Origin of the sequence: Nostoc sp. DedQUE04 (assembly GCF_034530995.1) — a bacterium.
In the GTDB taxonomy this organism is placed as follows: Bacteria; Cyanobacteriota; Cyanobacteriia; order Cyanobacteriales; family Nostocaceae; genus Nostoc.
The window spans coordinates 1-57671 of record NZ_JAVRCA010000044.1 but is presented as its reverse complement, the minus strand read 5'-3'; the positions used below and the strand labels follow the sequence as shown (position 1 = coordinate 57671).

The window sequence follows — 57671 nt, the reverse complement described above, 5'->3', positions numbered from 1 at the left end:
ATTTTCTAGTAGTACTTCTACTTGCTCGCCTGTTTTCAAATCTTTGAGCGATGACTTTTGTGCTGCTGCTTCTTCAGAACCAATAATTACGCAAAATTGAATTCCTTGCTTCTCTGCTAATTGAAATTGTTTACCCAAGGGACGCTTATCAAAGTTAGTTATCGCATTAATTCCCGCCTGACGCAGACGTTGAGAAACTTTTAAATAAGTAGGCATTAAATCTTCCTGCATATTCACTACCATCACTTGGGCTGGTGTAGCAGCTAAGGTATTTAGAATACCAGCTTTTAACAAACGACTAATTAAGCGAGTTAAGCCGATAGAAATACCGACACCAGGCATTTTTTCGCCCAAGAAGACGCCGACTAATTCTTCATATCTACCGCCAGAACAAATACTACCTAAAGCTTCATGTCCTAATAGAGTTGTTTCGTAAACTGTGCCAGTATAGTAATCAAGACCACGGGCAATGGATAAATCAATACAGAAACGATTTTCGGCAACTCCGAGATTACGCACTCCAGTAATTACCGTTTCTAATTCGCTAACTCCTAAACTCAATTGCTCGGTTTCTGGCAGATTTTGGGCAAGGTACTTGAGCTTATCTAAGACTTCATCAACGGAACCGTCTATTTTGATAAATTCAATGATTTTTTGCGCCTGCTCTACTGAAATTCCTTCTTTCTCTAAATCTTGTTTGACTTTACTTTCACCAATTTTTTCTAGAGTGTCAACAATACCAATACAAGATTTTATCTGATTTTCGGCAATACCCAATGATTTAAAGAAACCAGTCAGAACTTTTCGGTTGTTGATGCGAATCAGAAAATCACCAATATTAATTGCTTCAAATATCTCAGTGATAATTGCAGGCATCTGAGCATCATAGAGCAAGCTGAGTTCGCGACGCGCAACTACATCAATATCGCACTGGCGGAACTGACGAAAACGCCCATCTTTTGCCCGTTCTCCCCGAAAAACTACATCGGTTTGATAACGAGCAAAGGGAAAGGTTAATTCATTCAGATGACGGGCAATATACGCTGCTAAAGGAACTGTTTGATCGAACTTTAAAGCTCTGGCTTCCGAACCAGTTTCACCCGATTTATCTCTCTCGGCTTGTCGATTTGGTGGCAATATGGGATTGATTCCATAAATGATATTATCGCCTTGATTACCTTTAGCTTGTAGCACTTCTAAACGTTCTACAGCAGGTGTTTCGATGGGCGTAAATCCATAGCTTTCAAAAACTCTACGGATGATATCTAACAAATATAATTCTAAACGTTTTTCGCTAGGAAGAAATTCTGGAAACCCGCTAGGGGTAGAAAAGTTTATTTTGTCACCTTTGGCCATGCGTATACCTTACTAAGTTGAGATTTGAGATGAGAGTTATATCATGTCTACTTGATTACTGAAACCCCTGACAGATTTTACTCCTATGTCTATTTTATTCGTTCTTCTTGCACCAATGTACGTTGATAGAGTTGATCGTTCTTAAACCAATGCCAGGTACGGAAACGATAGTTATTGCAAGGACTGAGGTAAATCACCTCATACAAGTAAGCACTCGGAGCCTTCTTAAAAGTAAATCGGAACATAATAGTTGCATCGTCTACTTCCCAAGCATTACCCTTAAGGCGTTCAGTGTCAAACCATACTTTTTTATCTCGATATAAACCAGGAAAATGATGTTCTTCTTGTTTGCCATTAGGCCATTTATAGCGATTTATTTGGTAGTATGAATAAGGAGGGTTTTCAATAAATTTGCAGCTTAAATGAGAAGTATATTTATCTAAAATTTTTCCTTCTGTATCAACTAGTGTATAAGAACCAGACCACTCTCCTTCTTGACGGGCCATTAGGGGCATTTCTATTTTCATGATAGACATGTTAAACTCCTATTTCTATAAGCTTTATTAGAGACTATTATTTTTCTTGTTATGAATTATCTATTATCCCTTCAGTATTCTTGATTATTAAACCACCAGGGGTCACTCATTGAGTTAGTATTTAATCAAAATAGCTTTTTTTGGCATGAACCGTTTCAGCCCGCTGCACCCATACGTGACTGTCTCAAACCGGAGAATTTGAAAGCGTTTTTGTCTGCCTCATGCATGATGGCTGTGAGTCCAGCATCGTTGATACTAATAGCACCTGCATCTATCTGGTAGGCAACTTCTAAGGCTTCTGTTTCTGAGGCAAATACAGCAGCACTTAATCAGTGCGGGCACGATTGTTATTATCAGGACTAATATTCCTTCTCGAATAAGTGAGCTACAACTTAATTATGTTCGCATATTATGAGTAGAGAGTGGGGAAGGTTATCAAAGACAGCTTTATTAATCATCGCTGGCGTAAATTCTTTAGATAAACTGGCAAAACCAATACTACACGCTGCCATGACATCGCTGTGGCCGCCAAAAATTGAGAGAGTTTGCGTGGCTAGCGATCGCCTTACGATCTATCCAGTTGAGCAAATTCATATCTAGCAACCTTTTTGGCCTTTCTTATCCGTCGAACCCACACAAATTAATGCCGAAATCCTGACTGAAAATTCTGCAATGCAAAATTCTGTTTTTCTTCCAAGCGATGCCTGCGGCGGGCTACGCCTACGCGTTTGTCGTCGGCTTCTAATGTTCCGGTTAAACGGCTGCAAGTAACCTCTGTATCCACACAAATATCTTTCGCCAGTCCCGTCGCCTGCGATCGCTAGTTGACGGTTTTATTGTCCACGCCCTGGCTTGCAATCTGCAAAACCCAACGCCTCTGTGTCGAGAAAACTTGCGATCGCCATCTCAATAACTGCTTCGATTGGATATTCAATTTCAGTAGCACGAGCAATTAGAGCGGCGCGAATTCTTTCAGGTAAGCATCCTAAAATAACTTCGGCATCATTGGGGGAAAGTTGCTCTTGGAGTTTTGCTTGCATCGCTTTACTACCCTTCGGTTGGAATTTGGACGTTGTAAGGAGGTTCGGTGGCTCTTAAAATAATGGCTTCTAGCTCCAATAGTAACGTAGGGTTTTCCCAATATGAAATCAATTGCACTGCGATTCGCACATCTTCATCGTTATACTTATCGAGCCACGCCCACAAAAAAGCTTTATGTCCACCACTGAAACGCCCCCGCAAGCTCTTGGTTTTACCGATGTATAGCAATCCCTCAGTCCTGTGCCTGATTGCATAGATGCCAGGACGAGCCGGAATGGTCGCAAAATCACGGCTCAAGGGTTGGCATTGCTCAAAGGGAATAAAGGCGATCGCATCCAGAATTTTCCGAGCTTGAGCTTGAAGTTCAGAATCATTTGTTGGCATGAAAACAAGAGGGGTGATTGCACAGAAATCATACTCTCACGAATTCAGTCATTTTCAAGCCCTTCCCAAAGTTGAGCCACCGGGATAGTGTGCCCAGTCATGGCTTCGTGCCAAGCTTGCCGGAAATTTGCTAAGACTTCTGCTTGAGATTGATCTTCCAGAACTTCCTCTTCTGGAATTAGAATAATAACTTCTACACGACTGTTTTTATCTGTTATGAGAGGATGATCTAAAGTTAGTTGTCCTTGCTCATTAATCGTTGCCATGACTTTAAGTGCTTTCATTGCTACCCAAGATGTTAAGTGGTAGTGGTTAGGTTAATGTCCAAGGCTTCAAGTTGCTGATTTATCCAAGCCGTTGCTGTTGCTTCATCAGTTTCGATCGCCTCTAGTAAAATAGATATTTTGAACAAGATGCGAATGCAATGCCAACTCTTGGAAACGCTTTGCGTAGCTTGCTTCTTTAAAAAAGTACGGCGGCAAGCTACGCCATTGGTTACGGTAATCAGTTGCATAGTGACGATCGCATTGGTCACTCTGCATTTTCAAACCACCAAGGGTCATTAGTAGCATTAGTTTTAATCAAAATAGCTTTTTTTCGCATAAATCGTTTCATCGCTGCTGCACCTATGCGTGACTGTCCCAAACCGGAGAATTTGAAGGCGTTTTTCTCTCCCTCATGCATGATGGCGGTGAGTCCCGCATCGTTGATACTAATAGCACCTGCATCTATTTGGTAAGCAACTTCTAAAGCTTCTGTTTCTGAGGCAAATACAGCAGCACTTAATCCATAGATTGAGTCATTGGCTAAAGAGACTGCTTCATCTACTACAGAAAAAGGCATGACTGGCATAACCGGGCCAAAAGTCTCTTCGGTCATGACTTTCATGGAATGATTAACTTGGGTAAGCACTGTTGGACGACACCACCAACCCCCACCTAAATCCTCGATGACACCACCGCAGTGAATTACTGCTCCTTTTTCCACTGCATCTAGAAGATGATCGCTAATGATGGCTGCTTGTCTTTCAGCAATAATCGGGCCGATTTCTCCACTTTCGACTGTGGGATAGGCTAGCTTAAGGCGATGTGCTTTGGCTACTAGTTGATGGTAAAACTTTTCAAATATCGAGTCTGCAACGTAAATTCGCTCAATTGAGAGGCATGACTGCCCGGTGTTGACAACGGAACTCCACAAGATTGCTGAGGTTGCTAATTCTAAGTTGGCTGATTCTAAAACGATCGCTGGATCTTTTCCTCCTAATTCCAAAAAAGCTGGAATAAACTGTTTTGCAGCTGCTTGTGCAACTTTTCTCCCTGTGGCTACACTGCCTGTAAAACATACCAAATCTACATTTTCAATTAAAAGAGATCCGGTTGCACCTGCTCCTTCGACAAAAGTTAATACCTCGTGCAGTTTGGGAACAGTGTTGAGTGCTGTAATTAGTGGTGCTACAAAGCGGGGAGTGATTTCACTGGGTTTAACAATGACAGCACAACCTGCCAACAACGCCGGAATGGTATCAATAGTAGACAGTGACAGGGGAAAATTCCACGGGCTAATTACCCCAACTAAGGGATAAGGAACAGATGTTTGTTGCAAGGCAATAAAGGGAATGGCTGTATTTTTTGCCGATTCTTGCAGCAATTCCGGTGCTAACCGACACCAGCGATCGATGCTGGAGAGGAAGGAGTCTATTTCTAATACCGAGGCTGACAATCTTCCTGTATCATTTACCAAAGCTTCCGTGAGGCGATCGCGTCCAGATATTATCGCATCCTTCCACTGCTGTAAAGCTTCAATTCTCCCCTCTAAGCCCAATTTCTGCCAGCGAACTTGTGCCCGGCGCGTCCGCTTACATTGCTGTACCACCAGCCTTGGAGGCGGCGGGATAATTACGTAATCAAATTTGCCAGTTCGGGGATTGCGGACTTCTATTGGTTTTGTCATTTGTCATTTGTCATTTGTTATTACTTCCTAATCCCCAATTTCCATTCCCAAATTCAAATCATCCCCAAGTTGGTGAAGCACTCAATGGTGGTTTGCTGTGTTTGCAGGAAGTGTTTGCGGTCTACTTCTCTTCCAGCATAGTATTAGCAGGGTAAAAGTGTGATTGGCGATCGCTTGTTTGGTTAATTGCATAACAAGTAACTTGCGATGCTAAAGCGCAGTACGATTCTAAATTAGTGGACATGGAAAATTGAGAGCCATAACAAATGACCAATGACCAATGACCAATGACAAATTTAGAGAATCCGATCGCCACCCCAGAGCGATCGCACAAGTCTATCTGTCAATTCCGAGCCAAACATCTGTGCGGCAAATTTATTACCTGGATCGCGTTCAGCACTGATACGGCGGAGCGCTAAATCACGAGCAGCTAAAGCTTCTCGTGCATCTTCTGGCATAGGTTCCGCTGCATCTACCCAAGTTAACCAGCGATCGAGTGTTTCGCGTGCAAGTGTGCGAGTGAGTTCCAGGGTTTCAAAAGAAGGTGCGCCTGTGTAACACAAGCTAACAGGCGATTGAAATAGACGAATATAAGTACTTTTGCTGGTAAATACCTTGAGCCGTGAATCTGATTGTAACTTTAAGAATGTTTGATTAACTGGCTCATAGTAGCGATCGAGATATGCCAAATCGGTTAAAAGCTCAGTTCGGGCAATGTAATCTATATAAAAGAAAATATTTCCATCTGGAAGTGTGCCAAACTCAAAGGCCAAATGAGGAACCTGAATGTGGGACTTCAACCAAGTAGTGAGACGCATAGTCCCAAAGTTTGATTTTTCCGCGTTTCCCAACCACGAATGCACTAGCCAGTCAATTTCTTCTCCAGAAAAAGCAGTCAGCGAACCTTTCATGTTGCCATCAAGACTGCTATATTGCTGTAAATTTTCTACAGAAGCGTCTGGATGTAACTGAAAACGAGCCTCTAATTTTTGGCGGAGTTCCTTTGTAATCTCCCACAACTGCTCAAATACAGCTTTATTATCTAAATCAGTTGGTTGCTGAGTCATGGTTTGAGTTTGCAGTTTTTTTATAAACTTCATATTTAGTTTGACACTTTCCGGTATCTAATTCGTTAGCGATCGGGACTTACGCACAAGTCACGGAAGATCAAACCACAGAGAACGCAGATAACACAGAGGAATAAGAGTTAGAGAGCTTCAATTATTACTAATAGAAAATCCTCGACGCGTAGGTTTAATATTAGCTAACTCCACCTGAAAGCTTACTTTGTCCTTCATTTCCCCGCTTCTTGCTTCCAAAGTCCACTTACCAGGACGTAAATTCCAAAATAAAGAATTAGCTGAGTTTGTATCTAACTTTTCGCCATTTAACCACCACTCGACTGGTGCAGATTTATTTCCCGCTAGCTTGAATTCGAGTTTTTGCTTCGTTTCTTCACCAGGATAAACTAAAAATAAATCGCCATGATGCGGAGATAAAATTCTTAAATTGGTAGAAGTAAAATTTGACTGCTGTTGTTTTGCCAACCATTCATTATATTCTGGTGGCAAATTGAATTGATTGTCACGTTCGTAATTACTTTTATCTTCAGGATAGAAATATTCCTGCACCACTGAGGTACAATCTGGGGTGGGTCGTAATCCAGAAATTGCACAAACAGGTAATTGCACTAAACCTTTTGGAGATGGAAAAGCTGCTGGTTCTTGATATTCGTGCAGATGTAACATAATTCGATTCCATAAGGGTGCTGCGCCCGTCACACCTGAAACCTGTCGCATCGGTTCGCCAGTGAAATTGCCTACCCAAGTAGCGACAGTGTAATCTGTAGTGAAGCCAACTGTCCAAGTATCACGAAAATTGGAAGAAGTCCCAGTTTTAACAGCAACAGGAAAGGGTAAATTTAACACTGAGTCTACACCAAATGCTGTTGCACGAGCATAACTGTCACTGAGTATGTTAGTGATTAATTGCCAGATTGTGTGATTAAGGAGTAGGGAGTTTGTAGAGACGCGATTCATCGCGTCTGTAGGGATTGGGGAATTGGAAAATGTGCTTACTAAAGGAATTGCCTCTCCTTGTCGTGCTATGGTCAGATAAGCACGGGCTAATTCCCAGAGACTGACTTCGCCACTACCTAGAGTCAAACCTAAACCATAATGTTCTGGAGTTTGATTGAGGTGTTCAAATCCCAGTTGATGCAGTCGTTCTAAAAAAGTTTCCACACCGACTTTTTCTAACACCTTTATTGCAGGTACATTTAAAGAATTTGCTAAAGCGATTCGTACCCGCACAGGGCCAAGAAATCTTTCGGTGTAATCTGTGGGGCTGTAAAGTTTCGCGCCGGGAATTGCATAATGGGCAGGTACATCCGCCAAAATGCTGTTTGGGCGAATTAAACCTTTTTCTAAAGCTAATTCATAAACAAAAGGCTTGAGGGTAGAACCTGGTTGACGTAGTGCTTGCACTCCATCATTGCGTCCCAATTTGGCTTCATTAAAGTAATCAGGTGAACCGACATAAGCCAAAACTTCACCAGTGTGGTTATCAATCACCAACGCAGCTGCATCATGGACATTGTTAGCGGCTAAAGAAGAAATTACCTGCTGTACCTGTGCTTCCACAAACTGCTGCAAAGGGCGATTGATAGTCGTGCGGATGGGAGAATGATCCCCCCAACCCCCCTTCAAAAGGAGGGCTTGATTCCCACCTTTGTAAGGGGGGCTAGGGGGGATCTGATTGGCTAACCAAAATAAAAAGTGTGGTGCGGCGATAATTCCCCCTTGGCGAGACTGAAACACAACCTTTTCGGTGTGTGTTCGGGTTGCGATCGCACCACTAATATACTTTTCCTGTACCATCCGATTAAGGACGTATTTTTGTCGCTGCTTCAGCCGTTCCCAATGCTCGTAAGGATTAAAGTATGTGGGATTATTGGGAATAGCAGCCAACAAACTAGCTTGAGCAAGATTCAATTCACTAGCTGGAATGGAAAAATAAGTCTGTGCGGCGGCTTCCACACCATATATATTCCCGCCCATTGGTAGCCGATTGATATATGCAGCCAGAATTTCATCTTTGTTCATTCCTGCTGCTAACCGCCAAGCTAGCCAAATTTCACTCAGTTTACCAGAGAAGCTGCGGGGCACTGGATCTAACATCCGCGCTAACTGCATGGTAATTGTAGAAGCGCCAGAAACAATTCTTTTGGCGTGCATGGCTTCTTTGCTGGCGCGGATAACAGCTTTCATATCCAACGCCCCATGATGGTAAAAGCTGGCATCTTCGGCGGCTAAAATCGCATGGATAAACTGGGGCGAAACCTGATTTAGTGGTACTACTGATGTATGCTCTTGGTCGCGGGTGAGCAATGTTCCTAATGGTAAACCATTGCGATCGCTAAATTGCATTGCCAACTGATTTTGGGCAATATCTGCGGCCCGAATCGGCGCAAAATAAGGAAGTAAGCGTACCACCAGACAGATTAGCAGCACAGCCAGGATAACTTTACTACTGTGCTTGAGTTTGAGTAGCGATCGTAAAATTAGTTTCATCAGGGAATCCCCTGTCCAAGAAAACCTACCTTAATTTTGACGCAGCGATTACATCTATATCAGTCAATATGTCAAATCCTTAATAATTTATTTGAAATCACTTAGCAGATGTAAATTAATATTTGCAGAAGTTAAATACTTATTAATTAGTTAAGAATTGTAGTGATTTTTTGGAACAATTACACTAGATTGGTTATCTATGTAAATAAACATAGTTAAATCCAAAGTCTGAGTAAAAAATAGTCGTCTGCATCCCTTATTAATCTTGCCATTACCAAGTAAATCAGGTAATGCAAGCTTTTGCCTGCTATAATTTGTGAATTTTTTATTTTGAATTACTAAAAAATATGATTATCAAATTTTTACTCAGTTCTTATCGTAAAATTCTCTATCTCTTTCTTAACGTCTTTAGCGGTTTGTTAAAAAAAATTAGTCATTTTTCACGCCAGAAGAGAAAAATACAATTTATTCTTCTCTTCACATTCATGCTAGTGATGACAGGATGTAATTTCTTTAGTATCAATTCAAGTAAAGAACAACTTCCAGCAGTATCCTCACTCACACCACCAAAATTACCAGACTGGATTGAACAAATAAGTCCCATTGGAGATGCAAAACCCCTCAACCAAATCCGCATCCGTTTTCAAGAAGCTTTAATCCCAGTTGAAAGTCTTGATAGTCCAGAACAGCAAAAAATATTACAAAAATTTGCCCTTTGGCCGCCTTTACCCGGTCAATTTCGCTTTTTAACACCACGCATGGTGGGATTCCAAGCTGAAAAAGCATTACCAATAGCGACAAGATTTCAAGTTACTCTTAAAGCAGGTTTAGCCGATTTAAAAAATCATCGCCTAGACAAAGATTTACCTTGGACTTTCAACACTGAATCCATAAAATTAACTAATTTACCCGGTGTCAATCCCATAGAGAAAGCTGATATCGAACCAATTGATTTACAACAGAAGTTACAGTTTACTTCCAATGTAGAATTGGATTTAGCTTCTGTACAAGAACATTTACAGCTAATTCCCGAAGGTAAAAGTAAAGGTACAGGTTTTAAAGTTGAATTAAACAAAGAAGAAAAACCATTAAAAAATGAAGAAGATCCTTTAGAAAAATTTGACCCTTCAGCACGCAATTGGATTTATAATCTGATCCCACAGCAAAATCTAGAAAAAGCAACTAGTTATCGCCTGGTCTTTTCCCCCGGAATACGTCCTGCTTATGGCAATCTAGCGACAGAGAAAGAATTTGCTAGTAAATTAGCAACTTATTCGCCTTTAGCATTTCAGAAAATTAACTATTACGGACAGCCGGATTCAGGCGGAACATTTGGACGATTTGTTAAAGGCAGCCCGCAGCTAGAATTTAATAACATTTTATTAGCAGATTCAGCTAAAGAAAACATTACTATTAATCCAGCACCAAAAGAAATTTCGAGAATTTTGGAAGTTAATGATGAAGATAAAATTGTCGGCATTAATCCTTATGCGCTAGAACCTGCCAAGACTTATACAATTACTATCGGCGAAAACCTCAAGGATAAGTTTGGGCAAACTTTGGGTAAACCTGTCACCCTTAAATATGATACTGGAGATTTAGCTGGGGATATTTGGGTACCATCAGATTTGAATATTTTCCCTACAAGTAAAGATTTACAGCTAAATATTAGTACGGGAAATTTGCCAGAATCTAAATATAAAGCCGCTTATCGAGTAGTTAAACCGACAGATTTAGTTTATTTTAATAATAGTAGTGATTTATTACCACAACCTGCTGAATGGCAAAGCTTTAAGGTATCGGGTAAGAAAAATCAATCAGTTGATATTGCTGTTCCTCTGCGGGAAAAAATAAATTCTACTACCGGCATGTTAGCTTATGGAGTCCAAGCCCGCACGAATAAATATCAGGAGAATGGCAAGGAACTGTGGCGCGAACCTACGACTTATGGCATGGTTGAATTGACAAATTTGGGCGTATTTACTCAGTGGTTTCCTGAGTCAGGGTTAATTCGTGTCAATCATCTTACAGATGGTTCGCCAGTTCAAGCGGCTGCTGTTGAAATTTATCAATCAAAATTACAAGCAAAATCTCGTCCAGAACCAGTACCTTGTGCAACAGGTAAAACTGATAACAATGGAATTTTTAGAATTATTCGTGAAGGATTACAGAAATGTTATTCTGGTAATGAAAGCTCTAGTAAATCACCACAGTTATTAGTAATTGCCCGCGAAAATCAAGATTGGGCATTTGCTAGAACTGAAGAATATAGCGGTGTTTATGGCTACGGCATTGATGCAGGTTGGCAAGATAAGAAGCCAGAATCACGCGGGATAATTTTCTCGGATAGACAGTTATATCAACCAGGTGAAAAAGCTTGGTTGACTGGTTTTGCAGACTATTTACAAAATGGTGCGATTCAGCAAGATAAAAATGCTGCTTACCAATTAACTTTGGTAAATCCCGATGGTCAAAAAACCAGCTTAGGTACGCAAACCACAAATGAATTTGGCAGTTTTTCTCTGGAACTGCCAATCAAAACTACTCAGCGCTTAGGCTACTATACAATCCAGGCGAAAGGTAAAAATGGACAAGAAATTTCTGGAGAATTTCGGGTAGCTGAGTTTAAACCACCCAACTTTAAAGTCGAACTCAACTTAGATAAAGAATTTGCTCTCATTGACGAGAAAGTTAATATTAATGCTACAAGCAATTATTTGTTTGGTGCGCCTGTAGAAGGTGGAGAAGCAAAATATTTTATTACTCGCCAGCAGGCTGATTTTGTTCCTAAAGGTTGGGAAGAATTTACTTTTGGTAGGCAATGGTTATGGCCGGAGGAAACCCCTACTATATCTACTGATGTATTGCAAACTAATGCCCAACTAGATGCTAATGGTAAAGGTAGTCAAATTGTAAATGTGGCTAATGATTTACCATATCCGATGACTTACCAAGTAGATGTGCAAGTTGCAGATGTTTCTAATCTGTCAGTAGCGAATTCCAAAACATTTACAGCTTTACCGAGTAATCGCCTTATTGGATTAAAAAGTAATTTCATCGCTGATGCTGGTAAGGCTTTCCCTATTGAAGTGATTGTTACTGACCCTACAGGAAAACCAATCGCAGGTCAACGAGTGCACCTGGAATTACAACAGATTAAATACAGCAGCGTTACGCAGTTGGTGGAAGGTAGTCAAACTCCAAAAAATCAAGTTGAATATAAAACGGTAGGACAAGATGAAATTACATCTGCTAGCAATCCGCAATCGGTAAGTTTAACAGCACCGGAATCTGGTTCATACAGGATTAGAGTTAATTTTAGTGATGCAAAAGGTGAATTAAGTGCCACAGATTTACAAATTTGGGCAACTGGAGAAAATCCAGTATTTTGGGGTTCTAAAGAAAAAGATGTCTTAGAAATTAAATTAGATAAAAAAGAGTTTAAACCTGGTGAAACTGCTACTGCAATAATTCAATCTCCTTATCCAGACGCAGAATTGTACTTTGCTGTAATTAAAGATAAACCTCTTTATCAGCAGATTACCAAAGTTCAGGGAGGCACACCAAAAGTCCAGTTTCAAGTTACACCAGAAATGCTGCCAAATGCAGCCATTGAAGCTGTATTAGTTAGACAAGGTAAACCCATAAACCAAGTGGAAGCGGGAAGTTTAGATAACTTGGTGAAGATTGGTTTCACACCTTTTAAAGTCAATTTAGAAGATAAGTATTTAAAACTGCAAGTTAAGCCAGTGCAAGCATCATTAGAACCTGGTGCAGAAGAAACGGTACAGCTAGAACTGAAGGACAATCAAGGCAATCCCGCCAAAGGACAGTTTACAGTCATGGTGGTAAATGAAGCGGTGTTACAACTTTCTGGTTATCGTCCGCCAGATTTGGTAGATACAGTTTATGCAGAACAGGTAATACCTACCCGCTTTAACGATAATCGCGCGGATGTTATATTACAAGCACAAGATGTAACTAAACCGAAAGGTTGGGGTTATGGCGGTGGTTTCTCAACTGGTGCAGCCAATACTCGCACTCGCACCGATTTTCAAGCCTTAGCTTACTACAACGGTTCTGTGCTTACCGATGCAAATGGGAATGCACAGATAACCTTTAAACTCCCGGATGACTTAACTACATGGCGAGTGATGGCTGTGGCCACTGATGGAAATCTGCGTTTCGGGAATGGGGAGGCGACGTTTATCAGCACCAAACCACTGCTAACTAATGCCATCTTGCCACAGTTTGCCCGTCCAGGCGATCGCATTCTCGCTGGCTTATCTGTAACTAACAACACTGGGAATACAGGAAATCTCTCAATTAATGGCGAACTTAGCGGTAATGTGAAGTTTGCTGAGAAAAACCCCACAGCGACTACTTTGCAAACCAAAGCTGAATCCGCAACTCACGCTTATCGCTTCCCCATGCTGGCAGATAGTGTGGGAACTGGTAAAGTTCGCTTTACGACTCAGTTAAATGGTACAGCCGCAGATGCTTTTGAAGTACCCTTGGAAATTAAGCCAATTGAAATTACAGAACAAGTGGTTGAATCTGGCGTCACTGAAAAACAGGTGAAGATTCCCTTAAATGTTGATAAAAATACCTTTCCTGATGCAGGAGGTTTAGATATTCAGTTGGCGAGTACTTTGATTCCAGAAATTAAAGCACCAGCAAAACAGGCTGTAGAAGATGATGATTTACCATTTACAGAACCGGCGGCGAGTCAATTAATAATTGCTGCTAATTTGCAAATTATTGCACAGAAATATGGTCAGACATTTACAGAATTTAATCCTAGCCAACAAGCGAATCAAGCAATTGAAAAATTACAAAAACTCCAAATAGCTGATGGTGGTTTTGCTGCTTTCCCCGGACAAGAAAAATCTGACCCTTGGGTTTCTTCCTATACGGGTGAATCTTTGGCTAAAACAAGTCAGGTGTTCCCTAATTTAGTTGATTCTGCAATGGTGTCTCGCCTGAAAGCCTATTTACAAAAAGTTCTAGCAAACCCCGGAGAATACGACTTTTGCAAACAACTACTCTGTAAAAGGCAACTGCAACTTAATGCTTTAATCTCATTAGCAGAATTAGGAGATAAACGCAACACTTTCCTCGCAGATATTTATGAACAGCGCAATAATTTTGATGTAGCAACTCAAATTAAACTAGCGCGATACTCATCTCAATTCCCAGAATGGCAAGATGAATCTCAACAATTAGCGAACAAACTGCAACAGAATGTCTATGAAACTGGCCGCACAGCAGTTGTGAGTTTACCAACTAGTTGGGGATGGATGAGTTCATCTACTACGACGCAAGCACAAGCTTTACGCTTATTTATTGCCAAACAGAGTAAACCCGAAGTTATAGATAAATTATTTCAAAGTCTTCTGGCATTACGACGCGATGGTACATGGCAAACCAACTATAATAATGCCCAAGCTTTAACAGCTTTGGTAGAATATAGCCAACTGCAACCCACACCACCTAATTTTGTTGCCACAGTGGAATTAGCTGGTAATAAGTTAGGAGAAAATCAGTTTAATGGCTATCAAAATCCCAGCTTACAGCTAAATGTGCCGATGAATAAATTACCTCGTGGGCGTAATGATTTAACCCTGCAAAAATCAGGTAATGGCACTTTACACTATCTGGTTGCTTATAATTATCGCTTGCAAGGTAATCAACCAGGCAGGTTTAACGGACTACGCATAACACGAGAAATTAGTCAAGTAAATAAAGAGAAAGTTTTGCAAAAAACAGGTCTTTATGCTTTCGATAAACCCTTGACTTTAGCCTCTGGACAGGTGTTTGATATTGGTTTAGAAATTATTGCCGATCGTTCTGTGGATCATCTGGTGATAAAAGATCCCCTACCATCAGGTTTTGAGGCGGTGGATGCGAGTTTTCAAACTGCTACAGCTGCATTACAAGCAAAAGCCGATAGCTGGGAACTTGGTTTTAAGAATGTGTACCGCGATCGCATTATCGCCTACGCCGACCACCTGGAACCAGGAGTTTATAGTCTGCATTACTTAGTCCGTTCTGTGACACCTGGGACATTTTCTTGGCCTGGTGCAGAAGTTCACCTGCAATATGCGCCAGAAGAATTTGGGCGTACTGCTGAGTCTACATTAATATTGGAGGATGGGAAGTAATAATTGTACTTAATTACATTTCTGCAACTGCAATTAAAGTACAATAAAACAAATCACAATAAGATTCAGTCTGTTTAGCTTGGATAAACCCCAAGAGTTAGTATTAACTAAATTAGGAGAAGGACTACCCGCTATAACTCCATCTTTTGGAGCAGCTTTAGCAGAAGCTTGTGCGGTGTGTTTGGAGGATCGAGGTCATTTACAGGGTGTAGAACTTACAGTTAATGGAGACTTTACTACCACCTTCAGACTATATTGGCAAACCGTTACACAGCAAATGCTCCGCTGCTGGAATGATGAAGAGTTCACCACAGAACAAGCAGCCTATGGTATTGCCTTTATGCTCATCAGACAATTGACTCAGTTTACAGTGATTGAGCGATCGCGCAAAGGCACTGGATTTGATTATTGGTTAGGTAGCGAAGATGAAGCAGGTGAACTTCCATCAATTGACTCAGTTTACAGTGATTGAGCGATCGCGCAAAGGCACTGGATTTGATTATTGGTTAGGTAGCGAAGATGAAGCAGGTGAACTTCCATTTCAAAATCAAGTAAGACTGGAAGTTTCAGGTATACGTAAAGCAGATGATAACAGAATTAGAGCTAGAGTCAAACAAAAAATCGAGCAAACTAATCCTTCCGATGGCGAATTTCCTGCCTACGTTATTATTGTTGAATTTAGCAGACCCCTATCTTTTATTGTGGAAAAATGAGTCAGATTCAGGAGTTGCATAAACAAGCGATGGATTTAGCCGAAGCAGCTTTTACTGCTAAACTCAGAGGAGACTTAAAGCAAGCTAGTCAAGTTTCTCGACAAGCTTTTGAAAAAGAATCTCAAGCTGCTGCACTGATTGCCAATCAACTTGATGCCGAACCGACTCGTTCAGTATTGCATCGTAGTGCTGCAACTCTTGCAATAGACTGTGGTGAATTTCAAGCAGCAGAACATTTAATTGCGATCGCATTATCAGGAAATCCACCCCAAGAAATTGCCCAAGAACTAAAAGATTTATTCATTCAAATAAATTTGCGCCCATATTTAGAACGTCATGGGCTTACTTTTGATGAAGAAAAGTTGAGGAATCTGACGGTAGATCAATAGTCAAACTTAGCCAAAGAATTATTGCGTAGTATTTATGAAGATGGTACTGAATACTTTACTATCAAAACTATATAAGCTTTTGTAAAAAGAGCGATCGCACTACCACTACTGAGACAAGAGTAGGCGATCGCTTTTTTCTTGTGCATTTTTGCAAGATATCGCATTATCGCCTACGCTGACCACTTCAAACCTGGAGTTTATAGCTTGCATTACTTAGTTTGTTCTGTGACACCTGGGACATTTTCTTGGCCTGGTGCAGAAGTTCACCTGCAATATGCGCCAGAAGAATTTGGTCGTACTGCTGAGTCTACATTAATACTTGAGAATGTAAAGTAATTATTTATACTACTTTTAGCTACAACAAGTCTAAAAATATTTCCAAGTATATACTCAAATTTTAGCTAAGGTAGAAGGTCTAACCAGCCGATTTGGTTTTTATGAGCGCAGGAAACGCTCATATAAGACCCTTTCTTAACAAGCGTACTTAAGTAAAGGCTACGTTTATTACATAGATATGTTGAAGTTAAAGTAAAAACAATAACAGTAAATTACCTGGTTACAATTTAGCGTTAGCCTCAATACGATATAACACAATACACCTAAAACCCTGATGTAGAGGTGAGATTTATCGCGTGTGTAAAAGGCCAATTATCTACACACTCTTAACTAAACCTGCAATATCCAAATTAGACATTATTTGCTATTCAAATAGTGGGTTTTGAGCTAATGATTATCAAAAAAGTTTTGAGAATTTAACAATCAAACTTTGAGCAGATTACCCTTCCCACAACAAAGTCGGAAAGTTACTTCTGCTTGAATATTAAACATTGAAAATCAGCACAATTAAAAATGCAACAAGTACTAGCATTGATTGAACAAAAAAAACAAGAATTTGCTCAAGTGCCCTTGTTTAATTTTATGCAAGATAAAAGTATAAATCCCAGACAAAGGTTAGCTTGGGCACCATGTGCTGCTCATTTTATTATGAATTTTGGAGAACTGAATAAGTATTTTTTGCGAGTAGAACCAACAAACGATCCAATTCAGACATTAATTAACAAACATACTTATGAAGATGACCATCATTGGCTGTGGTTTCTGGAAGATTTGAAGAATCTAGAATTTGACAAAACCTTGCAATTTAGTGATGCATTGAAATTTCTTTGGAGTGAAGAAACTCAGAATGCTCGCTGGTTGAGCTATCAACTCTATCGATATACTTTGCAAGCTACTCCTATTCAAAAAACAATAGTCATTGAAGTTACCGAAGCAACAGGTAATATAATGTTTTCTATAGCAGCAGAAATTGGCAAAGAAATTAAAGCAATTACTCAAAAACCATGCCGATATTTTGCAGATTTCCATTTGGATGTTGAAACTGGTCACATGACAGGTTCATCTGGAATAGAGCAATTGTTACAAGATATTCAACTATCAGAAGCAGCCCAACAAGAAGCTTTTGAACTAGTTGAAAACTTATTTACAGTTTTTACCCAATTTACAAACGGTCTTTTGGTATATGCCAAAAACCATAAAGTTGAGCAACCATTGAAAACTGCATAAATTAATCAGCAAATTTATTTAAATTGAAAATTAATACCTAATTCAAGCCGGAAGGAGAAATTTTACTATGTCACAGCACGTACAAAATGTTGTAATTGTCGGTGGTGGTTCAGCAGGTTGGATGACGGCAGCTTATTTGAGCAAAGCCTTGAAAAAAAATGTTCAGATTACCTTGGTAGAGTCTTCTAATATTACAAAAATTGGAGTTGGCGAAGCAACTTTTAGTAGCATCAAGTCATTTTTTGATTTTCTGGGATTACAAGAGTATGAATGGATGCCAAAATGCAATGCTACTTATAAAATGGGGATTAAATTTGTTGATTGGAATTCCGATCGCAGACACTTTTACCACCCTTTTGAAAGATTTGATTTTATTGATGGATTCAGTATCTCTGAATGGTGGTTAAAACTTAAGAGTGCCAATGAGGCATTTGATTATTCCTGCTTCATGGCACCGACGCTGTGCGATCGCCAAAGGTCTCCGAGATATCTTAATGGCAAAATCTTTGATGACAGAGTAGAACATTTATTCTCAGAGAAACATTTTTCTGAAAAAAATCTCATCACACTTGCTGATGCTGAAGGGCAATATCCTTACGCCTACCATTTTGATGCAAATCTAATTGCTAGATTCTTGAAAGATTATTCAATACAGAGGGGCGTGAAACAAATTGTTGATGATGTGGTAGATGTAAATTTAACCGAAGATGGAAGCATAGATAGTCTCAACACTAACGAGCATGGCATTATCAGTGGAGACCTTTTCATTGACTGTACTGGTTTCCGTGGTCTTTTGATTAACAAAGCTCTTGGTGAGCCATTCATTTCTTATTCAGAGTCGCTACTGTGCGATCGCGCGATCGCCATACAGATACCAAGCGATATTCAGAAAAATGGCATCAACCCTTACACAACTGCAACTGCTCTCTCATCAGGTTGGGTCTGGAATATACCTTTGTATGGCAGAGATGGTACAGGATATGTTTATTCTAGCGCCTTCATCTCTGCACAGGAAGCAGAACAAGAATTTCGTCAGCATCTAGGAAATGTTGCTGATAATTGCAAAGCCTCTCATATCCAAATGAGGATTGGACGTAACAGAAACTCATGGGTGAAAAACTGTGTAGCAATAGGGCTTTCCAGTGGCTTTGTTGAACCATTAGAATCTACTGGCATATTTTTTATTCAGCATGGAATTGAAGAGTTAGTCAATCACTTTCCAGGGAAATCGTTCAATGAAGAATTGATCCGCAACTATAATAGAGCGATCGCTAACTGTCTAGATGGTGTTCGGGACTTTTTGGTACTCCATTACCGTGCCAGCGATCGAGCAGATACAAAGTTTTGGCAAGCAACTAAGCAAGAAATTAAAGTTCCTACGGAACTGCAAGAAAAGTTAAAGTTGTGGAAAAGCAGATTACCAAATAAAAAGAATATCAATCCATATTTTCATGGCTTCGAGACATACTCTTATTCGGTAATGTTACTTGGACTCAATCATAAGCCTGAAGGTAGTTTACCTCTCTTGGAGCATCTTGACGACGAAAAGGCGCTAGCTAAATTTCAGGCAATTAAGGAAAAAGCCAATTACCTGAGTACAAATCTACCCTCTCAATATGAATACTTAACTTATGTAATTAAGTCTCAAGAACAGTCAGAATACCTCAGCGACAATCATTTACCTACTTCATCAGTGAACGAGAGCGCATATCAAATTCCTGTGCCAATTTAATATATGACTTACGCAAACAATAGTCAAAGCTTTGATTTTCTTCTTAGGACAATTCATGAATTGCCCCTACTCCGTGTACTTTTCCGTAAGTCCGATAATAATTGAGGAGAACCCAAAATGACAGCGAAACAAATATGCGTGATTGGGGCAGGCGTGAGCGGATTAGTCTCAGCCAAGACATTTCTTGAAGAAGGTTACGAGGTTACATTGTTCGAGAAACGGCAGGAACTTGGCGGTGTGTGGGAAAGGTCGAGGGCTTACCCAGGACTCTCGCTCCAAAATCCCAGAGACACCTATGCTTTCTCAGACTATCCTATGCCTGCGTCCTATCCAGAATGGCCTTCAGGAGAGCAAATATGCGCTTACCTTGAATCCTATGCCCAACACTTTGGTGTCACAGAAAAAATTCAGTTCGGTGCAAAAGTAACTAAAGTGGAGCGCAAATCAGGAAATACTCCTGGATGGATGGTTAGTGTTAGCTTTCAAGAAGATGGTAAGGAGATCGGAAAACAAAATTACAACTTCGACTTTGTGATTGTATGCAATGGCACTTATGATATTCCCTACATTCCTAACTTGCCAGGAATGGAAGAGTTCATTGCCGCCGGAGGTCAGATAATACATACTAATAACTTTAATGACGGCTCTGTAATTGAGGGCAAGCGAGTGGTTGTTGTCGGTTTTGGCAAGTCAGCCACCGATCTAGCGAATTTCGCAGCTAGCAAGGCTAAGGAATGTACCCTTGTGTTCCGTCAAGCGTTGTGGAAATTTCCCAACTTCTTTCTCGGTTTGTTCAACATCAAGTATATTTTCTTGACTCGGTTTGCAGAAACTTGGATGCCCTATCATAAACTTCAAGGATGGGAAAAATGGCTGCATAGTTTTGGCAAGCCACTAGTGTGGGCATTCTGGCGGCTAAATGAGACTATCATGCGTTTACAGTTTCCGCTTGATGCTTGTGGGATGGTGCCCAAACAACCGATGAACAAATTGATTGGTTGTAGTGTCGGCTTGGTGCCTAAAGGCTTTTTTGAGCATATACGCGCAGGCAAAATTCGTGCTGTGAAGACAAAAATCGACAAGTTTTTTGCTACTGGCGTCGAATTGGATAACGGCGAGCAAATACAGGCAGATATTGTTGTCTTTGGCACGGGCTTTCTTCAGGATATCCCCTTTTTAGAAGAGAAGTACCGCAGACACGTATTTGATGAGGAAGGCACTATCCATCTTTACCGCCATCTCATTCACCCTCATGTTCCCCAGATGGGTTTTGTTGGTTATAACTATACTTTCTGTGCCCAGTTATCAGCAGAAATTAGTGCTAGGTGGTTATCAGAGTATGTCAAAGGAAATATATCTTTACCATCCCCGCAACAGATGTTAGAGGATGTAACGGCAGAGTTGGAATGGAGGAAGAAAGATAGACCTTATTCTTTCGTCAGTGGAGCATGTGTAACTCCTTTTACATTCCATTACATTGATGAATTGCTTCAGGATATGGGTCTTAGCACCCGCCGCAAACCAGGAAACCTGCTTGCAGAGTTGATGATGCCAGCAGACCCATCTGCCTACAAGAATCTCCGACAGGAATTACAGGCAAAACAACAGCCATCTCTTAATGATTCTGCGATCGCCAAATTACAAAAGCGATGTCTGCGACAAGACGAAACGTCTACGCACTCATACATTAACCATTAAATTTTTCAGACTTCACTACTACCCATTGCGTCACAGCCGCCATTGCTCGCCAACCTAAAAATTTACCAATAGGTTCCGCCCGTTGGATGGCAATACGAGTTAAATTGCCACCGACTCGTTCATGCCATTGAAATAAAGTCTGCTCGCCCTCAACTGTGACAACATTGGCCACTAAGCGTCCACCCGGCCGCAGTGCTTCCCAGCAAACATCAAAAAGTCCCATTGCTGTCACCCCACCACCAATAAAAATGGCATTTGGTGCCGGCAAATCTTTCAGGGCATGGGGCGCTTTGCCTTCAATGATTTGCAGATTTGGAGTTCCGAGAGTGGCGGCATTATCGGCAATATACAGTAGTCTAGAGGAGTTTTGTTCGATCGCGATCGCTCGACATTGCCCATTACTCCGCATCCATTCAATTGAAATTGAGCCGCAACCCGCACCCACATCCCACAATAACTCTCCTGGTGTAGGTGCTAAAGCTGTTAGGGTGATTGCCCTAACTTCACGCTTCGTTAACTGTCCATCGTGGTGGTAGGCGTTATCTGGCAATCCTGGTAATCTTGGTAATGAAATAACCCCAGTATCAGCAATACAATTAACTGCGATCGCATTCAAAGCCGCAACTTCGGTTTCACTCCAGGATGCAGCCGTACCTTCTACAATTCTTTCATGAACGCCGCCCATACGCTCCAATACAGCGAGCTTACTGCCACCATAGCCGCGATTTGTCAAAATTTGAGCAACCAGCGCTGGGGTGTCTTTACCCTCACTCAAAATCAACAGTCGCGCTCCCGGATAAATGTAAGACTGGAGTAGGGAGGATGGACGACCATTCAAACTCAAGGTTTCTACCTCAGTCAAAGACCATCCCACCCTGGCACAGGCGAGGCTGAAGGCTGAAGGTGCGGGGATAATCGTCATTTCAGAAACGGGAATTCGCCGCGCTAAGGTGACACCAATGCCGTAACACATCGGATCGCCGCTTGCGAGTACGCAGATTGACTGACCCCGGCGCTGAATGATTTCCTCTACTGAAGCACTAATGGGAGATGTCCAGACTAGTTTCTCACGTCGATCGTCTGTAGGAAGCATTGCTAAATGGCGATCGCCTCCTACAATGACTTTCGCTCGATCGATTAAAGAACGAGCGATCGCGCTTAACCCCTGTAATCCATCTTCCCCAATGCCAACAATAGAAAGCCATTTTTGTATCATGCTAATTCATGATTAATTACTTCATAACGTTATTGGCAGGAACTTTTAACTGATAATTCCGAGATTGTTGTAGATTTCGATCAGATTGCCATCGGGATCGCGCAAATGAGCTGTGCGGATTCCCCAGCTTGGGCGATCTTGTGGTTGAGTCACAACGAGCGCATTTTGAGCCTTTACTTGCTCATAGACCTCATCCACGTTATCCACTGCCAAAATCAAGACTATTTTATCTCGATTGACAACGTATGAAGGTTGTTCAATTCTTGGGACTACTTCAGCCATTAATTCTTGTTTGAGTAAACCCAGCTTGAGATATCCGGTATTAAACTCAGCATATCCGCTATTTTCATCGCCCCAATCGACATCAAATTTCAGCAGATCCCGGTAGAACAGAAAAGAATCTTTGTAGTTGGAGACAAGCAGTCTCAGGTGTGTTAGCTGAAGCTTCATATCTGTTGGGTTAGTCTACTAACTGTGAATTCTAGGTTCTGGGTGCAAAGTCGCCAGCAACTCGCTTTCGACAATTGCTAATTCATCAAGCCGCTGCATAACAATTTCTTTGTCGAAATAAGTAGCAGCTAAAACCCAATATATACCGTAGTGACGCGCTTCGGATGCCATTAGCCCACGATAAAATTTTGCTAACTCTGGCTCTGGACAGTGAGCAGCTAATAGTCCCAGACGTTCGTGAGAGCGAGCTTCAATTAAACCAGTGACTAGTAAGGAATCCAAAAATCGCTCAGGTTCTTTGGGGCGTACTTGAGCTTTTAAACCAGCACCGTAAGGAGGCGGTGGTAGGGGAGCTAGGGGAATATTTCGGCGTTCTAACCATTGGTTGACTAGCTCAAAATGTTCTAGTTCTTCGCGGGCGATCGCAGTTAACTCCCGAACCATTTTAGTATTGGAAGGGTAGCGAAACATCATGTTTAAGGCTACGCCTGCTGCTTTGCGTTCGCAGTGGGAGTGGTCGAGTAAGATGATATCTAAATTAGCGATCGCTTGTTCTAACCAAGCAGAACTAGTAGGCTGTTTCAGGGCGTTGATAGTGGATAACTGAGTAAGCACAGAGTTAATCAATTTTGGATTTTGGATTTTGGTGAGGTAGCCCCCGTCTTGGCGGTTCCCGTCGATGGGGGACTACCGAACCCGAAGGGATTTTGGATTTTTCAATAGTTTAAACTATTAGTCCACCAAAGAAACTTTGCGAGATTTATCGTCAGAAAATCAAGTTCTTTTCTCCCTACCTTCCCTGCTCCCCTGCTCCCCTGCTCCCCTGCTCCCCTGCCCCCCGGTCACTGAGCGTAGCCGAAGTGCTGCCCCCTGCCTCCCTCATTCCTGCTGCTGCCGTTTCTCTATGTCTTGAGTAGAAATCATACTGCTGACTTTCTCTACATCTACCATCATCAAAACTGCTCCTTGCATTTCAGCACCAAACAGCGGAGTAATTGCCAGGTAACATTTTATTTGCCTACCTCGACGATTGGTAGCATCGAGGATCGTTTCTTGAAACTGCTTTCTCCCGGATAGGGATTCACGAATAGGCGATCGCAACTGCTCGACGGGTAGCCCAATATCTAAGCTGAAAATAGACTTGCCGATCACTTCATCAGTTCGCAAGCCCCATAAATCTTCTACCATGTAATTCCAAATAGAGATATTAAAGCTGCTGTCAATTACCACTATTCCCGTTTGCAGACTTCTGAGAATAGAAATTAGACTAATATTTGTGTGATTAAGTTCTGTGGTGCGCTGGTTCAGTTCGCTATTAATTGTCTGTAATTCTTCATTAGTAGATTGGAGTTCTTCATTCATTGTCTCCAATTCTTCATTGGTAGATTGGAGTTCTTCGTTAGTAGTTTCTAACTCTTCATTGGTAGATTGTAATTCTTCGTTGGTAGTTTCTAATTCTTCATTGGTAGATTGTAATTCTTCATTGGTAGTTTCTAATTCTTGTTGGGAACGTTTCAACGCATCTTGAAGTTTAATATAACGGCTGACATCGTGAAAGGAAATACTGACTCCTAATAAGCTGTTATCTGTTTCTTGTAAAGGCGTAATTTGTACATCTAAATATTGAATTTCTGTGTTAGATATATAGCGCTCTACATTTGTTAGGCTCACAGTGCGGCGTTCGGTATAAGCCCGTTCAATTAGCGATCGCAATTCAACAGGCCGATAGGAAAGTTCTAGATCCTGGAAGGGACGAGTTAAATCTTTGGGGAAAAGGGCGAACAAAATTCGCGCTTGCTCGTTCACCATTACCAGAGTGCCATTGGTATCAATGACTATTTGGGCGATTGGAGTTGTGTCAAAACCCATATCTCGCAATCGGACATTTTGAGCCAAACGGTTGCTAGATTCGTCATCTGCGGGATTTGCCATAACTAAAAGGCGATCGCGTAAATTCACCGTCGATACTTTAGTAAATATTCGGTTTTTCAAGTCCAGCGGCGTAAACAAGTTAGAATGCATCAATAGCATCTCTGCTTTTCCTAAAAACAAATAGCCATTCTCATTTAGTGCAAAATGAAACCGGGCTAGAATTCGCCCTTGAGTCTCAGAATTAAAATACATTAATGTATTGCGGCTGACTAATAAATCTAAGCGCGAAATGGGTGCATCTTGAAGCAAATCGTGGCGACCAAAAATCACTGAGCGGCGCAAGTCTTGGCGGAAAACATGGCGGTTCCCGACAAATTCAAAGTATTTCTGCCGCAGTTCATCTGGTATAGATTGGACATCTTTTTCTGAATACACGGCTTGCCTAGCCTGGTTGAGAGCATCTTCATCTACATCTGTGGCGTAGATTTTTACTCGTTGACGAAATTCCTCTGCTCCCAATATTTGGGCCATCAACATTGCCAGGGTATAAGCTTCTTCTCCAGAAGCACAGCCAGCGCTCCAGATACGGATTTGCTCGGATGCTTTTTTATTGTTAATCAGATTAGGCAGTATTTGCTCTGCTATTTCTTCCCAAGCTGATGAATCTCGAAAAAAAGCGGTGACGTTAATTAAAATCGTATTGAAAAGATGATTAAATTCTTCAGGATAAACTTCTAGATAGTCTTGATACTCTTCAAAATTTTCTATGTTTAATGACTGCATCCGCTTGAATACTCGACGTATCAAAGTCGAGCGCTTATAGCCTGTAAAATCAAATCCCCGGCTTTGTCTGAGATAAACCAGTAAATTTTCAAATTTAGGATCTTTTTCTGCGGAAGTCATAGTTTAAGGGGGCAGGGGGCAGGAACAAAGGAGTGGAGTTATAGATTATGCTTCCACAAGTATCAAAGACTCATTAACGGAGTTCTAAGCTTCATTAATGGAGTTCAAAGCCTCATTAATGGAGTTCAAAGCCTCATTAATGGAGTTCAAAGACTCATTAATGGAGTTCTAAGCTTCATTAATGGAGTTCAAAGCCTCATTAATGGAGTTCAAAGCCTCATTAAACTATGTTGACACTAAGTTAGTTGCACTTTAATACATATTTCCTCTACTCCCCTGTCCCTATGCCTCTGAGTTTAGTTAAATTTTCCCATGATTAAACTTACCAGGGTGGTAGAAATTTCATCAAGAGGTAGAATAAAATCTACATTGCCAGTGTTAATTGCGGCGGAGGGCATCCCCGCAAATTCGGCGGTTTTTACGTCTTGGACAATGACAGTACCGCCCATTTTTTTAATTGCTTCTATTCCGATTGTGCCATCGCTACCCGTTCCACTTAGCACAAGAGCGATCGCTCTGTCTTTGTAAGTGGCTGCAACTGATTCAAATAATAAGTCAGCCGAAGGACGTAAAAAATGTACTAATTCCGAGTGTGATAAGGAAAGTGTACCGTCACCGTTAACCAACAAGTGACGATCGGGTGGAGCAATGTAAGCCGTTCCTGGGGTAAGGGAATCTCCTTCTTGTGCCTGTTTGACAGTAATATCTGTGCGGCGACTGAGAATTTCTGCCATAAACGACGGATGTTCGGGAGCCAAGTGTTGCACAATGGCGATCGCGGCGGGAAATTCTGCTTTTAGAGTCGATAGCACCTGAATTATAGCAGTCAATCCACCTGCGGAGGCTGCGATCGCCACTATATCAAAGGCAGCATTAGTAAAGTGAGGTGGATGATTTTTGGCATTTTCTGCCATTTCAATCATGATTTTGCGCTTATGACTATTTGCCTAACTTCTTTAGTTACAAATAGCATTAATTAAGTGACAATTTATTATTTACATATATTATACTGTATATTTGAACTACTTCAGCATTTTTTTGCCTTTAGCGATCGAATTCACAGGTTAATCTTCCTGCTCTAGAATACGTTTCGCTTCCAAAAGTTGCTGCTTATGTTCCTCACTAACTGTTGGGTATTGCAGATTTAGTTCTTCTAATTTTGTGCAGATAATATTGGCAACGGTCAGGCGTGTAAACCATTTGCGATCAGCAGGGATAATATACCACGGTGCCCATTTAGTACTAGTATTATTAAAAACTTCTTCATAAGCATTCATATAATCATCCCAAAAAGCTCGTTCTCGGACATCATTATCTGAAAACTTCCAATTTTTATCAGGAGAGTCAATCCGTGCTAAAAAGCGTTTTTTCTGCTCTGACTTAGAGACATTTAGAAAAAACTTCAAAATGATTACACCATTATCAACCAAATATTTTTCAAAGTTATTGATTTCTTCAAAACGCTGTTTCCATATCTTATTGCCATTAGGAATGTAAGGAAGTTGTTGTTTTTGAAGCATTTCTGGATGGACGCGAACCACTAGCGCTTCTTCATAGTATGAGCGGTTAAATATGCCAATTCTTCCTCTTTCTGGCAGAGCTTTCATTGAGCGCCACAAGTAGTCATGGTCTAATTCTTCCGCACTGGGGCCCTTAAAACTAAACACCTGAAATCCCTGTGGATTAACACCAGAAGTTACGTGTTTAATAGTGCTATCTTTGCCAGCAGCATCCATTGCCTGAAAAATAATCAACAGAGCATAGGTGTTTTGAGCATAGAGAATATTTTGGTAATTAGCTAGTCGTTCAATATCTACCTTTAATTTGGTTGCAGCATCAGCTTTTTGATGAAAATCAGTTTTATAAGCTGGGTCATAGTTTTTTTTCAGAGAAATCTTTGAACCAGGTGGAACAATGAAAGCATCATGATTCATCTATAAAATCTCCTAACAGCTATTTAATACCCAAGCACATTTTGAAGCGTTAATCCCTGAAAGTTATAATTTATTAATAGTAATACCAATTTGAAAAAAGAAAAATAGACCATTTGTAGAGACGCGATGAATCGCGTCTTTACCCAAGGATGTGTTGCAATCATTAATTGAATGGGTATAAGAATTCAGTACCCAAGATTCATGAGTCAAAATTGATCGGTAATTTAGAATAATTGATATATTTATTCACCAAAGTTTATCCTGATTTTTTAACCATTATGTGTTATCCAGAAACCTTGTAGAGAGTTAGCACTACTACCTCTCTACATTCTTTTTCACTCATCTCTCTATGAGAAAACTTAGTTACGAATTACTTCCGTCGCTTTGGCATAGGACGCATTGCTTCACGTCCCAAGATAAACATCCCCGTAATACCTAAACAGACAAACCAAATATATTGATACCAATATTGCCGAATTTGTACAACTGTACTGGTTTTTGGATGCAATGTATTTAAGTATAGCAGCAACATCAATATCATCAGTGCCCCAAAACCAACAAGGCTCAAGCCAATAAAAATTCGTGCAGAACGCAGTTCAAAATCACTAATAGTATTTAGGTCAATTTCTGCCAGTTCCTTAAAGGAGTCATCCGCCAAAGATGAGGCTGCTTGGAATCTATTACTCAGTTTTGATGGCAAAATCGGCGACAGTTTCGCTACAGTTGGGCGACGAAGTAAAGCCTCAGTATCTCGCAGCAGTTCCAGTGGCTTACGGGTAGTAGTTGGTTGAGCAAACTCTATGTTGTCTGTAGGAGTTGAGGCATTAGCTTTGCTTTCAAAATCCATAGTATACTTCGGAAAAACCAGGATATACATAGCCTAGCGAATCAAAAGACAAATGCGTGAAAATAATTCGTAATTTGTAATTAATTGATTTTTGAGAAAAATACCAATCATTCTACATTACTGATAAATTCTGACTCCTGACTCGTGGGTGCTGAATTCTTACTGAAAAACTATTCGTCCATTTCTTTTAATGTAGCTAATGCCGATGGAGATAAACGACTGAGATAGCGGAATATCCAATATTTAAAGATAGTATTTAAAATCACAGGAAATGTAGCAATAAAGAAAAAGATTACATTTCTAGTGGGTGGTAGACCTAAATGTTCTGCCAATCCTGCAAGCAGGACTTCCCACCCATCTGGTGAGTGAAATCCGACAAATATATCTGTAAACAGAATAATTAAAAAAGCTTTGGCACTATCGCTCAGACCAGAGACAATGGTATCCATAAAAGACTTAAGGATCGCAATTTCTCTTTTGCTCATGGCGATAACTATGCCAAAAGAAAAAAGTGATATTAAATCTGCAAAAACATTACTAATACTACTATTACTTTTTCTGCTAAATTCTTCCGATATTTCAATTGCTTTACTTTTAATTTTTTCTTGTGTTAACTCTGAAGAAAGTGCTGGTGCTTGATTAATAAAATATTCAAATCTCAATTCTTCTTGAAAATTATGAAATTCATGGAGAGCTTCTTTTTCCATATCAGAATTGATGAATATTGTAGTTGCATTATCTCCTCTAACCCTTTCTAGTATTGGACTTACAATATATTCTTTAGAGAAATATTGAGTTAAAAGCGGTACAAGAATGAGAACTATCAAAAATCGCAGGGCAATTATTGTTCTACCTTTAGAAAGGCGATAATTCCTGATAAATTCTTCTTCTGTCTGCGGTGCGAAATCTGCTTGAATTTTATTAATCCTTCTGCCGATAGAACTCTTAGGCAATCTAGGTTTTGGAATTGGAGGGTTAATTTGAGGAGCGTTTATATTAGATGAAATTAGCTGTTTTTTTATTTCGTTATCATTAATGTTTAAAGGCTGATATGGTGACACTAAAGAAGTATTATTAATTACTTCATCTTTGATAGCATATTTCTCTACTACTTCATCAATAACCTTCAATTTTTCTAATAAAACCGAATTAGAAATATTGACAATTCCCCGACTAAGGTGGAATTCCGCAAGCCTGATCTTAATAATAGTTAGGTTCTTATTAAGATATACTTGCCAATAAGACATTACATTTTCAGTATATTTTACTGATTGTAAAGATATTTTTTTGCTATCAAAATGTTCGTTCTCAATGTTTTTAATTCTCTGAGCTGCTTGGTAAGCTTCTAAAAGTGCCCTTTCTGGCGTATCTGAAAACCAACGCTTAAGCGATCGCAAATATTTTTGGAATGTTCTGGTAAGTGAGTTTTTCATTACATATATGACTTTTAGATAATGTGTATTATAGTTATATAATCATAAAAAATGGGTAATACAGCTAAATAGTTAGTCCATCCAGATTCAGGTAATACTCCCTGATGCGATGTCTAGGAAGGGCTACGTCTACGCTAGCAATTTTATATTACCTGTATCAGATGCGGCATAGATTGGCACTGGTTATTTATATTGGCAGTTTATCCATTACACTGTCATTATTGACACTAGAGGTCAGTATTTATGCTCTATATAAAAGCCTTGATTGTAACATTTCACAATCAAAGCAAATTTTTCACTATGCAGAGTCTATCACTGTTAAAGGGAATAGGAAGTAAAGATGTTGCTTTCTCATCTCCCTTATCCCTCTATTCACTACTCGCCACTCCCAAGTTTTAAATTATGAGTTTGAGTCTATGCATGATTGTGAAAAACGAAGCAGCAACACTGCCTAAATGCCTGAGCAGTGTGAGAAAAGTAGTGGATGAAATGATAGTCTTGGATACAGGCTCAATCGATCGCACTCCCAATATTGCCCAACAACTCGGTGCAAAAGTTCATCATTTTAAATGGTGTAATGACTTCAGTGCTGCCCGCAATGCAGCTCTCAAATATGTCACTGGTGATTGGATTTTGGTATTAGATGCTGATGAAACTCTAACTCCAACAATTGTACCGCAGTTACGAGAGGCGATCGCAAGAGATGAATATTTGCTCCTCAACCTCGTCCGCCAAGAAGTTGGTGCAGAACAATCTCCCTATTCTCTAGTTTCCAGGCTATTCCGCAATCATCCAGATATTCGTTTTGACCGTCCTTACCATGCCTTGGTAGATGATAGTGTGTCAGAAATTTTAACCAAAGAACCTCACTGGCAAATAGGTTATTTACCTGGGGTTGCCCTTGTACACACAGGATATCAAAAAAGTGCGATCGCTCAAAATAACAAATATGCCAAAGCTGCTATAGCGATGGAAGGGTTTCTCGCAACTCATCCCAACGATCCTTATGTTTGCAGTAAATTAGGAGCGTTGTATGTGCAAACTGGGAAAATTTCTCAAGGTATGGATTTGCTAAGACATGGAATCACCGTTGCTGAAGACAACTACGATATCTTATATGAACTCCACTATCATTTAGGCATTGCCTACAGTCGCTTGCAAAAATCCCCACAGGCGATTTATCACTATCAAGCTGCCATCAAATTGCCAATTTATGCCATGCTCAAACTAGGAGCATACAACAACTTGGGTAACTTACTCAAAGCAGCAGGAGATTTCAACGGTGCGAAAACTGCTTATATCACAGCTTTGAAAATCGATCCCACTTTTGTTTTTGGACATTATAATTTGGCGATGACATTTAAGGCTTTGGGTTTATTTGCAGATGCGATCGTATATTATCAACATGCAATTACCTTAAATCCCAACTATGCCGAAGCATATCAAAATTTGGGGGTAGTGTTGCTCAAAGTTGGCAATCATCAAGATAGTTTAGCAGCTTTTAGAAAAGCGATCGTCCTTCACGAAAGGTATAATCCCGAAGAAGCGAAGAGACTACGCCAGGGATTGCAGGAAATGCAGTTGATGTAGGGCATTGGGCATGGGGCATGGGGCATTGGGCATTGGGCATGGGGCATTGGGCATTGGGCATGGGGCATGGGGCATTGGGCATGGGGGCATTGGGCATTGGGCATTGGGTATGGAGGAGAATAACAAATGACAAATGACAAATGACAAATGACAAATAACAAATGACAAAGGTTGTTTGTGTGAATATGCGGAACGTCAAAAACTTTAAGCTGGAAACACAAAACATCAGACTGAAGTATAGTTCGATACAGTTAAGTTAACTGTATTGACTTATAGTCTCAAGACTTGCCTCCCCTAGTTCTCCCCGATTGTTACCTAATCTAAAAATACCAACCCAAAAGTAAAAATCAAAACTTTTGGCAGTATCAAACTTTTCATTATTTTATCAATGAAGAAATAAAGTTATTTCGTATATTTTATTCGTATTCGGGATGTTGGCAGCATAATTGCCTTCACGGGCATAATTTTTTAAATAATACAACAACGTAGATGCAATAAGTATCTGAGGAAGTAATACCTATGCTTGAAACCTATCTTATCCACACCGAAGCTGATTATCGTGCTGCACTTGATGAAATTGAAAGATTGTTTGATGCAGAACTAAATACACCAGAGTTTGACCGCTTGGAAGTTTTAACTACGCTTGTGAAAGCATACGAACAAAGGTATTATCCAATCGAAGCACGAGATCCTATTGAAGCAATCTTATATTATCTTGAATCCCGTGAGTTGTTTTTAAATGACATAGAGCCAATGAAACAAGCGATGTTTTACTAAAAACCCCTGGAACTTGAACTTCAGAACTCGGAACTTGAGCATCAGAACACGAAACTTGAGCTTCGGAACACGAAACTTGAGCTTCGGAACACGAAACTTGAACTTCGGAACACGAAACTTGAGCTTCGGAACACGAAACTTGAGCTTCGGAACACGAAACTTGAACTTCAGAACACGAAACTTGAGCTTCGGAACATGAAACTTGAGGTTTAAAAATGAACTCCACCAGTTCTGAGTCGAAAAGGTGGAGTTAAAAAGTCGAAGAGTAGAGAAATGCTCCTCACAAATGACAAGTGACAACTGACAAATGACAACCAACTAAATACGCGACTTGACAAATTTCTCTAATCTATCCATTCCCTTTTCAATCGTCGCCATATCTGTGGCGTAGGAAAGGCGAATGTTGTCATCAGCGCCAAAAGCAATTCCGGGAATGACAGCAACTTGATGTTCTTCCAACAAAGCGTCACAAAATTCTAAAGATTTTAGACCGGTTTTGCTGATATCAGGAAACAGATAAAAAGCGCCATCTGGTTTTGCAGTACTCAATCCGGGAATGGCGTTGAGTCTGTCTAGCATTACCTGTCGCCGTTTGGCGAAGGCTTGACGCATTTCTTCGACACAATCTTGAGGACTTTGTAGCGCCGCGATCGCACCATATTGGGCAAAGGTACACACGTTAGATGTACTATGCCCTTGGATGGTACTGGCTGCTTTAATGATTTCCACAGGCCCCGCTAAATAGCCCAGACGCCACCCAGTCATGGAATAAGCTTTCGCAAACCCATTACTAATCAAAGTACGATCAAAAATTTCCTTCCCCAGAGAACCGATGCTGATGTGTTCTGCACCGTCGTAGAGAATCTTTTCGTAAATCTCATCAGAGACAACAAAGATATCTGCATCAACTATTACCTGCGCCAGTGCTTTGATTTCATCTGGCGTGTACACCATCCCAGTGGGATTAGATGGAGAGTTGAGGATAAATAACTTCGTCTTCGGCGTAATTGCTTTACGGAGTTGTTCGGGAGTAATTTTATAACCCGTCGTCGCATCTGTAGGCACAATCACCGAAACCCCACCTACCAAAGTCACCATTTCAGGATAACTTAGCCAGTAGGGTGCAGGGATAATTACCTCATCACCTGGATCGATTAGCGCCACGATTAAGTTGTACAGAGAATGCTTACCGCCATTGGTGACGATGACATTCTCAGACTTGTAATCAAGACCGTTATCAATTTTAAGCTTGTGGGCGATCGCTTCCCTTAACTTTGGTTCTCCGGCTGCTGCACCATATTTGGTTTTGCCTTCATCCAAAGCTTTGACTGCTGCGGCTTTAATATGTGCTGGAGTATCAAAATCTGGTTCTCCAGCGCTAAAACTACAAACATCTATTCCTTCCGCCTTCAGTGCCTTAGCCTTGGCTGCGATCGCTAAGGTTAATGAAGGTGTTACCTGACTTACTCTTGCTGCCAGCTTCATTCTTACTATTTTTTGGCAAATCTTTCACTTATCTAAGGATATCCCAGAATTCCTACCAAGATTTGCTTTTTCTAAATTCGTTGAGGATTGGCGAGATGAGGGAGCAGAGGGGCAGGGGAGAAATCAATTCAAAATTCAAAATTCAAAATTCAAAATTAAAGAACTTCTGCCTCCTGCCTCCTATTTCCCAATGACCAATGACCAATGACAAATGACAAATGACTCCGCAAAGCAGTTTGATTATTGACTCTTAAGGATGTATCGTATATAACTTGATTTTTAGTGAAAACTAATTGTTTATATGCAGATTAAGAAACTTTTAATTGCATCTTCTCTGCTAATTACTGGTCTTTTTATACCTAATGCTGCCATTGCTCAAAATCGCGGTACTCCGGGGAAATTTGATTTTTATGTACTAACACTCTCTTGGTCGCCGGATTATTGTGCGGCAAATGGTAGCCGTGACAAGCAGCAGTGTGGTTCTGGAAGGAAACTTGGTTTTGTACTACATGGTTTGTGGCCGCAGTACCAAACTGGTTATCCTGCTAATTGTTCTACGCAAAAATTACCGTCGGAAGTAAAGCGGCAATTTCCCAATTTGTATCCTAGTAATAAACTTTACGATCATGAATGGGAAAAACATGGTACTTGTTCGGGTAAAACTCCTGTGGAGTACTTGGGGTTGAGTAAAAAATTAAAAGATGCGATCGCTATTCCCGCAGCTTATAATCGTCCTAATAAACCCGTGCGTACCACAATTACAAATTTTAAAAATTCATTTTTGAGTGCGAATAATCAAATTACTGCTGATGGTATAGCACCTTTTTGTTCTGGTTCGGGAAGATTTTTGCAAGAAGTCTTCTTTTGTTATTCCAAAAACGGCGAACCTGGTATTTGTAGCGCCGAAATTTTGAAGCGATCGCAAAAAAGTTGTGGCCAGCCAGATTTCTTATTGAGAAACGTTAGATAAAAATGGGGAATAGGGAATAGGGCATTGGGCATTGGGCGTTAGGAGTGCTGAGTTAAGAGTTAAGAGTTTTGTTTATCTCCTTGTCCCCTTGTCTCCCCCTGCTCCCCTGCTCCCCTGCTCCCCTGCTCCCCTGCTCCCTGCTCCCTAAGCGATCGTCACATCTGGCGACAAATAAACATCTTGAATGTTGTGAAACAGTTTTACACCTTCCTCAAAGGGACGTTGGAAGGTTTTTCGCCCAGAAATTAATCCCGAACCACCAGCGCGTTTGTTGATTACGGCGGTGCGTATTGCTTCGGCGAAGTCATTTTTACCAGTCGCGCCACCAGAATTAATCAACCCGACACGCCCAGAGTAGCAATTTAGTACTTGGTAACGAGCTAAATCAATTGGGTGATCGGTTGTCAACTCTGTGTAAACCCGCTCATCGGTTTTGCCGTAACTCTTACCAGTGGCTTTGGCAATTGCACCGTAACCATTGTTATTTTCGGGTAACTTTTGTTTGATAATGTCAGCTTCAATGGTTACACCCAAATGATTCGCTTGTCCGGTGAGGTCAGCCGCAAGGTGGTAATCTTTATCTTGTTTAAAAGCGTTATTCCGCAGATAGCACCAGAGAATAGTCGCCAAACCCAGTTCATGGGCGCGTTTAAAAGCTTTGCTGATTTCCTGAATTTGTCTGGTAGAATTCTCCGAACCAAAGTAAATTGTCGCACCTACGGCAGCTGCCCCTAAATTCCAAGCTTGTTCTACATCCGCAAACAATACCTGGTCAAATTGATTGGGGAAAGTCAGCAATTCGTTGTGGTTGATTTTGGCAATAAAGGGGATTTTGTGGGCATATTTCCGTGATACAATGCCTAATGTTCCCAAAGTGGTAGCAACCGCATTGCAACCTGCGGCGATCGCTAGCTTGAGAATATTTTCTGGGTCGAAGTAAATCGGATTGGGCGCAAAAGACGCACCAGCTGAGTGTTCAATCCCTTGGTCTACTGGTAAAATCGAGAGATAACCTGTGTTTACCAGACGACCAGTAGAGTAAAGTAAATGGATATTACGCAATACTTGAGGATTGCGATCGCTATTGAGCCAGATGCGATCTACAAAGTCTGGGCCCGGTAAATGTATTAAATCACGAGAAACTTTTGCTTTGTAAGTAAGCAGGTCTTCAGCCTCTTTACCTAGCAATGATTCAATAAAATTAGGCTCTTTGAGCGTTGTAGTCATAGTATTATCCTCAAAAACTGAGCAAATGACCTTGTTTTTAAGATAGCATTTCTAATATTGCTAACTTGGTTGTACGGTCATTAGTTATGTGTATTCTTTTTGAATATATAGCAATCTTCTTTTATAAATGAAAACCAAAAGGCTGAGATTTCCCCCTTGTTTCAATAAGCCGAGAATCTTGTGATGAATGAATAAGTAAGGCTATACTACCGGAAGTATTAAATCAACTTTCGGAATTGATATTTTCAACTTCAGTTACCAACATCGAACAGTACAATTATACTATCTTGCGATCGTAACTGAAAATTGAAAACCCATCTTTCCCGGATTTGGGTAATAATTTTGAACAAAATAAATACAATTGTATGAGTAAGTTTCAAATCGATATCGACTTTAGCAATATAGATTTAGCTTCTCTTGAGACAGAAGAAGATTTTCAAAGAGAAGCAAAAATGTTACTCCCAAAGGCACTGGTCAAACTAGGTGAAAGTGTGGGTGAAAAAACTTGGGAAGAATTACAGCAAAAGCTGCAAGGAACTGGAGGTAAACTCAAATCTTCTCCCAGCGAGAAACGTAGGTTTATTCAAGAAACTGGAAGAACTTATCAACGAAATGCTAGTAACAGAGAAAAACAAGAACTAGAAGATTATATAGTAGAGCAATTACGCCAGCACAAGTAATATTTGTCAGAAGTTAACTTATCAGACATGATTCAAATAAGCCAGCGACGAATAAACTCCACTTGGAAACGATAGCCGTCGTCAACTTCCTCAATTAACTCCCGTTGCAACAGCAAGTTGAAAGTAATATCAGCATCGGGGAACTGTTGCAATAGAGTTTGGCGGCTGACTATAGCCCGTTCCCCTTGAGCGGCGATAAAACGTAGAATAGCTTGTCCAGTAGCATCTACTTGGTTGTTTTGAATGTCAACAAAGAAAAATCCGCCACTTTGCAAAGCTTCTGAATGCGCTCGTGCATTAGTGCAATAATTAGCTTGGAAGATTGATGTGTTAATAAGTTTAAATTTATTCTAGTCTACTAGCAGAATTAACATCTAAAAACAACGTCGCTTGTGGTTGTTGACGAAGAATAGAAGCTGGACAGTCTGTACCGATATAGCTTTGCAGCATATCTTTTACCACATTCGCTTTACGTTTTTCTGGAGCAAGACAGATAATTTTTTTAGCCGAACAAATTGTTGGGATGGTGACAGTAAAAGCATACTGTGGAACATTTTCTAAATTCGGAAAGTGACCTGTACTTACTTGTTGCTGACGGTTCACAGTATCCAGTTTTACCAGTTTCACGCTATAAGGATCTTGAAAATTTGCTACAGCCGGATCGTTAAAAGCTAAATGTCCATTTTCGCCAACACCAAGACAGCATAAGTCAATCGGTTGTGCTTGCAATAATTTGGTGTAGCGATCGCACTCTGCTACTGGTTGTAATGTATCACCTTCTATATAGTGAAATTGCTTAGGATTAATCCGATTCTCTACACGTTCTCGCATATAACGCCGAAAACTAGCAGAATGATCAGCAGTAATTCCCAAATATTCATCTAGATGGAACAGAATAATCCGCGACCAATCTACACCACCCAATGCAATCAAAGCATCAAGAAATTTGAGTTGGGAGTTACCTGTAGCTAACAATACAGCAGCTGTATCCTGAAGATTAAGAACTTGCTGTAAATACTTTTGCACGATTTCGGCAACATCCTCAGCCATTTCGACTTCAGAGTTGTAAATCTGCACTAATAAATCGTCAACGCGAAAAAAGTTTGTGGCGGCTACCATTTGCTTACGAAGAAGGTTATCAATTATACGGCAGTTTGCCCAGAGGTTTTACCTGTCTACCTTTATATGCCCTATCCAGTATAGATTTTAGGATTTAGCAAAGTAATTTGTGACTCTTGAAATTTTCTTCTCCAGTCCCCAAATCCCGTATTAACAAAGGAACAATCACTAAAGGCAAAAAACAATGTAAACTATTTAAATTAAGTTAACAATTATTTACATTTTACCCAAAAATCATGCTGGCTGCAATTCTCTTTGACCTAGACGGCACTATTGTCAATACCGATCCTATACACTACCGAGCTTGGCGGGAAATGCTGTTAAATTACAACATAGAAATAGATGAAACATTTTATAAATCCCGAATTAGTGGAAGGCTAAATCCAGAAATTGTTAAAGACATTCTGCCACAATTATCAGCAGCAGAAGGGCAACAATTTGCAGACGAAAAAGAAGCGTTCTTCCGCAAACTCGCCCCACATCTCAAACCGCTAAATGGATTTTCTGAACTACTAGCATGGACAGAAACACATCAATTAAAACGAGCATTAGTAACTAATGCTCCTAGATTAAATGCAGAATTTATGCTAGAGGTTTTGGGGATAAAAGAAGCTTTCCATACAGTTGTTTTAGCGGATGATTGTATTGCAGGTAAACCCGATCCTGTGCCCTACCAAGTTGCCCTGAATAAATTGGGGATTACAGCAGAAGAAGCGATCGCTTTAGAAGACTCTCCCTCTGGTATTCGTTCTGCAGTGGGCGCAGATATCCGCACCATTGGCATCGCCTCCACCCACGATCCGCAAATTTTGCAGTCAGTCGGTGCATTTATGGCAATTCCAGACTTTACTGATTTGCAGTTGTGGACATTGCTAAACTCACTCATCGAGCCAGATTTAAATGCGATCGCTTCTAATTGAGGACATGGGGCAAAGGAGGCAGAAGGCAGAAATTCTTTAATTTTGAATTTTGAATTTTGAATTTTGAATTGATTTCTCCCCATCCCCAAAAACTCCACTTTTTAACCGAGCCATATCACGCAACGGTGGTGCGCCGAACAAGCGACTGTATTCACGGCTGAACTGTGAAGGGCTTTCATAACCCACATAATGACTAGCTGTTGCCGCATCCATACCTTGCCCCAGCATCAGACGACGGGCTTGTTGAAGCCGAAGTTGTTTTTGATATTGCAAAGGACTCATGGTGGTGACAGACTTAAAGTGATGATGAAGCGACGAGGGACTCATGCGCGCTTCACGAGCGATCGTATCGATCCGAAATGGTTTTTCGTAGTTCCATTTCAGCCAATTGATCGCTCTGCTAATTGCTTGGAATTGTTTATCGACTAAAGCAATCTGTCGCAATCTAGCACTGTGTTCGCCAGATAACAAACGGTAGAGAATTTCTCGGACAATCAAAGGTGCAAGGATGGCAATATCTTGAGGCGTTTCCAACAATCGTACAAGTCGGATTGCAGCATCAAGCAGTTGCGGACTAACAGGATTAATAGACAAGCCCGGTTCCAGTGGTTCGTTCGCTGGAGCGTCTAGTTTTGCCTCCATCATCAGTGTACTGAGTTCTCCCATATCTAAATCGAGCCGAAGACACAGATACGGAACGCTTGGCGTTGCTTCAATCACTTGACCGACAACAGGCAGATCGATGGACACCACCAAATATTGGTCTTGACCATAAACATACAGATTGTTTGCCAACATTACCTGTTTCTTGCCCTGAGCGACAATGCACAAAGCAGGCTCATGCAGGGCATGGAGAGGTGCAGTTGGTTGTAAGGAACGGATCAGGAATAACCGCTCGATCGCTGTGGGATGGACACCATCTCCATTACTGTTTTGTGCAATCAGAGCAGCTAGCTCGGACTGCTGCTTTCTAACAGTCTGTTCCATAATTTCGTTTGAAATCCTTTATGAAACTAACATTCAGGGAGCCACAATCTATTTGACCGCTGATGTCAGCTTATCTTTTTACGATAAACAATGAAAAAAAATGCAGGATTAGGCAAGAATTTCGTAGGTTCAGATTACCGCATCAAACTTTGACTCTCTTAAATTAAGAGTGTGCTAGAGAATACAACAACTTGGAGATCCGGTTTTATGACTACCAACCAACAGAAAGTCGTACTGATTACAGGCGCAAGCAGCGGTATCGGTGAGGCGACAGCACGTCTACTCGCTCGTAAGGGCATCCACGTCATCTTGGGCGCACGACGCACGGAGCGGCTAGAAACCCTCGTGGCTACAATCCGCTCTGAGGGAGGCTCGGCGGAGTATCAGACCCTTGATGTTACTGATCGCGCCGACTTCCAAGCCTTTGTAGAATTTGCTCAGAGCAAATTTGGCCGCATTGATGTCATCGTCAACAATGCAGGTGTTATGCCGCTCTCGAAGCTAGAAGCGCTGAAAGTTGATGAATGGGACTGGATGATTGACGTGAACATCCGTGGCGTACTCAATGGCATTGCTGCTGGGCTACCACTGATGAAACGCCAAGGATTTGGCCAGTTCGTCAACCTGTCCTCCATCGGCGGACACGCTGTCTGGCCAACCTGCGCCGTTTACTCAGCCACTAAGTTCGCGGTGTTGGCAATTTCGGAGGGGCTGCGTCAGGAAAATACTGACATTCGCGTTACAGTTATTTCGCCAGGCGTAACGGAGTCAGAACTTGCCGATAGCATTACTGACGCCGAAGCTGTCAAAGGTATGCAGGAATTCCGCAAGATTGCGCTTCCGGCTGAAGCGATCGCCAGAGCGATCGCCTTTGCAATCGAACAACCGGATGACGTTGATGTGAATGAGATTATCGTGCGTCCTACAGCCAGCGTATAGTTACGCAAAGATGCAGAGAATTTTCAACCTAAGCTAGCAGTAAAACAACTGAGAACCGCTATGTGACTACCCAAAATAAAATTCAACCTCTCCCACATCTGCGATCGCAGGCACTCGTTATGATGAATCAAATGCAGATGTTGGACAGCGAACGCTAATGCGATCGACAGCGTGAGCAAAGTACTAGAGGGTTTGTAGTAAGCAATTTGCTGCTTAGAAAATAAGGACTAAGGTCTTACTACGAGCCTCTACTTATTTTTCAGCCAGAATCGCGTAAATTTCCCGTTTAACTTGCTCTAAAAGCTCCCGTACCCGATTTATCCGCTCCATATTACCACTACGAGCAACCTGCACCACCGCAGCAGCTAACTCTGTGGCGGCATTCCGCAACTCAATAAACTCTTGGGGCTTACCTGTAACAAAACTTTTGAAGGTATCCCAAGGAGTGTCTGAAGGTTCTTGTTGGGAACGTTCTGCCAATAATTGTTTACCCTCATCCGTAATCGTATAAATCCGCTTGCCTCCTTCCTGTGCGCTCTTGAGATAACCTCCTTCTTCCAACAATTGGAGTGTTGGATACACTGAGCCAGGACTGAGGCGACGGAAACCACCGTAACGAGTTTCCATCTCTTTAATCAGGTCGTAACCATGACTAGGATGCTCGGATAAGAGTTCCAGCAGAATGAACTTGATGTCACCCCGACGAGTCCGGTATTCATCTCCCCAACCACGACCAAACATTTCATTATCAAAGCGTTTGTCATGATGTCTACCATGATGCTTGTCATGATGGTTGCCATGTCCAAACCAAGACCTGACAAGCAATGAATCCTCTTCGTTAACTCCTGCCCATGCAGGTGCGCCAAAACGTGACCGAAAATGTCTAAACATAAGTAAATCTCAAATCAACTTTCTCTAATATACGATATATCAGAATATATCGCGATATATCGGAATAGAATTTTGATGAAGATTTGTAACGAAAGCAGCTTCGACTAGCCAAGAGTCTGCACTTGGGGTCATGACGAAATACGTATAAAATGGGGCCTGACTGCCAATTCATTCTGGAACATCGGGCAAGGGCGGAATGGCACGCTTGTTAAGGGCAAAGCCATGATCTAGCTGCATGAGAGGGTGTGGGGAATTAAGAAGATGTTGAACTCCTTGAGGCAAGTAAAATTTAATTGTCTTAAAACTACACCCTACACCCTACACCCTACACCCTGCCAGCAAGGAGGTTTCAGCTTTTCTTAGTGCCATTCAGGCAAGGGCGCTATCCCCCGATCGCCCAGTATTGCGCAAAACTGCCCAAAATCCCGACGTTTATTTCCAAGCAAGGGAAACAGTAAATTCCTACTACGCTGCTTGTCCCAATATCATGCAATCTTATATGGATAAGTTTGCCGCACAGACAACCAGACACTATCACTTGCTTGATTATCATGGCGCAATTGATGCAGAACGAGTCATCATTTTGATGGGTTCAGGTTGTGAGGTAGTGCATGAAGTGGTATCGATGATGTTGTGGTTGTCGCCGCAGAAAATCAGTTGCAAGAGGTAGCGTAATGATTGAAATTGTTGATAGCGATCGCTGTATCGGCTGTGATATCTGCGTAAAAGTTTGTCCGCGCGATGTCTTTGATTCTGGAGACGATGGAATAGCAGTAATTGCTCGTAAATCAGATTGTCAGACTTGTTTTTTGTGCGAGTTGTATTGCCCTGTTGATGCGCTTTATGTGTCGCCTTATGCTGAACTGGATGATAAGGTTGATACAGAACAGTTAATTACCCAAAACTTGCTTGGTAGTTACACCCGTAACATGGGTTGGCATCATGGCAAAATGGGAGGGACTGACAAAGATCCAACTCAACAACTTAGAATTTTGAATAGGGTAAGGCAGGATAATGCAAGATTGATTGACACTCCCCTGGCTGAATAAATTTCGCCGGTAGGTTCGCAGATATCTTAACGGAGGCGGAGCGATTTTGGATGGATGCCATCGACAAGTAATTAAACAGAAACATCCGCTCCATCGTGTTGTTCTGCTGGTGGCATCCCGATAAATTTCAATACATTTCCTTGTGGCTCTTTCCACTGGATCTCTGGTAGCCACTCATCCGGGTTGGTATATAGCAAATCTAAATTAGCCGCAATCTTCGCTGACTCCCAATCCCACCAAGATAGTTCTAGCAACCGTTCTACCGTTTCAGGTTTAAACCGATACCGAATTATCTTAGCTGGATTACCCACCACAATTGCATAGGCAGGAACATCGGAAGCAATAACAGCCTGTGCGCCCACAACTGCACCGTTGCCAATTTTCACCCCTGATAAAATCGTTGCCCCATACCCAATCCAAACATCATGACCAATAATCGTTGCCCCCTTAGAAGCCGCATCGGTGTAACGTTCTTCTGGCACAGCTTCTGCGGATAACCACTTGAAAGGAAATGTCGTTACTCTTGTCATAATATGGTTTCCTCCAGCAAAAATGATGATATCCTTAGCCAGAGAGCAAAACTTTCCGATCTCAATCCGGTCGTCAGGGGTAAATATTGCTAAACTGATGTGCCGATCGAAGTAGGTGTAATCTCCAACCTTGATACGCGGGTCTTGAATGTGAGCATTTAGCCAAATCGGAGGAGGCGCGTATTCAAGCATAATCATAAAAGGTAAAATCAAGGTTTTTAACCCGCGTAGGCGGGTTTTACCTGTGTAGCCGTGACTTCCAGCCGCCTGGTGCAAGATTACTCTATGGGCGATTTCCAGATGGGTGCTGATGCCCTAGTATAGGATGGGGTGTGTAAGGTTCTTCTAAGAATTTGCGCTCTCGATCAGAAAGCTCTAAATCCACAGCCTCCACAGCCTCTTTAAGATGTTCTATCTTACTAGCGCCAATTATCGGAGATGTCACACCTGGTTGATGCAATAGCCAAGCTAGGGCAATTTGTGTGGGTTTCACACCCCGTTTTCCGGCTAATTCAACTACGTGATCGACTACTTTAAAATCTGAATCTTGATAATAGAGATTGTGAGCAAATTCGTCAGTTTTTGCGCGCAGTGTTTGGCCATGATCTGACTTACTGCGATTCCCTGCTAAAAAGCCCCGCGCCAAGGGACTCCAAGGAATAATACCAATTCCTTGATCTAGAGCTAAGGGTATCACTTCTCGTTCTTCTTCCCGATAGACTAGGTTGTAGTGATTTTGAATTGATACAAAACGAGTCCAGCCATGAATGTCTGCTGTATAAAGGGCTTTAGCAAACTGCCATGCGTAAACACTAGAAATTCCTAAGTAACGGACTTTACCTGCTTTGACAATATCATGCAGTGCTTCTAGGGTTTCTTCAATGGGTGTTTCATAGTCCCAACGGTGAATTTGGTACAAGTCTACATAATCAGTCTGTAGCCGCCGCAAAGAAGCATCAATGCTGTCAAAAATATGTTTGCGAGATAGTCCTCGATCGTTAGGCCCATCACCGACTTTGCCATGTACTTTGGTAGCAATAACAACTTGATCTCGTTTAGCAAAGTCTTTTAGCGCTCGTCCGACAATTTCTTCACTAGCACCCAAGGAATAGACATCAGCGGTATCAAAGAAATTAATCCCCAATTCCAAAGCCAGTTTGATAAATGGACGACTTTCTTCTTCTTCTAATACCCATTCGCGCAATTTACGCGAGCCATAAGTCATTGTGCCTAGTGTAATCCGGGATACTTTGAGTCCAGTTTTGCCAAGATTTACATATTTCGTCATACGGTTTACTCTACTTTTTGTTGGGATGCTTAATAAGGTTGTGATATTTATATAGCGTTTTGACATTGATTTGCCTAGAGTATTGCAGAGCTATGAGCATTGCCTTGCAAAAGCCAGGATATAAAATACTATATATCAATCGATTTATCGGAGTTAACAGCTATCATATTAAGAATTGCATATAAAAGAGAAATATGGAACAGGGAATCAGGAAATATTTGGCAGAGGGGGCTGTTGGGAGAATCTCTCGGATCTGCAAAGCGATCGCCACCGTCAACCCAACTAGGGCTACGGCTAAAGTTCATAGTTCAAATAGTGTATACTTTTCAAATTTCAAGAAATTTTTTAATATAGTTCTGTTTATCGATGGATTTATAGTATTTTCAAATAATTAAGGCTACAGCTAAAATTAAACAATATCTTGGTGCAGATGCAATGCTTTTGTCTGACACAACTCCCCAGGCATTATTAAAGGTATTGCACCAAACAAAAGCTGATGTGTTGATTACTGGGGCTGCCAATAAATATACAGCACTCAAAACGGGAATTCCTTTTTTAGACATTAACCATGAACGTCACCATGCTTATGCAGGTTATGCAGGTTTGGTGGTACTAGCACGCGAACTACATGAAGCCTTGTATAGTCCTATATGGAAGCAAATTAGCAAACCTGCTCCTTGGGATGAAAAAATCAGCTATCAGCTATAGGCGCAACTTTCTTCTGCCAAGCTGATATAGTTGATCGTCTTCCACTACACTTTTATGGTGTGGCGGAAGATGCTTGTTTTCCAAATATTTGCTTTGTTGTACAAAGAGAAGCGACTTGTTCACCGAGCAATCCAACGGCTTACTGCTGGCAATTGTGCAGAGAACCAGAGCGCACCTAAAATAATCAGACTACCACAGACAATCAAGGCATTAGTCGCACCAAAATTATCTGCCAAAGTCCCAGCTAACAAATTTCCAAAGGGCATTGTACCCACCATAGCTAGGGCGTAAAAACTCATTACCCGTCCGCGCTTATCCTCGGTAACTAAGGTTTGAATAATCATATTACTACTGGTAATGTTGAGGATAGAAAAGCAGCCTACAAATACCAGAATGATTATAGATAGCCAAACTTGACGCGAGAGTGAAAAGAATATCAAACTCATCCCAATGAAAACTTGAGCGACTACAATCAAACGCTCTAAGCCTACAATCCCTCGTCTGACACTTAGATACAAACAAGCAAACAACGAGCCAATCGGTGCTGAAGTGCTGAGGTGAGCCATCGTTGTTGCGTTTCCATTGAGAATCTTTGCTGCAAAAACAGGCATCAGCGCGACATGAGACATCCCGACGAAACCATGTAACGCTAGCATTAATAAAATTACTCTAATCGGCTGGAATTTCGAGACATATTCAAAGCCTTCTCGCAATTTCTCCAAAGTATCGCTAATGCCCGTAAGGGGTTGCATCTGTCTAGCTGGCAGCCGCATCGCTAGCAAGGTAAATATTGCAGGAATATAGCTGAGGGTATCGTAAAGAAAACAATATTTTACCCCTAGTGTCGCAATCAAAATCCCGCCCATAGCAGGCCCCACGACAAGAGAGGAACTTAACATTACTGAATTCAAAGCGATCGCATTACTCCAATCGGCGCGATCGTCTACGGTTTCGGTGACGATTGTATGGCGCACGGGCATATCTAATCCCTTGAGCAAACCATTGAAAGCACTCAGTACCAAGAGGATAGGAAAGGTAATCCAATTGGTAAAGGTGAGAATCGTTAAAGCCAGGGAAACGCTAATTCCCAATATCTGCACCACCATTAACAAGTCACGACGACTCCAGCGATCGGACAATATGCCCGAAAAGGGAATCAGTAATAACGTAGGTAAAAATTGTACAAACCCTGCAACTCCCAACAACCAAGGTGATTGAGTCAAATCGTATACCAACCAAGGAATAGTTAACTGCTGGGTCATAAATGTTCCAGACATTGATAGTAACTGTCCCCCGAAAAACAGGCGAAAATTACGCCAGCGCAAAGCGGGTAAATAGTGGTAAGTGATATTACTGATGCTTTCCCCTAGTTGTCTATGCCAAATTTTCATGAGTAAAATTTTATTATGGTTTACTAATAATTAGATTAACTAAGAACTGTCAAATAATCGCGTAGTTTGCTGCCCAGGCATCGCTAATCTGTCTGAGCTAAGGCTTTTGCACATTGACATCGGATCGCTATAGAAGGGGATTTGTCTGCAAAAACGTAGGAAATTACTATTTAGTAACTGTATACTACTTTAATTCTATCGGAATAGTGTATGATAATTTCAGTTATGCTCCCAGCATGGGAATGTTGCTAGCAGATATTGGGTATCGGCAAAATTCCCAAGGAAATAGGCGAGTGTGAACACCTCCCGACAGATAAAACTCTGGAGAATCCTAATGGGCTACAAACATATAGAAGTTAAACAGGTAGCTGGTTTCATCGGTGCAGAAATCGGCGGCGTAGACCTTTCCCGCTCTCTTTCTGAGGATCAAGTCCAAGAAATTCGCAAAGCGCTATTGAAGTGGAAAGTTGTGTTTTTTCGTGGCCAGAACATCGATCATGCTGCCCAGGTCGAGTTCACATCTCGTTTTGGCGAAGTGACTTTCGCCCATCCCTTGGGAGAGCCGGAACCAGTTCCGGGATTTCCCCAGATCAAACCCGTAGACCGTAAGCTTTATGAGCAGCAGTATGGTTTTCGCACTGGCGGCCCTTGGCACACAGATGTAACGGCGGCGATCAACCCACCAGCAGCGTCAATTTTACGCGCAGTTAATGTCCCTAGTTTCGGTGGTGATACCCAGTGGAGTAATCTTGTGGCCGCTTATGAGGGACTCTCAGCACCCCTGCGATCGCTAGCAGATACATTAAAAGCAGAACATCGCTTTAATGGGGGCGGTTATCAACCCCGCAACAACAAATTTGACGAGCGCATTGCTGTCAATCCCCTAGTTTCTATTCACCCAGTCGTCAGAGTTCATCCTGAGACTGGTGAGCGTGCCTTGTTCGTAAACCCTGGCTTCGTCTCTCGCATTGTTGATGTGTCACCAGAAGAGAGCAGACTGTTACTAGAGTTGTTCTTCAACCAAGTCACCAAACCTGCCTATACCACCCGTTTCCGTTGGAACAACGGTGATATCGCCTTCTGGGACAACCGCGCCACCGTGCATTTGGCTCCTCAAGATTTGGATCATTTAGATGTCGAACGTCTCCTCTATCGCACTACTATCACAGGCGATGTTCCAGTAGGAGTTGATGGTTACCGTTCAGAAGTGGTTCAAGGTGAAGCTTTCAGCGCTAAAGTACCAAGCGTCTTCAAGCAGAAAGCTGAGTCTAAGGAAGCACAACCAGTCCTTTCGTAAAACTGAATTATAAGTTATGAGTACTGAGTAAATTAAAAACTACTCAGTACTTATGAACGCAGACATTACACCTTGTTGCTCTACAAAGGTAACTTTTGCATGACCGATCGCAGCAAAGCCAAGAGATTAATTATCTATCTAATTTGAGCGATGATTTTTAGCCATCCTGCTGTAAGACAATTAAATTTTACTTGCCTCAAGGAGTTCAACATCTTCTTAATTCCCCACACCCTCTCATGCAGCTAGATCATGGCTTTGCCCTTAACAAGCGTGCCATTCGGCTCTTGTGCATCATCATTGTGACGAGTCTATTAATGATGGTGATAGTTCTCATTGCTGGGCCAAAGTTTATAGAAATAGACCAAGCAACAGATACAGAGATCAAACAGGTAGAGGTGTAAACTTGACCGAATAATTCGTAATTCGTAATTCGTAATTCAAAATTTATTAATTACGAATTAATAATTAATTATTTGAGAGTACAAGCCCCTTAATTTATTAATTAAAGAAAATAAATTTATTCATTATTCAAGCCCCACGATTAAATCTCAGGTAATAATTACAAATTAGCAATTACGAATTATTTTGACATTTTTCCTAAAAAGCTATCAAAAAAAATTGAGTAGCCTAAAATGCTGATTTATTAGCAATAAAATTACTAAAGAAATCCGATTTTATTTTTGAAAAAGATTAGGAGAAAATGCCCGTTTTTTCAAAATTTAACGTTTAGTGTTTGCTAGCTGTTGAACTTTTTTATCTTCCCCATTAATTAGACCTGCTTCATCACCCATAACGCGCTCTAAGATTTCTTCTGCTAAAGTAAGGAATTCTGCATCTTTGCGTTTGCGAGGACGTGGTAGCGAGATACGCCGATCCATTGAAACTCGGCCATCTTCAATTAGTATGATGCGATCGGCTAGCGTTACTGCTTCATCTACATCATGAGTAATCAAGAACGCCGAAAATTTTTGTTCGTGCCAGATTTTTTCAATTAGTCTCTGCATCTCAATACGAGTCATGGCATCCAAAGCACCAAGCGGTTCATCTAACATTAGTAAGCGCGGCTCTCTGACTAAAGCCCTAGCAAGTGCTACCCGTTGTTTTTGTCCTCCAGAAAGCACAGAAGGCCAATCTTTTGCTCGTTGTATTAAACCTACTTGCTCAAGCGCCTTCTCTGCCTTTTGCCGCCAGTCTTTTTTGTTCAATCCTAATCCCACATTTCCTAAAACATTCTCCCACGGTAAGAGGCGGGCATTCTGGAACATTGTTCGCGCACTGCGATTACGCCCACGCAGTGGTTCCCCGTCAATTAAAACTCCGCCGTCACTGGGATGTTCAAACCCAGCTATCATCCGCAGGAGTGTACTTTTACCGCCACCACTGCGCCCAACAACTGCAATAAATTCTCCTGATGCTATCTCTAAATCGAGATTCTGCAACACTTGATTACTACCATAGGTCTTTGTCAGACCCATAACTTTTACCTCTGCGCCTTGTAGGGATGCCATCTTCACAAACCTCTCTAAATTGCAACAAAATTTTGAATAATAACTAGATAAACTTTAGGCAGGTTGGTAGTTAGTATCCCACCTTAACCATTTTTGTTCTAAAGCTTTGGCAGCGACATCTGCTAACTTGCCCAACAAGGCATAAAGCAAAATGCTCAAGACAACAACATCAGTTTGCATAAACTCACGAGCGTTCATTGCCATATACCCAATGCCAGAATCAAGTGTAATTGTTTCAGCGACAATCAAGGTTAGCCACATAATTCCCAAAGCATAACGCAGACCAACGATAATCGAACCCAATGCGCCTGGAAAGATGACTCGCTTAAATAAAGACCAGCCATGCAAGCCGTAGGATTTTGCCATTTCAATTAATTCTGGATCGACAGTACGAACTCCGTGAAAGGTATTAAGATAAATGGGAAAAAACACTCCTAATGCTACAAGAAAAACCTTAGCTTCTTCGCCAATGCCAAACCACAGAATTACAAGTGGGATTAACGCTAAGTGAGGAATATTCCGAATCATCTGTACTGAGGTGTCTAAATACTCTTCTGCTGGACGAGCCAATCCATTAAGTAATCCCAACCCAAAACCAATACTACCTCCTAGCAAGAACCCAATTACAGCCCGAATCGTACTGATAATCAAGTTTCGCCATAGTTCTCCAGAACGGGATAAACGAACTCCTGCCAGAATTACATCTGAAGGAGCAGGCAATACCCTTGTAGAAAGCCAGCCAGATTTTACCAATATTTGCCAAAGAATAATTAGAACAATCGGCAAAATCCAAGGTTTCAGTTGCTGAAACCCCAGTTGAGGAAATTTGCTTTTTTTCATCTTGAAGCTCCTTCTGTTGTACGTTGTTTAGGAAAATCTTGGTTGGCGACAATTTCACCAAAAGGACTTAATACCTGTTGTTGTGCTGTAGCGGGTAAATCCTGAAGTGGTAAGCGGGGAAAGAGTAATTCAGCTACTCGATAAGCTTCTTCTAAATGGGGATATCCTGAAAGAATGAAAGTTTCAATTCCCAATTCGGCGTATTCCATCATCCTGGCAGTGACAGTATCGGGATCTCCTACTAAAGCTGTACCTGCGCCACCCCGCACCAGTCCGACTCCTGCCCATAGATTAGGGCTGACTTCTAGTGCTTCACGATTACCACTGTGCAATTGCGTCATCCGACGTTGCCCAACGGAATCTAAACGAGCATAAACTTTTTGAGCTTTGGCGATCGCTTCTTCATCAACATACTTAATTAAGTCATTGGCAGCATCCCAAGCTTCGCTCTCGGTTTCCCGCACAATTACATGTAAACGAATCCCAAAACGCAAAGTTCTACCTTCTTCAGCAGCTAACTTCCGAACTGCATTAATCTTCTCGGCTACTTGCTGTGGTGGTTCTCCCCAAGTCAGATACACATCAATGTGTTTAGCGGCAATTTGTTGGGCAATGGCTGATGAACCACCAAACCATAAAGGAGGATAAGGTGTTTGCACAGGAGGAAAAAGTAGCTTACTGCCTTTGACTTGAAAATATTCACCGCTGAAGTTAGCTTCTTCACCAGTCATAGTTGCTCGCCAAATTGACAAGAACTCATCTGTCAACTCATACCGTGCTGTGTGGTTGAGATGAACTCCATCTCCAGCCAATTCCACCGGATCGCCCCCTGTAACGACGTTAATTAGCAAGCGGCCATTGGATATACGGTCAAGTGTAGCCGCCATCCGCGCTGCCATACCAGGAGATGACAACCCTGGACGAATTGCTACTAAAAAACGCATCTGTTGAGTTGCTGCAACTAAGGATGAAGCTATAATCCAAGCGTCTTCACATGAACGTCCTGTAGGAAGTAAAGCACCCCTGTAGCCTAGATCGTCTACAGCTTGAGCAATTTGACGCAAGTATGGATAGGTAGCAGCACGTCCTCCCGTTGCTGTTCCCAGATAGCGTCCGTCACTGTAGGTGGGAATAAACCAAAATAGTTCCATCGATAATAGACTCCTTAAGTGTTTCAGATGTAGCTGTCAAGAATGCGATCGCCAGAAGGTGGGGCGTAGTCTATCGCTGATGTAGCTTACAGACAGTTTTAATTAAGCTGTTTGCGATCGGACACCATCGCTACTTGATTGACATCAATTTTTTTAGGAACCAATTTTAGACGGTAAAAAGTATCAGCAAGCCTTTGTTGATAAGCAACAACTTCCTTAGTAATTGGTTCTAAGCCATAAGCTCTTCTTTTTGCTACTTGCTCTAAAACACCTGCATCAATCCCAATCAAAGGTGAAAGAATTTGTGCAACTTCTTTTGGCCTAGATTTTGCCCATTCATCTACTTTTTCGATTTCCTCTAAAACGATTTTCAGGCGATCAGAATGCTTTTTAGCAAAGCTTTGAGAAGCAAAAAGGAACTCTCGATTTTCGACTATATTTGTCGCATCTGTAAGTATTAGCGCCCCTGTAGCTTGTTCGGCAGCAGCAAAGTATGGGTCCCAAATTGCCCAGGCATCCACCTTTTTTTGTTCAAATGCTGCTCTAGCATCAGCTGGAGGAATAAATATTGGTTGAATATCAGTATATTTCAAATTAGCTTTTGCCAATGCCTGTACAACTAAATGATGGACATTTGAGCCTTTATTTAAGGCAATTTTTTTGCCTTTTAAGTCAGCAAGATTGCGAATTTGAGAATCTTTTGGGACTAAAATTGCTTCACCTTTGGGATTAGGAGGTGAACTGGCAACATAAAGCAGAGGTGCGCCAGCTGCTTGAGCAGATATAGGAGGGGTTTCTCCTGCATGTCCAAAGTCTAGGCGACCAGCATTCAAAGCTTCTAATAGTTGCGGCCCAGCTGGAAATTGATTCCATCGCACCGATAAACCCATTGAGTTAAACTTTTTCTCCAAATCTCCCTTTGCTCTTAAAAGGCTAAGAGAGCCAAACTTCTGATGACCAATACGAACTACCTTTTCTGGATCTTGACCTATACTAAACGACGGCATAGATGCAGAAATTACCGAAGTATTTAGAGAACAAGCTGAAATTATCAAACTTAAGCAGAAACTAACAGCAAATAAGAAGGTAAATTTTTTGCTTGAATATTCTTTGAATACCTTTACAGCTTTGTGACATTTTAATATAAATGCAGAAAAATTCTCCTGATTTATAAGCATTGCGCCCTCAGTTTCAAGTATAAAAATTTTCTCCTAAAAAAATATTAAAAGCTTAACAAACTTTCATTAAAATCTTTGGAGGATTTTAAACTACAGTAAAACTAGCAAGTTAATGTAGTATCTAGCTAAAGAATGATATAAAACTCTTATTTAATTTTTGAATAAGACTAGGAGACAATACGCAAATCGTAAACAAGTACGAATAAGGCTTTCATTTTGGTAACAGTAAGCCTCTTTCAGTACATAATCTACAACTTGTTTAAATTTAGGTTAATAAAAGGTTATGTAATCTCAGCAACTACCTTATATACCTTTAAACTACAGTAGATCGCGCGAAATACCGTATTTATACTTAATAAAACTTTTGAGTATCAAACAACACATAGATACATAACGAAACCAGCTCACTATGTTTACTTTTAAAAATCCCTTGAAAACTGTACAGGAACTTAACGTACTTTTAAATGATTGCCGTCTAGTAGTCTGTTCGATCAATCCTGACGAATTTAGTTGACAAAGCTATCCTCTGTATTTGAATCAATTACCAATGACGCGTAATATCATGTCCGGTGAAAGACTTATCATTAAGAACGCAGGGGGCAGGGGGAAAGAGGGTTTTCCGGTTTCTGCATAGATGACGGAAATTATAACTAATTAACCGGACATGATATAACGCTTGACTTCCACATCTGCGTTAACAACTACAATGGCATGGTTAGCAATTTTGAGCATTTTGATGTTATTAATTTGATCCCCAAAGACCGCAATCTTACTCAACCCCTGGCACCAGTTACATAAGCAACTGTTAAAGGATGTTGAGGATGATTAAAAACTTGCTCTACAGTACCTGATTCAATCAGTTGCCCAATGCCGTCTTGTACCCAAAATAAAGCGACTCGATCTGCAATTCTCTTGGCTTGAGCCAGATTGTGAGTAACAATTAACAGAGTATAGCGCTGGCGCAAACTAATAATTAAATCTTCAACAACGTTACTGGAAATAGGGTCGAGGGCACTACAAGGTTCATCCAGTAGTAAGACTTCTGGCTGCAAAGCCAAAGCTCTAGCTATGCACAAACGTTGCTGCTGTCCACCAGAAAGAGCCAAAGCTGAAGATTGCAGTCGGTCTTTTACTTCTTGCCATAGCCCTACATCCTCGAGGCTGGTTTCGATAATTGTATCAATTTGGTGGCGATCGCGGATGCCATGCTCTCGCAAAGGCAATTCCAGATTCTGCCATATTGAGAAAGGAAAGGGATTGGGTTTTTGAAAAATCATGCCGACTTGACGCCGTAAGGCGATGACATTAATTTTGGGATTTAGCACCTCTAAACTACCAATGCGGATTCTTCCCTGAACTCGACACTTGGGAATCATATCGCTGAGGCGGTTGAGACAACCCAGGAAACTAGTTTTTCCACAACCAGAAGGCCCAACCAAAGCCAAAATTTCTCCCGCATTGACAGCTAAGTTGACATTAGCAAGTGCAGTTTTTTGTGCGTATTGCAGAGTTAAGTTCTCAATTTGAATCAACGGTTCAGTAACTGCCAAGATGTCCTCCTCTATATCCACCAATCCTCATCCCGAAATAACTCTGCTGTGTAACCAACGTCGTGCAATCCAAGCTGCTGTGCCATTAATCAACAACAGTAGTAATAGCAAAACCGATGCACTAGCATAAGCACTCTTATCTCCTCCTGAAACGTTCATTGATAGATCAAAAATATGAACCGAAAGGGTACGCCCAGAATCGAGGAGTGATTGAGGCATTCTGTCTACGTAACCGCTAGTGAAAATTAAAGCCGCAGTTTCGGCGATAGCCCGACCAACACCAAGCACAAATCCCACTATTAAACCAGGAACAGCAGCAGGTAATAATATTTGAAATATTGTCGTTGTGCGTGAAAAGCCAAGGGCGGCGGCTCCTAATCTGTATTCATTGGGAACGGCTAAAAATCCTTCCTCTGTAGAACGAATCAAAATTGGTAGCACCATACACGCCAGTGTGAGTCCGCCTGAAAGAATAGAAAACCCCAATCCTAAAACTTTGCAAAACAAGACGTTACCAAACAACCCGAAGACAATCGAAGGTACACCAGCAAGTACATCTAGACTGCGGCGCACTAATCTAGCGAACCAACTATCACTAGGAGTAAATTCTGCTAGTAAAACTGCTGTACCAACACCAACGGGCAGGCAAACCGTCATACATACACCAATAATTAAAACGGTGGAAACGAGAATACTGGCAATTCCACCTTCTCTACCCGCATTTTCTGGTTCACTAATCAGAAATTCCCAAGATAAATATCCCATACCGTGCCAGAGGATATCGCTGACTATCCATAAAAAGATGGCGGTAACGAGGGCGGCTGTTGCCCAAACTAAGCTTGTTGCTAGCCACTCTCTAGGAGCGAGACGATTGTCTTTGCTTTGTTGTATCTCTACCATTTGCCCTGACTGATAACTTCAGCGATCGCCACTAACACCACAATCATTCCCATCAATATCAAACCACTGACAAACAGCGCACTACGGTGATCCCCTGTGGCATAGGCCATTTCTAAAGCAATATTAGCCGTGAGTGTGCGGATGGGGTCAAATAAGCTTTTTGGGGTCTGTACTACATTGCCGCATACCATCAAAATTGCCATTGTTTCACCAATGGCACGACCTGTCTCTAAAATTAAGCCTGTAAATAACCCTGATTTGGCTGATGAAAAAACTACTGTGCAGATTGTTGTCCAACGTGATAACCCCAGTGCAGCAGCACCTTGAATGTAAGCGGTGGGAACTTTTTCTAGGCTAGCATCGGCTATAAGGGCGACTGTTGGCAGAATCATCACCGCCAGAATTGCTATTCCTGCTAATAGGCTTGGCCCTGGTGGATGAATTTTTCCAATTAGAGGAACCAGCACGACTAATCCCCAAAAGCCATACACTACAGAAGGAATCCCTGCTAATAATTCAATCAGGCGGCGATAGAGTTGGGCTACCATTGGCGGGGCATAGAATTGACAAAAGACAGCAGATAAAATGCCTATGGGAGTTGCAATTAGCACTGCACCGACCATTGCCAAGAGGGAACCCAGCAACATGGGTGAGAGATTATATAAACCTGCTGTGGGGTTCCAAGAAGAGTCGGTAAAAAAGCGGGATATCTCTATATGACTGAAGATTGGTAAGGATTCGGAAAGTAGAAAAACAACAATTAAAAGTGCGATCGCTCCGGCGATTGTTGCTGCTCCTCGTAGTATCCAAATTAACCAAAAATCATTTGGCGATGGAGACAAAGTTTTGCTTTTTAACAATGTCACTTACCTGCTGCGATTGTGCAAAGTCAATAAATTCTTTAGCCAGTCCTTGGGGTTCGGTTTTTGTAACCAAGTTAAGCGGTCGAGAAATAGGAAAGCTCCCGTTTTGTACATTAGCTGTTGTTGCTGCTACACCGTTTACAGCTAGCAATTTGATTGGTACTTTATTGGCGGCGCTATTTTCTGCCGAGCCAATGGAAACATAGCCAATAGCATTCGGGTTTCCGGCTACAGTCTTAATTCCTTGCTCATTATCACCAATCACTACTTGTGCTTTGATGTCAGTATTTTTTAGCTTGAAGTAGTGGGTAAACAATTCCAGGGTAGAACGTCCTTCGGCTTTATTAACAACTGTAATTGCCCCATCTTTACCCCCTACCTGTTTCCAGTTATTCACCTTGCCTGTGTAAATATCTACAATTTGCTTGTCAGTTAGGGATTGCAGGGGATTTTCCTGATGGAGAATCACCGTTACTCCATCACGAGCGATGGAAAAGGCTTTTAAATCTTTTTCGTCAGGCTTTAAGGCACGGGAAACCATGCCAACATTAGCTACACCTTGACGAGCATCTGTAATCCCGCGAGAAGAACCGCCTGATTGCACATCAACTCGCACACCGGAATGTTGCGATTCAAATTTTTTGCCAATTTCTGCTGCTAATGGTGCAACTGTACTTGAACCAGTAAGTACCAATTTTCCTTGTAGCTTATTTGGATCGTTTGTGACTGCTTGCGGAGGTTGAGAACAACCTTGCAACCAAATGCTTGTCACTAATCCTATTGCGATCGCCGAAATTTGGGAATGTTTCATCTTCTACCTTTATTAGATATTCCAGGTTTTAGTTGAACGAGAGAACACAACAACCAAAGTTTAAAGCCTTGCCTGTAGCTACTTCGACTTGAGGGGCAAGACGATAGAGAAATGCTTTGCCATCTCGCTCTCGCACAACTAATTTGGCTCGACGCAAAACCTGCAAATGATGAGAGAGGAGACTTTGCTCCAAATGCAAAATCGCATTCATCTCTCCGACTCGCTTCGGACTGTCAATCAATAGTTGTAAAACTCCTAAACGGGTTTCATCTGCCAGTACCTTAAGCTTGTCTACACAATCGATGCTTAAATTTGTATTGTTTTGCATTGCCCTGAAAACGATAAGTTTTCCCGATCATGGTATAAATAGCAACAATTACATAGTTGACAATTAAAATTTATTTGCACTTTTTAATAAACGAGTGTTCATATGAAATTGTATTCATGCTTAGTGTCTCATATTTGGTAACTCTCTGGTTCAACAGTTCTATACTTGCTTTTTACTCTTGTTCTGCACAGATCCGTAAGCGTGTAGGTTTAATCTTTCAAGACTTTCATCTGTTCCCTGGTACTGTCTATGACAACATTGCATTGAGTAACTCGACCATCACGCCAGAAGATGCCCGACATGCCGCCGAACTGATACAGACCCTAGATTTCATCGAGAGCTTGCCACTAAGCTTTGATACGGTACTGGAAGACCGCGGCCAAAATCTATCGCAAGGTCAACGCCAGTTGTTAGCGTTTATGCGTGTCATTGCCTTGAACCCCGAAATCTTGATTTTGGATGAAGCCACTGCCAGTATTGACCCAGAAACTGAAGCTGCCATCCAAGCACTTCACCTTCAGTCCAGACAATCCACAGAGGGACTGATACTAATGGGATTAGTGTTGTTAGATGCGATCGCCTCCGGTCGGTCAGAGATCATCGCCTCCACCGAGGCGTAGCCCACCGCTACACTTGATGTTTGACAAGAGCATTCTCAGAAAGAAGGGTGTGGGGGGTAGGGTGTCGGGTGTAGGGAAGACGGCATTGCCAAGCTCTTGAATAATCTGGTTTTTAGCATCTGTGTTATTCCAGGCTTGTTCTAAGTTTTACAGCCTTTTCAGCGCAAAGGTGGGGATTTGCCAATACCAGAAGATTACTCAATCTTTATGGCAGTTGCAGATAAAATTGGTTTTGATAGTCGAGGTCGTCGTCTCTTTCGTTCAATTACAAATGGGCAACAAACCCAAGAAATTGATAGTGATTTACCTCTGATTCTAGAA

At 41.4% G+C, this 57671-nt stretch carries 57 protein-coding genes and 4 pseudogenes (1 of these 61 running past the window's edge); 21 read left to right on the top strand and 40 right to left on the bottom strand.

Annotated features, from left to right (window positions below):
- The 3 genes and pseudogenes from hisS to RM049_RS25565 form a co-directional block, all read right to left on the bottom strand.
- On the bottom strand, positions 1-1356 hold the 5' portion of the coding sequence (hisS, locus tag RM049_RS25575; protein WP_322706138.1) for a histidine--tRNA ligase. Its footprint begins 33 nt before the window's first position; the window shows 1356 of its 1389 coding nt (coding positions 1-1356); its start codon is at positions 1354-1356; the stop codon falls past the left edge of the window.
- An 89-nt stretch (positions 1357-1445) separates the two neighbouring features.
- Positions 1446-1892 carry a DUF3598 family protein gene (locus tag RM049_RS25570; RefSeq protein ID WP_322672313.1) on the bottom strand — a complete coding sequence of 149 codons (447 nt, stop codon included), beginning with the start codon at positions 1890-1892 and terminating at the stop codon, positions 1446-1448.
- A gap of 71 nt (positions 1893-1963) precedes the next feature.
- Positions 1964-2221, bottom strand: a pseudogene (locus tag RM049_RS25565) (aldehyde dehydrogenase); the annotation flags it as partial.
- An 82-nt stretch (positions 2222-2303) separates the two neighbouring features.
- On the opposite strand from RM049_RS25565, the gene RM049_RS25560 reads away from it, so the two are divergent.
- Positions 2304-2492, top strand: a complete 189-nt coding sequence (locus RM049_RS25560; RefSeq protein WP_322672314.1) for a hypothetical protein — start codon at positions 2304-2306, stop codon at positions 2490-2492.
- A 40-nt stretch (positions 2493-2532) separates the two neighbouring features.
- Here the strand turns inward: RM049_RS25560 and RM049_RS25555 are convergent, their stop codons facing one another.
- The 9 genes from RM049_RS25555 to pbpC all read right to left on the bottom strand — a co-directional run bounded on the left by RM049_RS25555 (position 2533) and on the right by pbpC (position 8839).
- Positions 2533-2676, bottom strand: a complete 144-nt coding sequence (locus RM049_RS25555; RefSeq protein WP_322700337.1) for a hypothetical protein — start codon at positions 2674-2676, stop codon at positions 2533-2535.
- Between the two features lie 49 nt (positions 2677-2725).
- Complete coding sequence (locus RM049_RS25550) at positions 2726-2932, bottom strand: hypothetical protein (RefSeq protein ID WP_104907658.1); 207 nt, start codon at positions 2930-2932, stop codon at positions 2726-2728.
- Between the two features lie 7 nt (positions 2933-2939).
- Positions 2940-3317 (bottom strand): GIY-YIG nuclease family protein, encoded by a 378-nt coding sequence (locus RM049_RS25545; RefSeq protein ID WP_322684117.1) that lies wholly within the window; start codon positions 3315-3317, stop codon positions 2940-2942.
- Positions 3318-3361: 44 nt separating this feature from the next.
- Positions 3362-3601, bottom strand: a complete 240-nt coding sequence (locus tag RM049_RS25540; protein ID WP_322706137.1) for a hypothetical protein — start codon at positions 3599-3601, stop codon at positions 3362-3364.
- 14 nt (positions 3602-3615) lie between these two features.
- A complete protein-coding gene (locus tag RM049_RS25535) occupies positions 3616-3831 on the bottom strand; it encodes a hypothetical protein (RefSeq protein WP_322706136.1) in 216 nt (71 codons plus the stop codon).
- Positions 3832-3848: 17 nt separating this feature from the next.
- Entirely contained in the window at positions 3849-5267 is a 1419-nt protein-coding gene (locus RM049_RS25530) for an aldehyde dehydrogenase family protein (RefSeq protein ID WP_322706135.1), read from the bottom strand.
- A gap of 121 nt (positions 5268-5388) precedes the next feature.
- Positions 5389-5511, bottom strand: a complete 123-nt coding sequence (locus RM049_RS39400; protein WP_416212663.1) for a hypothetical protein — start codon at positions 5509-5511, stop codon at positions 5389-5391.
- A gap of 52 nt (positions 5512-5563) precedes the next feature.
- Complete coding sequence (locus RM049_RS25520) at positions 5564-6334, bottom strand: red chlorophyll catabolite reductase (RefSeq protein ID WP_322706146.1); 771 nt, start codon at positions 6332-6334, stop codon at positions 5564-5566.
- A gap of 150 nt (positions 6335-6484) precedes the next feature.
- Positions 6485-8839: a penicillin-binding protein 1C gene (gene pbpC, locus RM049_RS25515; RefSeq protein WP_322706134.1), complete on the bottom strand. Its 2355-nt coding sequence runs from the start codon at positions 8837-8839 to the stop codon at positions 6485-6487.
- Positions 8840-9324: 485 nt separating this feature from the next.
- On the opposite strand from pbpC, the gene RM049_RS25510 reads away from it, so the two are divergent.
- The 8 genes and pseudogenes from RM049_RS25510 (at position 9325) to RM049_RS25475 (ending at position 21098) form a co-directional block, all read left to right on the top strand.
- Positions 9325-15003, top strand: a complete 5679-nt coding sequence (locus RM049_RS25510) for an alpha-2-macroglobulin (RefSeq protein ID WP_322706145.1) — start codon at positions 9325-9327, stop codon at positions 15001-15003.
- Positions 15004-15082: 79 nt separating this feature from the next.
- On the top strand, positions 15083-15475 hold the full coding sequence (locus tag RM049_RS25505; RefSeq protein WP_322706133.1) for a hypothetical protein: 393 nt from the start codon (positions 15083-15085) through the stop codon (positions 15473-15475).
- Positions 15453-15716 carry a hypothetical protein gene (locus RM049_RS25500; RefSeq protein ID WP_322706132.1) on the top strand — a complete coding sequence of 88 codons (264 nt, stop codon included), beginning with the start codon at positions 15453-15455 and terminating at the stop codon, positions 15714-15716. The genes RM049_RS25505 and RM049_RS25500 overlap by 23 nt, the downstream gene beginning before the upstream one ends.
- Positions 15713-16105: a hypothetical protein gene (locus RM049_RS25495; protein ID WP_322691112.1), complete on the top strand. Its 393-nt coding sequence runs from the start codon at positions 15713-15715 to the stop codon at positions 16103-16105. Before RM049_RS25500 ends, RM049_RS25495 begins: the two co-directional genes overlap by 4 nt.
- A 153-nt stretch (positions 16106-16258) precedes the next feature.
- Positions 16259-16441, top strand: a pseudogene (locus tag RM049_RS25490) (hypothetical protein); the annotation flags it as partial.
- Positions 16442-16954: 513 nt separating this feature from the next.
- Positions 16955-17668, top strand: a complete 714-nt coding sequence (locus RM049_RS25485; protein WP_322706130.1) for a hypothetical protein — start codon at positions 16955-16957, stop codon at positions 17666-17668.
- 67 nt (positions 17669-17735) lie between these two features.
- Positions 17736-19400, top strand: a complete 1665-nt coding sequence (locus RM049_RS25480; RefSeq protein ID WP_322684125.1) for a tryptophan halogenase family protein — start codon at positions 17736-17738, stop codon at positions 19398-19400.
- A gap of 117 nt (positions 19401-19517) precedes the next feature.
- Complete coding sequence (locus RM049_RS25475; protein ID WP_322706129.1) at positions 19518-21098, top strand: NAD(P)/FAD-dependent oxidoreductase; 1581 nt, start codon at positions 19518-19520, stop codon at positions 21096-21098.
- On the opposite strand, the gene cbiE is transcribed toward RM049_RS25475, so the two are convergent.
- The 8 genes from cbiE to RM049_RS25435 all read right to left on the bottom strand — a co-directional run bounded on the left by cbiE (position 21088) and on the right by RM049_RS25435 (position 29753).
- Positions 21088-22314 (bottom strand): precorrin-6y C5,15-methyltransferase (decarboxylating) subunit CbiE, encoded by a 1227-nt coding sequence (gene cbiE, locus RM049_RS25470; RefSeq protein ID WP_322706128.1) that lies wholly within the window; start codon positions 22312-22314, stop codon positions 21088-21090. The two genes, RM049_RS25475 and cbiE, sit on opposite strands and share 11 nt — an antisense overlap.
- Before the next feature lie 45 nt (positions 22315-22359).
- Positions 22360-22764, bottom strand: coding sequence for a VOC family protein (locus tag RM049_RS25465; protein ID WP_322672331.1), 405 nt, complete (start codon positions 22762-22764; stop codon positions 22360-22362).
- Between the two features lie 18 nt (positions 22765-22782).
- Entirely contained in the window at positions 22783-23379 is a 597-nt protein-coding gene (locus RM049_RS25460; protein WP_322668290.1) for a tRNA-(ms[2]io[6]A)-hydroxylase, read from the bottom strand.
- Between the two features lie 264 nt (positions 23380-23643).
- Positions 23644-25539: a CheR family methyltransferase gene (locus tag RM049_RS25455; RefSeq protein WP_322706127.1), complete on the bottom strand. Its 1896-nt coding sequence runs from the start codon at positions 25537-25539 to the stop codon at positions 23644-23646.
- Positions 25540-25835: 296 nt separating this feature from the next.
- Positions 25836-26462, bottom strand: coding sequence for a chemotaxis protein CheB (locus RM049_RS25450; RefSeq protein WP_322706126.1), 627 nt, complete (start codon positions 26460-26462; stop codon positions 25836-25838).
- Between the two features lie 141 nt (positions 26463-26603).
- Entirely contained in the window at positions 26604-27473 is an 870-nt protein-coding gene (locus RM049_RS25445) for a polyphosphate kinase 2 family protein (RefSeq protein WP_322684131.1), read from the bottom strand.
- 370 nt (positions 27474-27843) lie between these two features.
- A complete protein-coding gene (locus RM049_RS25440) occupies positions 27844-28320 on the bottom strand; it encodes a hypothetical protein (RefSeq protein WP_322706125.1) in 477 nt (158 codons plus the stop codon).
- Positions 28321-28490: 170 nt separating this feature from the next.
- Entirely contained in the window at positions 28491-29753 is a 1263-nt protein-coding gene (locus tag RM049_RS25435; RefSeq protein WP_322706124.1) for a proton extrusion protein PcxA, read from the bottom strand.
- A 420-nt stretch (positions 29754-30173) separates the two neighbouring features.
- On the opposite strand from RM049_RS25435, the gene RM049_RS25430 reads away from it, so the two are divergent.
- Complete coding sequence (locus tag RM049_RS25430) at positions 30174-31343, top strand: tetratricopeptide repeat protein (protein ID WP_322706123.1); 1170 nt, start codon at positions 30174-30176, stop codon at positions 31341-31343.
- 519 nt (positions 31344-31862) lie between these two features.
- Complete coding sequence (locus tag RM049_RS25425; RefSeq protein ID WP_322672338.1) at positions 31863-32120, top strand: transcriptional regulator; 258 nt, start codon at positions 31863-31865, stop codon at positions 32118-32120.
- 318 nt (positions 32121-32438) lie between these two features.
- Here the strand turns inward: RM049_RS25425 and RM049_RS25420 are convergent, their stop codons facing one another.
- Positions 32439-33605, bottom strand: a complete 1167-nt coding sequence (locus RM049_RS25420; RefSeq protein WP_322706122.1) for a pyridoxal phosphate-dependent aminotransferase — start codon at positions 33603-33605, stop codon at positions 32439-32441.
- 301 nt (positions 33606-33906) lie between these two features.
- On the opposite strand from RM049_RS25420, the gene RM049_RS25415 reads away from it, so the two are divergent.
- On the top strand, positions 33907-34575 hold the full coding sequence (locus RM049_RS25415) for a ribonuclease T2 family protein (protein ID WP_322706121.1): 669 nt from the start codon (positions 33907-33909) through the stop codon (positions 34573-34575).
- 144 nt (positions 34576-34719) lie between these two features.
- On the opposite strand, the gene RM049_RS25410 is transcribed toward RM049_RS25415, so the two are convergent.
- A complete protein-coding gene (locus RM049_RS25410) occupies positions 34720-35802 on the bottom strand; it encodes a class I fructose-bisphosphate aldolase (RefSeq protein WP_322706120.1) in 1083 nt (360 codons plus the stop codon).
- Positions 35803-36167: 365 nt separating this feature from the next.
- Between RM049_RS25410 and RM049_RS25405 the strand changes: the two genes are divergently transcribed.
- Complete coding sequence (locus tag RM049_RS25405; protein ID WP_322691125.1) at positions 36168-36482, top strand: hypothetical protein; 315 nt, start codon at positions 36168-36170, stop codon at positions 36480-36482.
- A gap of 32 nt (positions 36483-36514) precedes the next feature.
- Here the strand turns inward: RM049_RS25405 and RM049_RS25400 are convergent, their stop codons facing one another.
- Both RM049_RS25400 and RM049_RS25395 read right to left on the bottom strand, forming a co-directional pair.
- Entirely contained in the window at positions 36515-36757 is a 243-nt protein-coding gene (locus RM049_RS25400; protein ID WP_322706119.1) for a hypothetical protein, read from the bottom strand.
- Between the two features lie 70 nt (positions 36758-36827).
- Positions 36828-37601 (bottom strand): glucosamine-6-phosphate deaminase, encoded by a 774-nt coding sequence (locus tag RM049_RS25395; protein WP_322691127.1) that lies wholly within the window; start codon positions 37599-37601, stop codon positions 36828-36830.
- A gap of 236 nt (positions 37602-37837) precedes the next feature.
- Here RM049_RS25395 and RM049_RS25390 point away from each other — a divergent pair, with 236 nt between their 5' ends.
- The gene (locus RM049_RS25390; RefSeq protein ID WP_322691128.1) at positions 37838-38521 is read left to right on the top strand and encodes an HAD-IA family hydrolase; all 684 of its coding nucleotides are present in this window, start codon (positions 37838-37840) and stop codon (positions 38519-38521) included.
- A gap of 36 nt (positions 38522-38557) precedes the next feature.
- Here the strand turns inward: RM049_RS25390 and RM049_RS25385 are convergent, their stop codons facing one another.
- A complete protein-coding gene (locus RM049_RS25385) occupies positions 38558-39508 on the bottom strand; it encodes an AraC family transcriptional regulator (protein ID WP_322706118.1) in 951 nt (316 codons plus the stop codon).
- A gap of 207 nt (positions 39509-39715) precedes the next feature.
- Between RM049_RS25385 and RM049_RS25380 the strand changes: the two genes are divergently transcribed.
- A complete protein-coding gene (locus RM049_RS25380; protein ID WP_322706117.1) occupies positions 39716-40447 on the top strand; it encodes an SDR family oxidoreductase in 732 nt (243 codons plus the stop codon).
- A 252-nt stretch (positions 40448-40699) separates the two neighbouring features.
- On the opposite strand, the gene RM049_RS25375 is transcribed toward RM049_RS25380, so the two are convergent.
- On the bottom strand, positions 40700-41338 hold the full coding sequence (locus RM049_RS25375) for a PadR family transcriptional regulator (protein WP_322684142.1): 639 nt from the start codon (positions 41336-41338) through the stop codon (positions 40700-40702).
- Positions 41339-41702: 364 nt separating this feature from the next.
- On the opposite strand from RM049_RS25375, the pseudogene RM049_RS25370 reads away from it, so the two are divergent.
- Positions 41703-41969, top strand: a pseudogene (locus RM049_RS25370) (hypothetical protein); the annotation flags it as partial.
- A gap of 43 nt (positions 41970-42012) precedes the next feature.
- Positions 42013-42387, top strand: a complete 375-nt coding sequence (locus RM049_RS25365) for a ferredoxin family protein (RefSeq protein ID WP_322672350.1) — start codon at positions 42013-42015, stop codon at positions 42385-42387.
- Positions 42388-42458: 71 nt separating this feature from the next.
- On the opposite strand, the gene RM049_RS25360 is transcribed toward RM049_RS25365, so the two are convergent.
- The 3 genes from RM049_RS25360 to RM049_RS25350 form a co-directional block, all read right to left on the bottom strand.
- Positions 42459-43193, bottom strand: coding sequence for a CatB-related O-acetyltransferase (locus RM049_RS25360; protein ID WP_322706116.1), 735 nt, complete (start codon positions 43191-43193; stop codon positions 42459-42461).
- A 7-nt stretch (positions 43194-43200) separates the two neighbouring features.
- Entirely contained in the window at positions 43201-44205 is a 1005-nt protein-coding gene (locus tag RM049_RS25355) for an aldo/keto reductase (RefSeq protein ID WP_322706115.1), read from the bottom strand.
- A 128-nt stretch (positions 44206-44333) separates the two neighbouring features.
- Positions 44334-44510 carry a hypothetical protein gene (locus RM049_RS25350; RefSeq protein WP_322706114.1) on the bottom strand — a complete coding sequence of 59 codons (177 nt, stop codon included), beginning with the start codon at positions 44508-44510 and terminating at the stop codon, positions 44334-44336.
- Positions 44511-44607: 97 nt separating this feature from the next.
- Between RM049_RS25350 and RM049_RS25345 the strand changes: the two are divergent.
- Positions 44608-44913: pseudogene (locus tag RM049_RS25345) on the top strand (nitrogenase component 1); the annotation flags it as partial.
- Between the two features lie 119 nt (positions 44914-45032).
- Here the strand turns inward: RM049_RS25345 and RM049_RS25340 are convergent.
- Positions 45033-46304, bottom strand: a complete 1272-nt coding sequence (locus tag RM049_RS25340; RefSeq protein WP_322672355.1) for an MFS transporter — start codon at positions 46302-46304, stop codon at positions 45033-45035.
- Between the two features lie 334 nt (positions 46305-46638).
- On the opposite strand from RM049_RS25340, the gene RM049_RS25335 reads away from it, so the two are divergent.
- Both RM049_RS25335 and RM049_RS25330 read left to right on the top strand, forming a co-directional pair.
- Positions 46639-47601 (top strand): TauD/TfdA dioxygenase family protein, encoded by a 963-nt coding sequence (locus RM049_RS25335; RefSeq protein ID WP_322706113.1) that lies wholly within the window; start codon positions 46639-46641, stop codon positions 47599-47601.
- A 236-nt stretch (positions 47602-47837) separates the two neighbouring features.
- Positions 47838-48002, top strand: coding sequence for a hypothetical protein (locus RM049_RS25330; RefSeq protein ID WP_322672357.1), 165 nt, complete (start codon positions 47838-47840; stop codon positions 48000-48002).
- Between the two features lie 318 nt (positions 48003-48320).
- On the opposite strand, the gene RM049_RS25325 is transcribed toward RM049_RS25330, so the two are convergent.
- The 10 genes from RM049_RS25325 to RM049_RS25285 all read right to left on the bottom strand — a co-directional run bounded on the left by RM049_RS25325 (position 48321) and on the right by RM049_RS25285 (position 56730).
- On the bottom strand, positions 48321-49109 hold the full coding sequence (locus RM049_RS25325; RefSeq protein WP_322672358.1) for an ATP-binding cassette domain-containing protein: 789 nt from the start codon (positions 49107-49109) through the stop codon (positions 48321-48323).
- A gap of 54 nt (positions 49110-49163) precedes the next feature.
- The gene (gene ssuC / locus RM049_RS25320; protein WP_322706112.1) at positions 49164-49949 is read right to left on the bottom strand and encodes an aliphatic sulfonate ABC transporter permease SsuC; all 786 of its coding nucleotides are present in this window, start codon (positions 49947-49949) and stop codon (positions 49164-49166) included.
- On the bottom strand, positions 49946-51100 hold the full coding sequence (gene ssuD / locus RM049_RS25315) for an FMNH2-dependent alkanesulfonate monooxygenase (RefSeq protein ID WP_322706111.1): 1155 nt from the start codon (positions 51098-51100) through the stop codon (positions 49946-49948). Before ssuD ends, ssuC begins: the two co-directional genes overlap by 4 nt.
- Before the next feature lie 98 nt (positions 51101-51198).
- Positions 51199-52107: a sulfonate ABC transporter substrate-binding protein gene (locus RM049_RS25310; RefSeq protein ID WP_322706110.1), complete on the bottom strand. Its 909-nt coding sequence runs from the start codon at positions 52105-52107 to the stop codon at positions 51199-51201.
- Between the two features lie 825 nt (positions 52108-52932).
- The gene (locus tag RM049_RS39395) at positions 52933-53010 is read right to left on the bottom strand and encodes a hypothetical protein (RefSeq protein WP_416212146.1); all 78 of its coding nucleotides are present in this window, start codon (positions 53008-53010) and stop codon (positions 52933-52935) included.
- Positions 53011-53051: 41 nt separating this feature from the next.
- Positions 53052-53828 carry a phosphate ABC transporter ATP-binding protein gene (locus RM049_RS25305; protein WP_322691139.1) on the bottom strand — a complete coding sequence of 259 codons (777 nt, stop codon included), beginning with the start codon at positions 53826-53828 and terminating at the stop codon, positions 53052-53054.
- Between the two features lie 27 nt (positions 53829-53855).
- Positions 53856-54728, bottom strand: a complete 873-nt coding sequence (gene pstA, locus RM049_RS25300) for a phosphate ABC transporter permease PstA (RefSeq protein WP_322700308.1) — start codon at positions 54726-54728, stop codon at positions 53856-53858.
- On the bottom strand, positions 54722-55594 hold the full coding sequence (pstC, locus tag RM049_RS25295) for a phosphate ABC transporter permease subunit PstC (protein WP_322672364.1): 873 nt from the start codon (positions 55592-55594) through the stop codon (positions 54722-54724). Before pstC ends, pstA begins: the two co-directional genes overlap by 7 nt.
- Positions 55551-56402 (bottom strand): phosphate ABC transporter substrate-binding protein, encoded by an 852-nt coding sequence (locus tag RM049_RS25290; protein ID WP_322672365.1) that lies wholly within the window; start codon positions 56400-56402, stop codon positions 55551-55553. The genes pstC and RM049_RS25290 overlap by 44 nt, the downstream gene beginning before the upstream one ends.
- A gap of 28 nt (positions 56403-56430) precedes the next feature.
- Positions 56431-56730: a metalloregulator ArsR/SmtB family transcription factor gene (locus tag RM049_RS25285; RefSeq protein WP_322672366.1), complete on the bottom strand. Its 300-nt coding sequence runs from the start codon at positions 56728-56730 to the stop codon at positions 56431-56433.
- 116 nt (positions 56731-56846) lie between these two features.
- Between RM049_RS25285 and RM049_RS25280 the strand changes: the two genes are divergently transcribed.
- A complete protein-coding gene (locus RM049_RS25280; protein ID WP_322706109.1) occupies positions 56847-57350 on the top strand; it encodes an ATP-binding cassette domain-containing protein in 504 nt (167 codons plus the stop codon).
- The last annotated feature ends 321 nt before the right edge of the window (positions 57351-57671 follow it).

Bases quoted from the DNA above. Each gene is read 5' to 3' on its own strand.
- RM049_RS25405 (WP_322691125.1), top strand. From the start codon at position 36,168: ATGAGTAAGTTTCAAATCGATATCGACTTTAGCAATATAGATTTAGCT.
- RM049_RS25520 (WP_322706146.1), bottom strand. From the start codon at position 6,334: ATGACTCAGCAACCAACTGATTTAGATAATAAAGCTGTATTTGAGCAG.
- RM049_RS25330 (WP_322672357.1), top strand. From the start codon at position 47,838: ATGCAGCTAGATCATGGCTTTGCCCTTAACAAGCGTGCCATTCGGCTC.
- RM049_RS25550 (WP_104907658.1), bottom strand. From the start codon at position 2,932: ATGCAAGCAAAACTCCAAGAGCAACTTTCCCCCAATGATGCCGAAGTT.
- RM049_RS25560 (WP_322672314.1), top strand. From the start codon at position 2,304: ATGAGTAGAGAGTGGGGAAGGTTATCAAAGACAGCTTTATTAATCATC.
- ssuC (WP_322706112.1), bottom strand. From the start codon at position 49,949: ATGAAAAAAAGCAAATTTCCTCAACTGGGGTTTCAGCAACTGAAACCT.
- RM049_RS25350 (WP_322706114.1), bottom strand. From the start codon at position 44,510: ATGAACTTTAGCCGTAGCCCTAGTTGGGTTGACGGTGGCGATCGCTTT.
- RM049_RS25415 (WP_322706121.1), top strand. From the start codon at position 33,907: ATGCAGATTAAGAAACTTTTAATTGCATCTTCTCTGCTAATTACTGGT.
- RM049_RS25445 (WP_322684131.1), bottom strand. From the start codon at position 27,473: ATGAATCATGATGCTTTCATTGTTCCACCTGGTTCAAAGATTTCTCTG.
- RM049_RS25530 (WP_322706135.1), bottom strand. From the start codon at position 5,267: ATGACAAAACCAATAGAAGTCCGCAATCCCCGAACTGGCAAATTTGAT.
- RM049_RS25510 (WP_322706145.1), top strand. From the start codon at position 9,325: ATGCTAGTGATGACAGGATGTAATTTCTTTAGTATCAATTCAAGTAAA.
- RM049_RS25495 (WP_322691112.1), top strand. From the start codon at position 15,713: ATGAGTCAGATTCAGGAGTTGCATAAACAAGCGATGGATTTAGCCGAA.
- RM049_RS25325 (WP_322672358.1), bottom strand. From the start codon at position 49,109: ATGGCATCCCTACAAGGCGCAGAGGTAAAAGTTATGGGTCTGACAAAG.
- RM049_RS25570 (WP_322672313.1), bottom strand. From the start codon at position 1,892: ATGTCTATCATGAAAATAGAAATGCCCCTAATGGCCCGTCAAGAAGGA.
- RM049_RS39395 (WP_416212146.1), bottom strand. From the start codon at position 53,010: ATGCTCAAAATTGCTAACCATGCCATTGTAGTTGTTAACGCAGATGTG.
- RM049_RS25475 (WP_322706129.1), top strand. From the start codon at position 19,518: ATGACAGCGAAACAAATATGCGTGATTGGGGCAGGCGTGAGCGGATTA.
- RM049_RS25435 (WP_322706124.1), bottom strand. From the start codon at position 29,753: ATGAAAAACTCACTTACCAGAACATTCCAAAAATATTTGCGATCGCTT.
- pbpC (WP_322706134.1), bottom strand. From the start codon at position 8,839: ATGAAACTAATTTTACGATCGCTACTCAAACTCAAGCACAGTAGTAAA.
- RM049_RS25465 (WP_322672331.1), bottom strand. From the start codon at position 22,764: ATGAAGCTTCAGCTAACACACCTGAGACTGCTTGTCTCCAACTACAAA.
- RM049_RS25430 (WP_322706123.1), top strand. From the start codon at position 30,174: ATGATTGTGAAAAACGAAGCAGCAACACTGCCTAAATGCCTGAGCAGT.
- RM049_RS25390 (WP_322691128.1), top strand. From the start codon at position 37,838: ATGCTGGCTGCAATTCTCTTTGACCTAGACGGCACTATTGTCAATACC.
- RM049_RS25485 (WP_322706130.1), top strand. From the start codon at position 16,955: ATGCAACAAGTACTAGCATTGATTGAACAAAAAAAACAAGAATTTGCT.
- RM049_RS25480 (WP_322684125.1), top strand. From the start codon at position 17,736: ATGTCACAGCACGTACAAAATGTTGTAATTGTCGGTGGTGGTTCAGCA.
- RM049_RS25280 (WP_322706109.1), top strand. From the start codon at position 56,847: ATGCTTAGTGTCTCATATTTGGTAACTCTCTGGTTCAACAGTTCTATA.
- RM049_RS25335 (WP_322706113.1), top strand. From the start codon at position 46,639: ATGGGCTACAAACATATAGAAGTTAAACAGGTAGCTGGTTTCATCGGT.
- RM049_RS25290 (WP_322672365.1), bottom strand. From the start codon at position 56,402: ATGAAACATTCCCAAATTTCGGCGATCGCAATAGGATTAGTGACAAGC.
- RM049_RS25455 (WP_322706127.1), bottom strand. From the start codon at position 25,539: ATGACTTCCGCAGAAAAAGATCCTAAATTTGAAAATTTACTGGTTTAT.
- RM049_RS25285 (WP_322672366.1), bottom strand. From the start codon at position 56,730: ATGCAAAACAATACAAATTTAAGCATCGATTGTGTAGACAAGCTTAAG.
- RM049_RS25385 (WP_322706118.1), bottom strand. From the start codon at position 39,508: ATGGAACAGACTGTTAGAAAGCAGCAGTCCGAGCTAGCTGCTCTGATT.
- RM049_RS25355 (WP_322706115.1), bottom strand. From the start codon at position 44,205: ATGACGAAATATGTAAATCTTGGCAAAACTGGACTCAAAGTATCCCGG.
- RM049_RS25440 (WP_322706125.1), bottom strand. From the start codon at position 28,320: ATGGATTTTGAAAGCAAAGCTAATGCCTCAACTCCTACAGACAACATA.
- RM049_RS25365 (WP_322672350.1), top strand. From the start codon at position 42,013: ATGATTGAAATTGTTGATAGCGATCGCTGTATCGGCTGTGATATCTGC.
- RM049_RS25375 (WP_322684142.1), bottom strand. From the start codon at position 41,338: ATGTTTAGACATTTTCGGTCACGTTTTGGCGCACCTGCATGGGCAGGA.
- RM049_RS25340 (WP_322672355.1), bottom strand. From the start codon at position 46,304: ATGAAAATTTGGCATAGACAACTAGGGGAAAGCATCAGTAATATCACT.
- cbiE (WP_322706128.1), bottom strand. From the start codon at position 22,314: ATGATACAAAAATGGCTTTCTATTGTTGGCATTGGGGAAGATGGATTA.
- RM049_RS25540 (WP_322706137.1), bottom strand. From the start codon at position 3,601: ATGAAAGCACTTAAAGTCATGGCAACGATTAATGAGCAAGGACAACTA.
- RM049_RS25310 (WP_322706110.1), bottom strand. From the start codon at position 52,107: ATGCCGTCGTTTAGTATAGGTCAAGATCCAGAAAAGGTAGTTCGTATT.
- RM049_RS25450 (WP_322706126.1), bottom strand. From the start codon at position 26,462: ATGATTGAAATGGCAGAAAATGCCAAAAATCATCCACCTCACTTTACT.
- RM049_RS39400 (WP_416212663.1), bottom strand. From the start codon at position 5,511: ATGTCCACTAATTTAGAATCGTACTGCGCTTTAGCATCGCAAGTTACT.
- RM049_RS25420 (WP_322706122.1), bottom strand. From the start codon at position 33,605: ATGAAGCTGGCAGCAAGAGTAAGTCAGGTAACACCTTCATTAACCTTA.
- RM049_RS25535 (WP_322706136.1), bottom strand. From the start codon at position 3,831: ATGCAACTGATTACCGTAACCAATGGCGTAGCTTGCCGCCGTACTTTT.
- RM049_RS25380 (WP_322706117.1), top strand. From the start codon at position 39,716: ATGACTACCAACCAACAGAAAGTCGTACTGATTACAGGCGCAAGCAGC.
- RM049_RS25425 (WP_322672338.1), top strand. From the start codon at position 31,863: ATGCTTGAAACCTATCTTATCCACACCGAAGCTGATTATCGTGCTGCA.
- RM049_RS25395 (WP_322691127.1), bottom strand. From the start codon at position 37,601: ATGGTAGCCGCCACAAACTTTTTTCGCGTTGACGATTTATTAGTGCAG.
- RM049_RS25410 (WP_322706120.1), bottom strand. From the start codon at position 35,802: ATGACTACAACGCTCAAAGAGCCTAATTTTATTGAATCATTGCTAGGT.
- pstA (WP_322700308.1), bottom strand. From the start codon at position 54,728: ATGGTAGAGATACAACAAAGCAAAGACAATCGTCTCGCTCCTAGAGAG.
- RM049_RS25545 (WP_322684117.1), bottom strand. From the start codon at position 3,317: ATGCCAACAAATGATTCTGAACTTCAAGCTCAAGCTCGGAAAATTCTG.
- ssuD (WP_322706111.1), bottom strand. From the start codon at position 51,100: ATGGAACTATTTTGGTTTATTCCCACCTACAGTGACGGACGCTATCTG.